Annotated in this window: 39 protein-coding genes and 5 tRNA genes; 20 read left to right on the forward strand and 24 right to left on the reverse strand. The window is 64.5% G+C overall.

Annotation, left to right across the window (positions count from 1 at the left end; all coding sequences use genetic code 11):
• Positions 1–54: 54 nt before the first annotated feature.
• On the forward strand, positions 55–996 hold the full coding sequence (locus ACUCV3_RS25235) for a glutaminase (RefSeq protein ID WP_279731460.1): 942 nt from the start codon (positions 55–57) through the stop codon (positions 994–996).
• Between the two features lie 259 nt (positions 997–1,255).
• On the opposite strand, the gene ACUCV3_RS25240 is transcribed toward ACUCV3_RS25235, so the two are convergent.
• A complete protein-coding gene (locus ACUCV3_RS25240; RefSeq protein ID WP_037521748.1) occupies positions 1,256–3,040 on the reverse strand; it encodes a cation:proton antiporter domain-containing protein in 1,785 nt (594 codons plus the stop codon).
• Positions 3,041–3,226: 186 nt separating this feature from the next.
• On the opposite strand from ACUCV3_RS25240, the gene ACUCV3_RS25245 reads away from it, so the two are divergent.
• A complete protein-coding gene (locus ACUCV3_RS25245; protein WP_099233156.1) occupies positions 3,227–3,526 on the forward strand; it encodes a hypothetical protein in 300 nt (99 codons plus the stop codon).
• A gap of 18 nt (positions 3,527–3,544) precedes the next feature.
• Here ACUCV3_RS25245 and ACUCV3_RS25250 read toward each other — a convergent pair.
• From ACUCV3_RS25250 to aroA, 5 genes are all read right to left on the reverse strand, one after another.
• Positions 3,545–3,630: transfer RNA gene (locus tag ACUCV3_RS25250), tRNA-Leu, on the reverse strand.
• Between the two features lie 47 nt (positions 3,631–3,677).
• The gene (locus ACUCV3_RS25255; protein ID WP_004207675.1) at positions 3,678–3,968 is read right to left on the reverse strand and encodes an integration host factor subunit beta; all 291 of its coding nucleotides are present in this window, start codon (positions 3,966–3,968) and stop codon (positions 3,678–3,680) included.
• Between the two features lie 181 nt (positions 3,969–4,149).
• Positions 4,150–5,862 carry a 30S ribosomal protein S1 gene (gene rpsA / locus ACUCV3_RS25260; RefSeq protein WP_004207674.1) on the reverse strand — a complete coding sequence of 571 codons (1,713 nt, stop codon included), beginning with the start codon at positions 5,860–5,862 and terminating at the stop codon, positions 4,150–4,152.
• A gap of 175 nt (positions 5,863–6,037) precedes the next feature.
• Positions 6,038–6,667, reverse strand: coding sequence for a (d)CMP kinase (gene cmk / locus ACUCV3_RS25265; RefSeq protein WP_279731467.1), 630 nt, complete (start codon positions 6,665–6,667; stop codon positions 6,038–6,040).
• Positions 6,664–7,974, reverse strand: a complete 1,311-nt coding sequence (gene aroA / locus ACUCV3_RS25270) for a 3-phosphoshikimate 1-carboxyvinyltransferase (RefSeq protein ID WP_432215169.1) — start codon at positions 7,972–7,974, stop codon at positions 6,664–6,666. The genes cmk and aroA overlap by 4 nt, the downstream gene beginning before the upstream one ends.
• A gap of 176 nt (positions 7,975–8,150) precedes the next feature.
• Between aroA and ACUCV3_RS25275 the strand changes: the two genes are divergently transcribed.
• The 4 genes from ACUCV3_RS25275 to ACUCV3_RS25290 all read left to right on the forward strand — a co-directional run bounded on the left by ACUCV3_RS25275 (position 8,151) and on the right by ACUCV3_RS25290 (position 8,948).
• The gene (locus ACUCV3_RS25275; RefSeq protein ID WP_279731470.1) at positions 8,151–8,489 is read left to right on the forward strand and encodes a TIGR02300 family protein; all 339 of its coding nucleotides are present in this window, start codon (positions 8,151–8,153) and stop codon (positions 8,487–8,489) included.
• 88 nt (positions 8,490–8,577) lie between these two features.
• Positions 8,578–8,653, forward strand: a tRNA-Ala gene (locus ACUCV3_RS25280).
• A gap of 72 nt (positions 8,654–8,725) precedes the next feature.
• Positions 8,726–8,801 (forward strand) — tRNA-Ala (locus ACUCV3_RS25285).
• 71 nt (positions 8,802–8,872) lie between these two features.
• A tRNA-Ala gene (locus tag ACUCV3_RS25290) sits at positions 8,873–8,948 on the forward strand.
• Positions 8,949–9,339: 391 nt separating this feature from the next.
• Here the strand turns inward: ACUCV3_RS25290 and ACUCV3_RS25295 are convergent.
• Entirely contained in the window at positions 9,340–11,616 is a 2,277-nt protein-coding gene (locus tag ACUCV3_RS25295) for an ATP-dependent helicase (RefSeq protein ID WP_482241328.1), read from the reverse strand.
• Positions 11,617–11,729: 113 nt separating this feature from the next.
• Between ACUCV3_RS25295 and ACUCV3_RS25300 the strand changes: the two genes are divergently transcribed.
• A complete protein-coding gene (locus ACUCV3_RS25300; protein WP_279731479.1) occupies positions 11,730–12,125 on the forward strand; it encodes a GFA family protein in 396 nt (131 codons plus the stop codon).
• A 108-nt stretch (positions 12,126–12,233) separates the two neighbouring features.
• The gene (locus tag ACUCV3_RS25305; protein WP_010336087.1) at positions 12,234–12,575 is read left to right on the forward strand and encodes a hypothetical protein; all 342 of its coding nucleotides are present in this window, start codon (positions 12,234–12,236) and stop codon (positions 12,573–12,575) included.
• Here the strand turns inward: ACUCV3_RS25305 and ACUCV3_RS25310 are convergent.
• On the reverse strand, positions 12,532–13,026 hold the full coding sequence (locus ACUCV3_RS25310; RefSeq protein WP_279731472.1) for an Rrf2 family transcriptional regulator: 495 nt from the start codon (positions 13,024–13,026) through the stop codon (positions 12,532–12,534). The genes ACUCV3_RS25305 and ACUCV3_RS25310 overlap by 44 nt on opposite strands.
• Positions 13,027–13,133: 107 nt before the next feature.
• On the opposite strand from ACUCV3_RS25310, the gene ACUCV3_RS25315 reads away from it, so the two are divergent.
• Complete coding sequence (locus ACUCV3_RS25315) at positions 13,134–13,580, forward strand: globin domain-containing protein (protein WP_279731474.1); 447 nt, start codon at positions 13,134–13,136, stop codon at positions 13,578–13,580.
• Positions 13,581–13,595: 15 nt separating this feature from the next.
• On the opposite strand, the gene rsmD is transcribed toward ACUCV3_RS25315, so the two are convergent.
• A complete protein-coding gene (gene rsmD / locus ACUCV3_RS25320; RefSeq protein WP_004207665.1) occupies positions 13,596–14,150 on the reverse strand; it encodes a 16S rRNA (guanine(966)-N(2))-methyltransferase RsmD in 555 nt (184 codons plus the stop codon).
• Positions 14,147–15,535 (reverse strand): pseudouridine synthase, encoded by a 1,389-nt coding sequence (locus tag ACUCV3_RS25325; RefSeq protein ID WP_482241329.1) that lies wholly within the window; start codon positions 15,533–15,535, stop codon positions 14,147–14,149. Before ACUCV3_RS25325 ends, rsmD begins: the two co-directional genes overlap by 4 nt.
• Positions 15,536–15,709: 174 nt before the next feature.
• Here ACUCV3_RS25325 and ACUCV3_RS25330 point away from each other — a divergent pair, with 174 nt between their 5' ends.
• The 3 genes from ACUCV3_RS25330 (at position 15,710) to ACUCV3_RS25340 (ending at position 18,421) form a co-directional block, all read left to right on the forward strand.
• Positions 15,710–16,192, forward strand: a complete 483-nt coding sequence (locus ACUCV3_RS25330) for a response regulator (protein WP_037521738.1) — start codon at positions 15,710–15,712, stop codon at positions 16,190–16,192.
• A gap of 99 nt (positions 16,193–16,291) precedes the next feature.
• Positions 16,292–17,626 carry an AmpG family muropeptide MFS transporter gene (locus tag ACUCV3_RS25335; protein WP_037513151.1) on the forward strand — a complete coding sequence of 445 codons (1,335 nt, stop codon included), beginning with the start codon at positions 16,292–16,294 and terminating at the stop codon, positions 17,624–17,626.
• A 39-nt stretch (positions 17,627–17,665) separates the two neighbouring features.
• Positions 17,666–18,421 carry a tetratricopeptide repeat protein gene (locus ACUCV3_RS25340; RefSeq protein ID WP_122129516.1) on the forward strand — a complete coding sequence of 252 codons (756 nt, stop codon included), beginning with the start codon at positions 17,666–17,668 and terminating at the stop codon, positions 18,419–18,421.
• On the opposite strand, the gene ACUCV3_RS25345 is transcribed toward ACUCV3_RS25340, so the two are convergent.
• The 7 genes from ACUCV3_RS25345 to ACUCV3_RS25375 form a co-directional block, all read right to left on the reverse strand.
• Complete coding sequence (locus tag ACUCV3_RS25345) at positions 18,418–18,858, reverse strand: DUF6628 family protein (RefSeq protein ID WP_279731500.1); 441 nt, start codon at positions 18,856–18,858, stop codon at positions 18,418–18,420. The two genes, ACUCV3_RS25340 and ACUCV3_RS25345, sit on opposite strands and share 4 nt — an antisense overlap.
• A gap of 68 nt (positions 18,859–18,926) precedes the next feature.
• Positions 18,927–20,261 (reverse strand): bifunctional folylpolyglutamate synthase/dihydrofolate synthase, encoded by a 1,335-nt coding sequence (locus tag ACUCV3_RS25350; RefSeq protein ID WP_482241330.1) that lies wholly within the window; start codon positions 20,259–20,261, stop codon positions 18,927–18,929.
• A gap of 33 nt (positions 20,262–20,294) precedes the next feature.
• The gene (gene accD, locus ACUCV3_RS25355) at positions 20,295–21,143 is read right to left on the reverse strand and encodes an acetyl-CoA carboxylase, carboxyltransferase subunit beta (RefSeq protein ID WP_004207658.1); all 849 of its coding nucleotides are present in this window, start codon (positions 21,141–21,143) and stop codon (positions 20,295–20,297) included.
• Complete coding sequence (gene trpA, locus ACUCV3_RS25360) at positions 21,140–21,958, reverse strand: tryptophan synthase subunit alpha (protein WP_482241331.1); 819 nt, start codon at positions 21,956–21,958, stop codon at positions 21,140–21,142. The genes accD and trpA overlap by 4 nt, the downstream gene beginning before the upstream one ends.
• Before the next feature lie 2 nt (positions 21,959–21,960).
• Positions 21,961–23,214: a tryptophan synthase subunit beta gene (gene trpB, locus ACUCV3_RS25365; RefSeq protein WP_125999762.1), complete on the reverse strand. Its 1,254-nt coding sequence runs from the start codon at positions 23,212–23,214 to the stop codon at positions 21,961–21,963.
• A gap of 96 nt (positions 23,215–23,310) precedes the next feature.
• Positions 23,311–23,955, reverse strand: a complete 645-nt coding sequence (locus ACUCV3_RS25370) for a phosphoribosylanthranilate isomerase (protein WP_010336098.1) — start codon at positions 23,953–23,955, stop codon at positions 23,311–23,313.
• 32 nt (positions 23,956–23,987) lie between these two features.
• Positions 23,988–24,863: a lysophospholipid acyltransferase family protein gene (locus ACUCV3_RS25375; protein ID WP_279731508.1), complete on the reverse strand. Its 876-nt coding sequence runs from the start codon at positions 24,861–24,863 to the stop codon at positions 23,988–23,990.
• Between the two features lie 65 nt (positions 24,864–24,928).
• Between ACUCV3_RS25375 and ACUCV3_RS25380 the strand changes: the two genes are divergently transcribed.
• On the forward strand, positions 24,929–26,044 hold the full coding sequence (locus tag ACUCV3_RS25380; protein WP_279731512.1) for a glycosyltransferase family protein: 1,116 nt from the start codon (positions 24,929–24,931) through the stop codon (positions 26,042–26,044).
• Between the two features lie 44 nt (positions 26,045–26,088).
• On the opposite strand, the gene ACUCV3_RS25385 is transcribed toward ACUCV3_RS25380, so the two are convergent.
• Together ACUCV3_RS25385 and gyrA are read right to left on the reverse strand one after the other, a co-directional pair.
• The gene (locus ACUCV3_RS25385) at positions 26,089–26,436 is read right to left on the reverse strand and encodes a DUF952 domain-containing protein (protein WP_278987131.1); all 348 of its coding nucleotides are present in this window, start codon (positions 26,434–26,436) and stop codon (positions 26,089–26,091) included.
• A complete protein-coding gene (gene gyrA, locus ACUCV3_RS25390) occupies positions 26,433–29,168 on the reverse strand; it encodes a DNA gyrase subunit A (RefSeq protein ID WP_159366605.1) in 2,736 nt (911 codons plus the stop codon). The genes ACUCV3_RS25385 and gyrA overlap by 4 nt, the downstream gene beginning before the upstream one ends.
• A gap of 275 nt (positions 29,169–29,443) precedes the next feature.
• On the opposite strand from gyrA, the gene ACUCV3_RS25395 reads away from it, so the two are divergent.
• Positions 29,444–30,715, forward strand: coding sequence for a YfgM family protein (locus tag ACUCV3_RS25395; protein ID WP_004207650.1), 1,272 nt, complete (start codon positions 29,444–29,446; stop codon positions 30,713–30,715).
• A gap of 106 nt (positions 30,716–30,821) precedes the next feature.
• Positions 30,822–32,099 carry a tetratricopeptide repeat protein gene (locus tag ACUCV3_RS25400; RefSeq protein ID WP_099231559.1) on the forward strand — a complete coding sequence of 426 codons (1,278 nt, stop codon included), beginning with the start codon at positions 30,822–30,824 and terminating at the stop codon, positions 32,097–32,099.
• Between the two features lie 95 nt (positions 32,100–32,194).
• Here the strand turns inward: ACUCV3_RS25400 and ACUCV3_RS25405 are convergent, their stop codons facing one another.
• Positions 32,195–32,668 carry an Lrp/AsnC family transcriptional regulator gene (locus ACUCV3_RS25405; RefSeq protein ID WP_004207648.1) on the reverse strand — a complete coding sequence of 158 codons (474 nt, stop codon included), beginning with the start codon at positions 32,666–32,668 and terminating at the stop codon, positions 32,195–32,197.
• A 200-nt stretch (positions 32,669–32,868) separates the two neighbouring features.
• Here ACUCV3_RS25405 and ACUCV3_RS25410 point away from each other — a divergent pair, with 200 nt between their 5' ends.
• The 5 genes from ACUCV3_RS25410 to ACUCV3_RS25430 all read left to right on the forward strand — a co-directional run bounded on the left by ACUCV3_RS25410 (position 32,869) and on the right by ACUCV3_RS25430 (position 38,226).
• Positions 32,869–34,602 carry a sensor histidine kinase gene (locus ACUCV3_RS25410; protein ID WP_279728457.1) on the forward strand — a complete coding sequence of 578 codons (1,734 nt, stop codon included), beginning with the start codon at positions 32,869–32,871 and terminating at the stop codon, positions 34,600–34,602.
• Positions 34,603–34,675: 73 nt separating this feature from the next.
• Positions 34,676–35,716 (forward strand): polysaccharide deacetylase family protein, encoded by a 1,041-nt coding sequence (locus ACUCV3_RS25415; protein WP_482241332.1) that lies wholly within the window; start codon positions 34,676–34,678, stop codon positions 35,714–35,716.
• Between the two features lie 26 nt (positions 35,717–35,742).
• Positions 35,743–35,818: transfer RNA gene (locus ACUCV3_RS25420), tRNA-Ile, on the forward strand.
• A 155-nt stretch (positions 35,819–35,973) separates the two neighbouring features.
• Positions 35,974–37,332 carry a tyrosine-type recombinase/integrase gene (locus ACUCV3_RS25425; protein WP_048938445.1) on the forward strand — a complete coding sequence of 453 codons (1,359 nt, stop codon included), beginning with the start codon at positions 35,974–35,976 and terminating at the stop codon, positions 37,330–37,332.
• Positions 37,333–37,929: 597 nt separating this feature from the next.
• Positions 37,930–38,226 carry a GNAT family N-acetyltransferase gene (locus ACUCV3_RS25430; RefSeq protein ID WP_482241333.1) on the forward strand — a complete coding sequence of 99 codons (297 nt, stop codon included), beginning with the start codon at positions 37,930–37,932 and terminating at the stop codon, positions 38,224–38,226.
• Between the two features lie 203 nt (positions 38,227–38,429).
• Here the strand turns inward: ACUCV3_RS25430 and ACUCV3_RS25435 are convergent, their stop codons facing one another.
• From ACUCV3_RS25435 to ACUCV3_RS25450, 4 genes are all read right to left on the reverse strand, one after another.
• Positions 38,430–39,842, reverse strand: a complete 1,413-nt coding sequence (locus tag ACUCV3_RS25435; protein ID WP_482241334.1) for a dihydrolipoyl dehydrogenase — start codon at positions 39,840–39,842, stop codon at positions 38,430–38,432.
• Entirely contained in the window at positions 39,839–41,221 is a 1,383-nt protein-coding gene (locus ACUCV3_RS25440; protein ID WP_482241335.1) for an NAD-dependent succinate-semialdehyde dehydrogenase, read from the reverse strand. Before ACUCV3_RS25440 ends, ACUCV3_RS25435 begins: the two co-directional genes overlap by 4 nt.
• Before the next feature lie 39 nt (positions 41,222–41,260).
• On the reverse strand, positions 41,261–42,019 hold the full coding sequence (locus tag ACUCV3_RS25445; RefSeq protein ID WP_482241336.1) for a hypothetical protein: 759 nt from the start codon (positions 42,017–42,019) through the stop codon (positions 41,261–41,263).
• A gap of 835 nt (positions 42,020–42,854) precedes the next feature.
• Positions 42,855–42,957, reverse strand: a 103-nt coding sequence (locus ACUCV3_RS25450; RefSeq protein ID WP_482241337.1) for a peptidoglycan L,D-endopeptidase MepK, incomplete at its 5' end; no start/stop codon positions are given.

Here is a 42,957-nt window from a genome sequence, read left to right on the forward strand (position 1 = left end):
GTACCCAAAAAATCGCCCTTTCGCGATTTTTGAAACAGGCTCTAAGAGGCTGCCATGGATCTGACAGCGTTGATCGACGATATCGTGGCCGCCATGGCCAAAGAGACGGAGCGGGGCGCGGTCGCCAGCTATATCCCCGAACTGGCGAAGGTGGATGCCGGCCAGTTCGGGATCGCCATCGCCACCGCCGACGGGCGGCTGCTGACCGGCGGCGACGCTGACACCGGCTTTTCGATCCAGTCCATTTCCAAGGTGTTCGCGCTGACGCTGGCGCTGGGCAAGGTCGGCGACCAGCTGTGGGACCGGGTCGGGCGTGAGCCGTCGGGCAATGCCTTCAACTCCATCGTCCAGCTGGAGCAGGAACATGGCATCCCGCGCAATCCCTTCATCAATGCCGGGGCGATCGTGGTCGCCGACGTCAATCTGGGCGGGCATCAGCCGCGCGTGGCGATCGGCGAGATGCTGCGCTTCGTCCGCTATCTGGCCGGCGACGACGCGATCCGCATCAATGAGGAGGTCGCCGCGTCGGAAACGGCGACCGGTTATCGCAACATGGCGCTGGCCAATTACATGCGCGCCTTCAACAATGTCCGCCATCCGGTCGATCTGGTGCTGGGCAGCTATTTCCATCAATGCGCGATCGAGATGAGCTGCCGGCAACTGGCGCTGGCGGGGCGTTACCTGATGCTCGACGGACGCCATCCCGAGGGCGGACGGGTGGTGTCGCCCAGCCGGGCGCGGCGTATCAATGCGCTGATGCTGACCTGTGGCCATTATGATGCATCGGGCGATTTCGCGTTCCGCGTCGGCATCCCCGGCAAGTCGGGCGTAGGCGGCGGCATATTGGCGATCGTGCCGGGCCGCGCGGCGATCGCAGTCTGGTCGCCGGGCCTCAACACCAGCGGCAACAGTGCGCTGGGCACCAAAGCGCTGGAGATGCTGGCGCGGCGGACCGGCTGGTCGGTGTTCAGCCCGCCCGAAGTGCATCAGGGCTGACGCGGCGACGCGACAGTCGAAGTTCACAGTGTCGTCAGCATGGATTTGGGCCATTTGCACCGGAAACGCGCCTGCCACGCGCCACCGACGCGACAGTGACGTGACAATCGGGTCACGGCCACGCGCCTTCGATGCGACAGTGAAGCGACAGCCAGGCGACAGCGATGCAACAGTTGCGGTCGATATGGGGCGATGTCGTGCGCGCGTTTCATCGCGGAGGATAGAACAGAGATCAGCGCAATAGGAAAGGCTGATGCCCTCAGGGCACTTCGTCCTGGCGCAGGCGGCGCAGGCGGGGGGCGGATTGTAGCTGGGCGGCTTCCTTGATGCCGACGCGCAGATCCTCGCGCGCCTGATGGATCGACGCGATCACCGGCCCCATGGCGACGCCAAGGTCGACCAGCGCGGTTTCGGCCAGTTGCAGCGAGCTTTCGAGCGTTTCGGGCACGGCGTCGCTGGCGCCGGCCTTGTAGAGCTGGGCGGCATGATCGGCGTCGCGGGCGCGGGCGATGATCGGCAGGTCGGGCACCCAGCCACGCACCCGCTTGGTGACGCGCACCGACAGGACCGGATCGTCCATCGTCAGGATGAGCGCGCGGGCATGGCCGAGGCGCAGGCGGTCGAGCATTTCCGCGCGCGCGACGTCACCGAAGAGGATCGGATAGCCCAGGCGGCGGGCCTCGGCGACGACGTCGGGATCGGATTCGACGACGATGAAGCGCTGGCCATGGGTCTTGAGCAGGTCGCAGACCATCTGGCCGACACGGCCGAAACCGATGACGACGGCGGCCGCCTCGGTCTGGTCCGGTTCGCTCTCGACCCGTTCCTCGCCAATGGCATTTTCCAGCCGCTGGGCGATGTCATGGCCAAAGCGCGCGAGCAGCGGCGTGATGGTGAGGCCGATGGCGGTGACGATCTGCCAGAAGGCGGCGGTGGAGGGCAGGATCAGCTTGGCCGCGGCGGCCGCCGACAGCACGATCAGCGTGGTTTCCGACGGGCTGGACATCAGCACGCCGACTTCCAGCGCGACGCCCTTGCGCACGCCCGAGAAATAGAGAAGCAGGCCGGTGACCAATGTCTTGGCGACGACGACGCCCAGCACGGCCAGCAGCAGGCTGGGCCAGTTGGCGAGGATGACGCGCAGGTCGAGGCTCATGCCCACGGTGATGAGGAAGACGCCGAGCGCCAGCCCCTTGAACGGCGCGGTCATCACCTCGACCTCGCCATGATAGTCGGTCTCCGCGATCAGCAGGCCCGCGAGCAGGGCGCCGACGATCGGCGACAGGCCGGCGATCGAGGTGGCGAGGCTGGAGAGGATGACGACCAGCAGGCTGGCGGCGAGGAAGACTTCCGGGCTCTTGGTGCGCGCCGCCTGACGGAAGATATGGGGCAGGAAGATGCGGCCGAAGACCAGCATCACCGCGATGGTGAGGCCGCCCTTGAGCAGGGTGGTCGCCAGTTCGTTCCACGCGGCGTCCGGGCTGGTCGCGACCGATGGCGCCAGCGCGCCGAGCATGAAGATGATCGGCACCAGCGCCAGATCCTCGAACAGCAGCATCGAGAAGGCGGAGCGGCCGACCGCGCTCTGGGTGCCGACCATCGGCAGCACCACGGCGGTGGAGGACAGGGCAAGGGCAAGGCCGAGGCCGATCGCGCCGGCGGTCGGCTGTCCCAATAGATAGAGGCCCATGGCAATGAGCGCGGCGCTGCCCAGCAATTCGGTCGCGCCGACGCCGAACACCTGCGCGCGCATGCTCCACAATCGCCGGAAGCTCAGTTCCAGACCTATGGAGAAGAGCAATAATATGACGCCCAGTTCGGCAAATGGCTCAATCGCTGCCCGGTTCGAGATGGTGACATGATAGAGCCAGGGATATTGGCCGACCAGCGAGCCAAGTCCTGCCGGACCGACGGCAAGTCCCACCAGGATGAAACCGATGACGGGACTGATGCGGAAGCGGGCGAAACCGGGAATGACCAATCCCGCTGCGCCCAGAATGACGAGGGAGTCGCTGAAGCTTTGCGGATTGATTGCATCGGTCATGAGGCATCATTGCGGGTGGCGCACGGAAATACCAGCCTTTTGCCAAAAGAATTCCGGGCAAAATGCCGGCACAGGCGGGCGCGGGGCGATGTGACATTTGCGTTACCGGCCTGTAATTTTCCGGACATCCCGACGCAAAATCGGCGGCGCTAGAAGGGCGGTCGGTTTTGCTATGGACGAATGGTGATGGGAATGATGGCTGCGCCGCTGCAAGATGCGCCGATCAGTGCCGGGGATATCCTGATCTGGGCAAGGGTCGAGCAGGCCCTGGCCGGCAAGAATGCGGCCCTTGCGGCGCAGATCAATGCCCGCGCATGCGGCCGCAGCATGAGCCCCACCGCCGATGTCGAGATTGCTTCCGAACTGGCACGGATGGAAGAGGGGCAACTGGTCAGGCTGTGGCTGGGCGCCGACGATCCCGAACATCCGACCCGCCGGGAAATGCTGGCGCTCGATCGCCTGGCGCTGATCAGCGCCGATTTCTGAGCGGCGAGAAAAGCCGCCTGGTGCGGACGATGGGACTTGAACCCATATTCCCAGGGGGAGGCGGATTTTAAGTCCGCTGCGTCTACCGATTTCGCCACGTCCGCGCTGCGCCTTCCCCTGAAGGCTCAGGCGCGGCAGGTCAAGGGGCTGATCAGTCGGCGGCCTTGCCGTTCAGCCGTTCGCGCATTTCCTTGCCCGGCTTGAAATAGGGCACGCGCTTGGCCGAGACCGGCACCTGTTCGCCAGTGCGGGGGTTGCGGCCGGTGCGGGCATCGCGGGCTCGGGTGGTGAAGGCGCCGAAGCCGCGCAGTTCGACCCGGCCGCCACTCGACAGGCGATCGACAATCTCGCGGAAGAAAAGATCGACGATCCTTTCCACTTCCTGCAGGCTGAGGCCCGGATTTTCTTCGCCGAGTTTCTGGATCAGTTCAGAACGGATCATAGTTCCTCCAGCACCCCTAATTTCCCCTGCCGACATTTATAAACAATTGGAAAGCTGTTGACAATCGGGGAGCAACGAAATCGTTTCGATAGGGCAAGGAAGTAGCGGGCGGGCATGAAAAAGCCCGCCGGAACATGGGTTCCGGCGGGCTTTTCTTTGCCTGTTGGCAGGAAGGAAGGGATTAGCCTTCGTTCTTGGCCTTGAGCGCTTCGCCCAGGATGTCGCCCAGCGACGCGCCGCTGTCCGACGAGCCATACTGTGCAACAGCCTGCTTTTCTTCGGCAATCTGCATCGCCTTGACCGAGAAGGTCGGCTTCTTGGCGCGGTCGAAACCGGTCACCATGGCGTCGAACTTCTGACCGATCTGGAAGCGTTCCGAACGCTGTTCGTCGCGGTCGCGGCCCAGGTCGCTGCGCTTGATGAAGCCGGTGGCGCCATCTTCGCCAGCCTGGACTTCCAGGCCGCCGTCGCGAACTTCCAGAACGGTCACGGTGACGATCGCGTTCTTGTTCAGGCCAGCAGCAGCGGCGGTGGTGCCGCCGGCGGCCGGACCGCCACGCTCAAGCTGCTTCATGCCGAGGCTGATGCGCTCCTTCTCGACGTCGATGTCGAGAACGACGGCCTGAACCGTCTCGCCCTTGCGGTGCAGCGCCAGCGCGTCTTCGCCCGAAATGCCCCAGGCGATGTCCGACATGTGGACCATGCCGTCGACGTCGCCGTCCAGGCCGATGAACAGGCCGAATTCGGTCGCGTTCTTGACTTCGCCTTCGACGGTCGAGCCGATCGGGTGACGTTCTGCGAACGAATCCCACGGGTTCGACTGGGCCTGCTTGAGGCCGAGCGAGATGCGGCGCTTCTCGGGATCGACTTCGAGAACGATGACTTCCACTTCCTGGCTCGTCGAAACGATCTTGCCGGGGTGGACGTTCTTCTTGGTCCAGGACATTTCCGAAACATGGACCAGGCCTTCGATGCCCGGCTCCAGTTCGACGAACGCACCATATTCGGTGATGTTCGTGACGCGGCCCGACAGCTTCGCACCGACCGGGTACTTGGCGGCGGCGCCTTCCCACGGATCATTTTCCAGCTGCTTCATGCCGAGGCTGATGCGCTGGGTTTCGCGGTTGATGCGGATGATCTGGACACGGACGGTGTCGCCGATGTTGATCATCTCGTTCGGGTGGTTGATGCGCTTGTACGACAGGTCGGTGACGTGCAGCAGGCCATCGATGCCGCCCAGGTCAACGAACGCACCATAGTCGGTGATGTTCTTGACGACGCCTTCGATGATCTGGCCTTCGGCCAGGGTCTGGATCAGGCCCGAGCGCTGTTCGGCGCGGGTTTCTTCCAGGATGGCGCGACGCGACACGACGATGTTGCCACGACGGCGATCCATCTTGAGGATCTGGAAGGGCTGCGGGATGTCCATGAGCGGGGTGACGTCGCGAACCGGGCGGATGTCGACCTGCGAGCCGGGCAGGAAGGCGACGGCGCCGTCGAGGTCGACGGTGAAGCCACCCTTGACGCGGCCGAAGATGACGCCTTCGACGCGGGCGCTTTCGGTGAACTCGGCTTCGAGCTTGTCCCAGGCGGCTTCGCGGCGAGCGCGGTCGCGCGACAGCATGGCTTCGCCATGGGCGTTTTCGACGCGGTCGACATAGACTTCGACTTCGTCGCCGACCTTGAGGTCAGCCTTCTGGCCGGGAGCGGCGAACTCGCGCAGCGGTACGCGGCCTTCCGACTTCAGGCCGACGTCGATCAGCGCCATGTCGTTTTCGATGCCGGTGACGGTGCCCTTTACGACGCGGCCTTCAAAGCCGCCGTCTTCGCCACCGAGAGAATCATTGAGAAGCGCGGCGAAATCGTCGCGCGAGGGGAATGCCGTAGAGGCCATGGTTGGTCCTTCACTCATCATTGCTGGCCAATCGGTTGTGTCCGATGGTCTTTGGCCAAACCACGCATGCGGCCGAATACCGCCTGCGTATCCAAGGGGTTGGGCGTTGGAACGCCAAGCCTGGAAAAGCGAAAAGGGCGCCCGGAATTTCCGCGCGCCTTATCGGGTCACACGCTTACGGGCGACCTTCAAGCTGGGCGTCCACAAGCGCGATGGCCCGCTGGACGGCGGCGTCTATAGTCAAATTGCTGGTATCTAGCAAGTCGGCGCCGTCGGCCACCTTGAGCGGGGCATGGTCGCGGCTCATGTCGCGGGTGTCGCGGGCCTGGATGTCGGCGATCAGGCTGTCCATGTCGGGCTCGCCGCCATGGGCCTCAGCATCCTTGAAGCGGCGTTCGGCGCGGACATGGACGCTGGCGGTGACGAAGATCTTGGCATCGGCGTCCGGCGCGATGACGGTGCCGATGTCGCGCCCGTCGAGGATGGCGCCGCCCGGCTGGGTGGCGAAGTCGCGCTGGCGCTGGACCAGTGCGTCGCGCACGCTCTGATGCACCGACACACGCGAGGCGAGGCTGCCAACTGCTTCGCTGCGCAGCGCCGGATCGGCCAGGATGGCGTCGTCGAAGGCGCAGGCGGCCAGCGCGTCGGCCTGATGATCCGGGTCGCCGCCCTTTTTCAGCACGGACAAGCCGACCGCGCGGTAGAGCAGGCCGGTGTCGAGCACCGGCAGGTTGTAGTGGCGGCCCAGCGCCTTGGCGATCGTGCCCTTGCCCGATGCGGCGGGGCCATCGACGGCGATGATCATGCGATGGCTCCCAGCGTCTGGAGCAGGGTGGTGAAGGTCGGGAAGCTGGTCGCGACCGGGCGCATGTCGTCGATGGTGACGCCATCGCGAGAGGCCAGGCCGGCGACCGCGAAGCTCATGGCGATGCGGTGATCGAGCCTGGTGGCGATCGGGCCGCCGCCGGGCAAAGGCTGGCCGCCGCTGCCCTCGATGATGATGCCGTCCTCCAGTTCCTCGACCGTGACGCCGATCGCACGCAGGCCGGTGGCCATGGTGGCGATGCGGTCCGATTCCTTGACGCGCAGTTCGTCGAGGCCGCGGAAGATGCTGCGGCCATGCGCAAAGGCTGCCGCGACGAAGGCGACGGGATATTCGTCGATCATGCTGGGCGCGCGGGCGGGGTCGGGCTCGACGCCGTTCAGGGCAGAGGCGGTGACGACCAGGTCGCCGACCGGCTCGCCGCCGACTTCGCGGGCGTTGATGATCTCGATCGATCCGCCCATTTCGCGCAGCAGGTCGATCAGGCCGGCGCGGGTGGCGTTGAGGCCGACATTGGCGATCGTCACCTGCGATCCCGGCACCAGCAGCGCCGCGACCATCGGGAAGGCGGCCGACGAGGGGTCGCCGGGCACGACGATATTCTGCGGCTTGAGTTCGGCCTCGCCCTTGAGCGTGATGATGCGGGTGCCGTCGGCCTGGACCTCGACCTCAAGGTCGGCGCCGAAGCCCTTGAGCATGCGTTCGCTATGGTCGCGGGTCGGGATCGGCTCGACCACGCGGGTAATGCCGGGCGTGTTGAGGCCGGCGAGCAGGATCGCCGACTTCACCTGGGCCGAGGCGACCGGCAGGGTGTAGTCGAGCGGCACGGCCGGGCAGGCGCCGGTCATGGTCAGCGGCAAGCGATCGCCGGGACTGGTGGTGAAGCTGGCGCCGACGCGGGAGAGCGGCTCGGTGACGCGCGCCATCGGGCGCTTGCTGAGGGACGCGTCGCCCACGAAGGTGGCGGTGATGCCATGGCTGGCGACCAGGCCCATCAGCAGGCGGGTCGAGGTGCCGCTATTGCCCATGTCGAGCGCTTCCTGCGGCTGGAGCAGGCCGCCGACGCCGACGCCATGAATATGCCAGATGCCGTCATCGTCGCGCTGGATGTCGGCGCCCATCGCGCGCATCGCGGCCGCGGTGGCCAGCACATCCTCGCCCTCCAGCAGGCCTTCGACCCGGCTTTCGCCCACGGCCAGGGCGGACAGCATCAGCGAACGGTGGGAAATGCTCTTGTCGCCCGGAACCGCGACGCTGCCGGACAGGGCAGGGGCGGCGGTGAAGGTCATCGGGCTGGGTTGGTCATTATGGCTGGTCACGGGGTATCCATCATCTTGGAACCGAAAAAATGCGCCCGGCTTTTGACAGCGCGGTTTCGCTATGGCAAGGCGCCCGACGTTTCGTGGCCGACTTCCGTCGCGCCGCGTGATTTCTGTTTGAGCATCGAAGAAGGAACAGGCCGGACATGGTGAAGGCTGAATGGGGCACGAAGCGGACCTGCCCGAAATGCGCGACTCGCTTCTATGACCTGGGCAAGGACGACCCGGTGACCTGCATCAACTGCGGCGCCGCCTGGGAGCCCGAACCGGTGCTGAAGTCGAAGCAGCCGCTGCCCTATGAAGAGGCCGCGCCCAAGAAGGTCGTGGAAACGGCCGATGGCGAGCTGGAGACGGCGGACGATGATCTGGACATCGATCTGGACGTCGATGATGACGGCGATTCGCCGGATAATGACGTCGATCTGGGCGGTGATGACGACCTGGGCGTCGATGCCGGCAACGATGACGACGACGACAACAATTAAGTGAAAATTCTGCTTGCCAACGGGATCGCCTGATCCTAGAGGCAGCGACCTCCGAGGCGCCGGACCCAACGGCGCCTCAAGATGGTACGGGGCCTTAGCTCAGCTGGGAGAGCGCCTGCATGGCATGCAGGAGGTCAGCGGTTCGATCCCGCTAGGCTCCACCAATTTTTTCGGCCGACGGCTTGTGCCGGACATGGTTTGATCCATTCGGGACGCGGTTCGCGCCGTATCAGGATGGGGCCTTAGCTCAGCTGGGAGAGCGCCTGCATGGCATGCAGGAGGTCAGCGGTTCGATCCCGCTAGGCTCCACCAATTTTTTCGGCCGACGGCTTGTGCCGGACATGGTCTGATCCATCGGGACGCGGCTTGCGCCGTATCAGGATGGGGCCTTAGCTCAGCTGGGAGAGCGCCTGCATGGCATGCAGGAGGTCAGCGGTTCGATCCCGCTAGGCTCCACCATTTTTCTTCACATAGCATCATGCACACGCGCCCCATGGGATTGCGTTGATGGCCTTCGGATTCGGTCGGGCTGGCTGCGGTGTCGTATCGAGAGGGGGCCCCCCTCCGTCTGGCCTACGGCCAGTTCAAGGGAGACACGGGTCTCCCTTGAACTCCCCTTGCAGGGGAGGATGGTCTGGAAGCGACCAGAAGCAGACGTTTCCTACTCCCCTCCCTTCCAGGGAGGGGCCGGGGGTGGGTGCGCCGCGTAGCGGCGGTCTACGGTCGATAGGGCAGAAGCTCGCTACGCTCGCAACCCACCCCAACCCCTCCCTGGAAGGGAGGGGCTATGTCTTGTTTCCACCCTTTTGGGCCATTCCCGCCTTTGCGAATGAGGACAGGGCAACGCCGTTCAGGCCAGCGTGACGAAGCTGTCCATCACCCGCTTGCGGCCGGCGGTTTCGAAGTCGATTTCCAGCTTGTTGCCCTCGATCGCGGCAATCGTGCCATAGCCGAATTTCTGGTGGAAGACACGCTGGCCGACGGACACATCGTCGCGGCCCTTGTTGCCGAGCGATACGGCGGAGGTGCGGGCTTCGACGATTCGCACGGGCTCGCGGCTGAACTGGCCGCTGCTCTGGGCGCGCTGCCAGCCGGGGCCGCGCGATGAACCGCGCGCGACATTGGCGAAGGGATCGTCCCGTTCCGACCAGTTGGCGCGCCAGAGCGAGGCGCCGCCGGACATGCTGCTTTCCTCATCCACATGTTCGGGCGGCAATTCGCCGACGAAGCGGGAAGGGATGGAGCTGGTCCACTGGCCATAGATGCGGCGGTTGGCGGCGTGGAGGATGGTGCAGCGCTTGCGCGCGCGGGTGATCGCCACATAGGCGAGGCGCCGTTCCTCCTCCAGGCTGTTGAGCCCGCCTTCGTCGAGCGCGCGCTGCGAAGGGAAGATGCCTTCTTCCCAGCCGGCAAGGAAGACATTGTCGAATTCCAGACCCTTGGCGGCGTGGATGGTCATGATGGTGAGCTTCTGCTCATCCTGTTGCGCCTCATTGTCCATGACCAGGCTGACATGTTCGAGGAAGGCGCCCAGCGTCTCATATTCCTCCATCGCGCGGGTAAGTTCGCTCAGATTTTCGAGGCGCCCGGCGCTCTCGGTCGAGCGTTCGGCCTGGAGCGTGGCGGTATAGCCGCTTTCGTCCAGGATCTGGCGCGCCAGTTCGGCATGGGGCAGTTGTGCGGCGCGATCGCGCCAGCGGGCGAGATCGCCGATGAAGGCGCCGAGCGAACGGCGCGCCTGGGGTGTCAGTTCGTCGGTGTCGAGGATGCGCGCGGCGGCGAGGGCGAGCGGAATGCCCTCCGCGCGCGCCAGCCGGTGCAGCTTCTCGACCGCCTTGTCGCCCAGGCCGCGCTTCGGCACGTTGACGATGCGTTCGAAGGCCAGGTCGTCTGCCGGCTGGTTGACGAGGCGCAGATAGGCGAGCGCGTCGCGGATTTCGGCGCGCTCATAGAAGCGGAAGCCGCCGACGATGCGATAGGGCAGGCCGATCTGGATGAAACGGTCTTCGAATTCGCGGGTCTGGTGCTGGGCGCGGACGAGGATCGCGACCTCATCCAGCGAGCCGCCGGCGCGAGCGATCGCCTCGATCTCGTCGCCGACGCGGCGGGCTTCCTCCGGCCCATCCCACACGCCGAGCACGCGCACCTTTTCGCCGACGTCGATGTCGGTCCACAATGTCTTGCCGAGGCGATTGCCATTTTCCGCGATTACCCCGGATGCGGCGCCCAGGATATGCGGGGTGGAGCGGTAATTCTGTTCCAGACGGACGATCGCGGCGCCCGGAAAATCCTTTTCGAACCGTAGGATATTGGCGACTTCTGCGCCACGCCATGAATAGATGGACTGGTCATCGTCGCCGACGCAGCAGATATTCTTGCGAGTCTGGGCGAGCAGTCGCAGCCAGAGATATTGGCTGGAGTTGGTGTCCTGATATTCGTCCACCATGATATATTTGAAGCGCTGCTGATATTGTTCCAGCACGTCGCGGTGGCGCTTCAAGATGGTGAGAGAGTGGAGCAGCAAGTCACCGAAATCGCAGGCATTCACCTCGCGCAAACGAGCCTGGTAGGCGGCATAGAGTTTCTGCCCCTTGCCATGGGCATAGCCCTCCGCCTCACCGGCACCGACTTCCTCCGGCGTGAGGCCCTTGTTCTTCCACTGGTCGATGAGGCCGGCGAGCTGGCGGGCGGGCCAGCGCTTCTCGTCAATCCCCTCGGCCTGGATCAGCTGCTTCATCAGGCGCAACTGGTCGTCGGTGTCGAGGATGGTGAAATTGGACTGAAGGCCCACCAGTTCGGCATGGCGGCGCAGCATCTTGGCGGCGATCGCGTGGAAGGTGCCAAGCCAGGGCATGCCCTCGACCGCCGGGCCGATCATCCGGCCGACGCGCTCGCGCATTTCCCGTGCCGCCTTGTTGGTGAAGGTCACGGCCAGGATTTCCGAGGGCCAGGCGCGCTGGGTCGCGACCAGATGGGCGAGGCGGGCGGTGAGCGCTGCGGTCTTGCCCGTGCCCGCGCCGGCCAGCACCAGCACCGGCCCCTCCGTAGTCAGCACAGCTTCGCGCTGCGGTTCGTTGAGGCCCTTCAGATAGGGCGGGTCATTGGGAGAGGGGGCAGGCACGGTCATGGGCGATCAACTAGGGATGGGCGGTTGCGGGGGCAAGGGCGGATGGCCTTGCAGCGGGACGCAATCTATGAGAACAAAAAGGGAATCACGCAAGATGCGAATGGAGCAAGATGATGGTGACGGGGCGGTGCCAGTGCGGGGCGATCCATTATGCGGCGGAGGGCGAGCCGGTTTACAGCGCGCTGTGCCATTGCAGCGATTGCCGGATGAGCGCGGGTGCGCCGATGGTCGGCTGGGCGCTGTTCCCGCATGACAAGGTGACGATAGAGGGTGATCCGGTCACCTACCAATCGTCGGATAATGCGACCCGCCATTTCTGCGGCACCTGCGGCACCGGGCTGTTCTACACCAACCCGACGGTGTTTCCCGGCATGATCGACATTCAGAGCGCGACGCTGGACGACCAGAGCGCCTTTCCGCCGGCGGTGCATGTCCAATATGCCGAGGCGGCGCCGTGGATGGCGGCGGCGCATGATCTGCCCCGGTTCGATCGATACCCGTCGGACTGAGCGTGCGGCCGGCGTCAGCGGCGACACGGTTCGTCGCTGACGCGGAACAGGGAGGTGGGGCGGCCGGTTTCTCCCTTGCTCGGGGCAAGGAGTAGAAGGACCAACCCGATGAAGATCATCATGATCGCCGGCTTTGCCGCTTTGTCGATGGCAGCGCTGCCCGGTCAGGCCGGGGCGCAGGCGATGTCGCCGCCGGCCCAGAACCAGGATCCCAATGCGGCGCAGCCGACCGGCGCGGTGCCGGCCGAGACGGGCATGGTGCCGGCGCCTGCGGACGTGCCGCGCGATCCCGCCGCGCCGGTGGGCACGGCGGCCAACCCGGTGACGGTAGGCGGCAACATGACGCCGCCGCCGACCGAGGCGAAGGCCTATCCGGTCTGCGGCAAGGGCGTGCAGGACGGTTGCGTCAATCCGGGCGAGGCGAAGAAGAGGATGCGCAGGCCGGGCTGAGATCCGGTTTGGGGTCGGTCGATGCCGGGCCGGGCAGGGCGGCGATGAGCGCTGCGAGGCCGGTCCGGTCGCGCGCCGCGTCGGCCAGGCTATAGCCGTCCAGCACCGTCAGGAAAGCACCGACCGCTTGGGCCAATATGCCTGAAAGGCCGCAGGCCGGGCGGATCGCGCAGGACGCGCAATCGGCCATCGCCATGTCCGGCTCGCTATGGCGTACGACCGCGCCGATGCGGATATCGGCAGGATCGGCTGCAAGGGTAAAGCCGCCGCCGCGGCCGCGCTGGGTGCGGATGAAGCCACCCTGGCCCAGGCCATGCACCACCTTCATCAGATGATTGCGCGACAGGCCATAGGCATCGGCAATTTCCGGGATCGTCGCCCGTCCACCCGGCACGGCGGCGAGATGGATCAGCACGCGCAGCGCATAATCGGTGTGGCGGGTCAATTGCATCGCGCCCTCCTATCCTGCGGGCAGAGTGTCATAAACATATATTCAATTTACATCTTAAAAGATGCATATTAAATGAACCTTATCGAATCCCCGATAAGGAGCCTGTCATGCGCGAAACCCTGTCCCCCGAAACCATCGCCATCGTGAAGGCGACCGGCCCGGCGCTGCGCCGCCATGGCGTCGAGATCACCACCCGCATGTATGCGCGGCTGTTTGAGGATGCGTCGATCAAGGACATGTTTGACCAGGCGGCGCAGGCCAGCGGCGAGCAGCCGCGCCGGCTGGCGGCGGCGATCCTGGGCTTTGCCGAGAATGTCGACAAGTTGCAGGCGCTGGACGGCGCGATCGCGCGCATGGTGCAGCGCCATGTCGATACCGGCGTGCAGCCGGACCATTACCCCAAGGTAGCGGCCGCGTTGCTGCCCGCGATCCGCGAAGTGCTGGGCGAAGAGGTGGCGACGGATGAGGTGCTGGCCGCCTGGGCGGAAGCCTATGGCTTTCTGGCCGATATCCTGATCGGCAAGGAACAGGCGGCCTACGCAGAGGCCGCCTGATATCTCGCCTGATCGTTACGCGGCAGGCGCGCTATCTTCTGCGCGGAGCAGGGTGAGGCGCGCCTTGCCGACGTCGCGCACGGCGTCGACGATGAAGCCCTTGACCGCGACGTCTTCGCGCCGGTCGGTTTCGATGCTGATCCAGGTCGCCGGGCTGGTCCAGCCCAGGCGCGCCAGCTTGTCGAGTGCGACCTGGCCCGCGCCGGTGTCATAGGGCGGGTCCATGAAGATGAGGTCGAGCGGCGTCTTCGTCGGGCCGAGCGACAGCACGCTGGTCTGGCGGATGTCCGGGCGCAGGCCGAGCTTGTCGCCATTGGCGCGGATCGCGTCGATCGCCGCCTTGTCCTGCTCGACGAACAGGCAGGAGCCGGCACCGCGCGACAGGGCTTCAAAGCCGAGCGCGCCCGAGCCGGCGAAGAAGTCGCCCACGGCGAGGCCCTCGAACGATCCCAGCCGGCTCGCCAGCATCGAGAAGAGCGTCTCGCGGGTGCGGTCGCCGGTGGGACGGGTGGCGTCGCCCTTGGGCGCGACCAGCGGACGGCCGCGCCATTGGCCCGAGATGATCCTCATTTCTGTGCTTTCTTCAGGCTGCTGCGGAAGGCGACCAGGTCATGCTGGCGCACTTCCTCGACCGCGCCGCCGGCGAGTTCACCCAGTTCGAACGGGCCGTAGCTGGTGCGGATCAGGCGATTGACCTTGAGCTCGAAATGTTCGAGCACGCGGCGCACTTCGCGGTTCTTGCCCTCGGTCAGGGTCATTTCGATCCACTGGTTGCGGCCGGTGCGTCGTTCCAGATTGGCCTCGATCGGACCATATTGGATGCCGTCAATCTCGATGCCGTCGAACAGATCCTCCAGCTGCTGCTGGCTGACCTCGCCAAAGGCGCGGGCGCGATAGGTGCGCGGCACGCCGGTCGAGGGCAATTCCATCTCGCGCTTGAACTCGCCGTCGGTGGTGAGCAGCAACAGCCCCTCGGTATTCATGTCGAGCCGGCCGATCGGCATCAGCCGCGGCAGGTCGTCGGGCAGGATGTCGTAGATGGTCGGGCGACCGGCGGGATCGCGCTCGGTGGTGAGGAAGCCGGTCGGCTTGTGGAACAGGAACAGGCGTGCGGGGGCGGGCGCGGCGACCGGATCGCCGTCGACGGTCACGCCATGGAGCGAGGTCAGCAGCGTCGCGGGGGTGTCGATCGTGACGCCGTCCCTGGCGATACGGCCTTCCTCGATCATGCGCTCGATCTCGCGGCGCGAGGCGATGCCGGCGCGGGCGAGCAGCTTGGCGATGCGCTGGGGTTCGCCCTTGCCGCTGGTTTCCGCGGCGGCACGGGCCGGGTGCGGGTTGGCGACATGGGGCGCAGCCGGCTTCTTGCTGCCGGGACGGCGCGGCGGATAGGATGTGCCGCCCATACGACCTTCAGTGCGGCCTTCGGGGCGCGGGCGAGCCGGGCGGTCACCAAAAGCGGGGCGGGCGGCGCGCTCGCCAAAGGGCGCGCGCGCGGGACGATCTCCAGCGGCCGCGCGCTCGGGGCGCTTGCCTTCGGTCGGGCGACCGCTGCGGGCGGGGCGTTCGGCGCGATCCGGCTGGGCGGCGCGGTCGGGGCGGCCACGGGCCGGGCGGTCGCCACGGCCTTCTTCGCGGTTTCCGGCAAAGCGACCGCCACGGCCTTCGCCCGAAGCGCTGCGATCGGAGCGAGCGCCGCGACCTTCGCTACGTTCACCACGACCGTCGCCGAAGCGATTGCCACGGGCCTCGCCGGGACCATTGCGGTCAGGGCGCGGGCCGCGCGCGGGGCGGTCCGAACGACCTTCGTTGCGACCGTCCGATCGGGCGTCCGACCGGGCCGGGCCACGGCCAGTGCCGCGATCGGCGCCGCCACGCGATCCGGGACCGGAGGGACGCTTGGGACCGCCCGGACCTGACCGGCGCGGCGGACCAGATTTTTTTGGCGGTTCCACTTGATGCATTCCTTTTCGTGACGGGTGGCCATCCCCATATCAGGGCGGCATGTGCAATATGATGAACGGTGCCATAGCGCCGTTCATGTGAACGGCAAAGCCCCGGCCGGGCGCAACCCGGCGCCGGGGCGCGGCGTTGGTCGGTTGCATGGCGGAAACGGGGCAGGACAGCAAATGTTTTTCGGGCGAATCAGAGGGGACGACACCGCCAGGGACGGGGCGAGAGACGGAGCAGGTGCGCCGCGGAACGCCATCCGCAGCGTGCTGGTGGTGGAGGATGAACCGCTCGTCGCCTTCGATCATGAGCATATCCTTTCCCAGGCGGGCTATCGCATCGCCGCCACCGTCGATAGCCACACCCATGCTGCCCGCGTGATCGATATGGGAACGGTCGATCTGGTCGTTACCGACATCAATCTGCGCGGTGGGCGCTGCGGCATAGAGGTCGCGCGTCATGCCCATGCGCGCCAATTGCCGGTGCTGTTCGTCACCGGTGCCTGTCCCGCCGATGCGCGATCGCTGGCGGTCGGCTGTCTCGCCAAGCCCTTCGCCCCGCGCGACCTGTTGGCGGCGATCGCGGTGGTCGATGCGGTGCTGGCCGGTCGCGCGCCACCACGCAAGCCGCGCGGCATGAAGCTGTTCGCCGAGATCGCCTGACGCCGGGCTGATCCGGGGCAGGCAGGCGGCCGTGCCGCTTGCCTCTGCTGCATTTGCTCATATGGTGGCGCCCGTAATGAACGGGCGCGGGGAATATGTGTGACAGATATCGCCGAGGGTAAACGGAACTGGCGGGATGTCATGCGTCCCTATTTCGGGAAAATGCCGTTCGTGGCCTTGTTGATCGGCATATCGAGCGGGTTTCCGCTTATGCTGCTGCTTGGCACGATGGGCTATTGGCTATCCAAAGTGGGTATCCAGAAGTCTACGATCGGTTTCGCTATCGGCCTGACGACACCCTATACGCTCAAATGGCTCTGGGCGCCGTTGGTCGATAAGCTCCCGCTTCCGATCCTCACGCGGCTTTTCGGTCAGCGGCGCGCTTGGCTGTTTTTCATTCAGTTGCTGCTGTTCGGCGCAATCTGGATGCTGGGGAGCAGCGATCCTGCCAATCATCTTGGCTATTTCGCCTTTTGCGCGATCCTCGTCTCCTTCCTAGGCGCGACGCAGGATATCGTGATCGATGCCTATCGCATCGAGATATTGAGCGATGAAGAGATGCCTTATGGCACGGCGACGAACCAGTTCGGCTATCGGCTTGGCGCCTTCTTCTCCGGGGTCGGGACGATCTTCCTCTATTCACCGCAGACAGGACTCGGCCTTGGCTGGCCGCTTGCATATGGCCTGACCGCCTTGCTGGTGCTGCCCGGTGCGCTGGGGGCCCTCTGGGCTGGGCCGGGCACTTATGTTGATCGCCATGGGGAAATGGCCGGGAAGCGGTTCGGCGCATGGCTAAAGGAAACGGTGCTCAATCCCTTCATCGAGTTTCTGGGGCGCAAGGGATCGGTTCTGATCCTGCTGTTCGTGCTGCTCTACAAAATAGGCGATGCGATGGGGCAGGGCATGCTCAACCCGATGATCGTCGATCTTGGGTTCACCGATGCTGAGTTTATCGCCATCAACAAGGTCGTCGGCTTCTGGGGCCTGATCGTCGGCACGGCCTTGGCTGCGCCTTTCATCGCATGGCTCGGCATGGGGCGCGCCCTGTTTATATCGGGGCTGATGATGATGCTCAGCAATTTGACGTTCGTCATCGTTGCGATGCATGGCCATTCGAATTTGTGGCTGACCATAGCGGTGGCGACGGAGCAGGTGACGAGTGGTATCGGTTTGACGGTGTTCGTCACCTATTTGTCCGGCCTTTCCAGCCTTGCCTACACCGCAACCCAATTCGCATTATTGTCATCGTTCGCTGCTGTAGGTCGCACTTGGCTGGCTGCGCCGGCAGGGATCATCGCTGAGAATGTAGGATGGGTCGGATTCTGGCTGACGACGGTCGTCGCGGCATTGCCCGGCATGCTGTTGCTCTGGCTGATCTGGCATAAGGGCTTTGTCGTGGACAGCGTTCGTCAGCCCAGCACGACGGACGACTGAGGTGACGAATAGGTCGAACAATCAGGACTTTTGCATCGCATGATCTTCCTCGTCGCGTCCATCTGTATCCAGATCATCTGTGCGGTCGATGTCGTGCGCAACGGCCGCAACCAGATCTGGATGCTGTTCATCTTCCTTTTCTCGCTGGCGGGCTGCTTTGCCTATCTGATGCTGGAGGTGCTGCCGGCCTATTGGGGCAATCGCCATCTGCGCACCGCGCGCAGCCAGGTGGTCGGCAAGGTTGATCCCGAACGCGGTCTGCGCAAGGCGCGGGCTGATCTGGACCTTGCGGAGACCGCCGCCAACCGGATTGCGCTGGGCGATGCGCTGCTGGACCTGGGCCGCTTTGCCGAGGCGGAGGCGGCCTATCGCAAGGGGCTGGCGCTGGGACCGGGGCAGGATGCGACGACGCAGGTCAAGCTGGCGCAGACCCTGTTCGAACTGGGGCGCAGCCGCGAGGGGCTGGCGGAGTTGGACGATGTGCCCGAGGTCGGCCGGGGCAGCGAATGGGATCGGCGCGCGCTGCTGCGGGCGCGGATGCTGGCCGATATCGGCGAGGATGCGCAGGCGCGTCTGCTGTTCGAGGATGTGATGAGCCGATATGCCGGTGAGGAGGCTCGCTGCCATTATGCCGCCTTCCTGCTGGAGCAGGGTGACCGGCTGCGCGCGCGGCAGATATTGGAGGAGGTCGAGCAGCGGGCCAGGCGGCTCGACCGCACCCAGCGCGCCGCCCAGGCCGACATGTATCGCTGGGCCGGCGAGCGGCTGGCGGAGTTGCGGAAGGCGGCGGCTTAAGAGGCGGCGTAGAGGTCCAGCGGCCGGCCAAGGTCGCTATGCGCCTGCGCCACCGCCTGCAGGCAGGTGAGCGCGCCCAGCGCATCGTCATTGCCCAGCAGCCCCGAGACATTGTCGAAGGCGGTATGCGGATCGCGCAGCGCATCGCCCACCGCCTGCATGATCGCCGCCTCGTCCGCGGTCATCCGCGCGCAGCAACAGGGCGCGACCAATATCTTGCGGCTGGCGGCGCGCGCCAGTTCCAGCATCATCGCGCGCATCAGTACCAGGGGCCGGCGATAGCTTTTGCCGAAGGCGCCCAGCATCGCATTGGCGGCATGGGCATCATTGACCCCCGCCGTCGCCATGCGGCGTATGACGAACAGGAACAGCCGATTGCCATAGCCGCCCGGAATGGGCCGGGGCAGTTCGACGGGGTAGCTTTCTCCATATGCCATGCGGGTGCGCCTTTGTGTGACTCGGGGACACACAAGCTACGCTATTGCGAGGCATTCGCAAGTCTAAATCAGTCGGGCAATTGTCCGTTCAACCGCAAAATCTCTCCGGCCATATAGAGCGAGCCGGCGATCAGGATGATCGGTGCCGCATCCTGGGCCTGGGCGGCATCCTGCGCGATGGCGGCGATCGCCGCTTGCGGCCCGTCATGGGCGGTGCAGCCTATGCCCCAGCGGGCGGCGACGGCGGCGAAACGTTCGGGCGGATGATGATCATGTCCCGGCACCGGCAGCGCATGGATATGGGCGATGCGGCCGCCGAACGGGGCGAGATAGGCGTCCATATCCTTGTTGGCGAGCATGCCGATGACGAGCTGGATCTGGCGGCTGTGCAACCGGTCGGCGGTGAAGAAGGCGCTGATCGCCTGGCCGGCGGCTTCATTATGGCCGCCGTCGAGCCAGGCTTCCGCCGCATCGGGCAGGGCCGCGAGCAGCGGACCGCGCTCCAGCCGTTGCAGCCGGGCGGGCCAGTGCGCCCAGAGCGGTGCGGCCTTCAGCGCCGCCTCGCTGACCGGCACGGCCTGCTGATGGCGGAGCATGGCGATGGCGAGGGCGACATTCTGGACCTGATGCGCGCCGGGCAGGCGTGGCATTGGCACGTCGACATGGCCCTGTTCGTCGCGATAATGGACCCGGTCGCGATACACGGCCGCGTCCCAGGCGGTGCCCATGGCGAGCCATAGGGTGCCGGCGCGATCGGCGGCGTCCTGCATCACCGGGGCGAGGGCGGCGTCATAACGCTGCGTCACCAGCGCCGCGCCGGGCTTGGCGATGCCGGCTTTTTCCGCGGCGATGACGGGCAGCGTGTCGCCCAGGACGGCCTGATGATCGATGCCGAGCTGGGCGATGCCGCAGACGACCGGATCGACGATGACGTTGGTGGCGTCGAGCCGCCCGCCAAGGCCGACCTCTATGATGCAGGCGTCGGCATCATGTTCGGCAAAGGCGAGGAAGGCGGCGGCGGTCGTCACCTCGAAGAAGCTGGCGCCGATCCCTTCTGCCACATCCAGCACACGGGCGAGATAGGCGGCGAGCATGGCATCGTCGATCAGCTTGCCGGCGATGCGGATGCGCTCATTGAAGCGGACCAGATGGGGCGAGGTGAAGACATGGACGGTCTTGCCGTCCGCCTCCAGCGCGGCGCGCAGGAAGGCGCAGGTCGACCCCTTGCCGTTGGTGCCGGCGACATGGAAGACCGGCGGCAGGCGATGGTGCGGATCGTCCAGCCGCTCCAGCAGCCGGCTGATCCGCTCCAGTCCCAATATGTCGGCGCCGGGGGACAGCGACCAGAGCCGGTCAAGCTGGGCCTGGACCTGAGGGTCGTCCGAAACGGCATGGTCGGCCATGGCGCGCTGATCCCCCTATCGCGCTTTTGAGGTTCAGGCGGCGGCGCGCGGCGTCAGATAGCCGATCACGCGGGCCAGCGTGTCGCGCAGTTCGCTGCGATGGACCACCATGTCGAGCATGCCATGGTCGAGCAGATATTCGGCGCGCTGGAAGCCTTCGGGCAGCTTTTCGCGGATCGTGCTTTCGATGACGCGCTGGCCGGCGAAGCCGATCAGGGCATTGGGCTCCGAAATCTGGATATCGCCCAGCATCGCGTAGCTGGCGGTGACGCCGCCGGTGGTCGGATCGGTCAGCACGACGATATAGGGCAGGCCGGCCGCATGCAGCTTCTGGATCGCCACGGTGGAGCGCGGCATCTGCATCAGCGACAGGATGCCTTCCTGCATGCGTGCGCCGCCGGCGGCGGTGAAGATGACATAGGGGCATTTATGCGCGATCGCGTCATTGATGCCCTGGATGAAGGCCGCGCCCACGCCCATGCCCATGGAGCCGCCCATGAAGGCGAAATTCTGCACGCCCATGACCAGCGGCACATCGTCGATCGCGCCGCGCGCGTTGATGAGCGCGTCCTGGTCTCCGGTCGAGGCGCGGGCGGCCTTGATCCGGTCCGGATAGCGCTTGCTATCCCGGAACTTGAGCGGATCTTCCGGCACGCCGGGCGTCGGCAGCAGGATGAAGCCGGCGTCGAGGATCTGCTCGAACCGCTCCGACGGGCCGATGCGGCCATGATGGTCGCAGCGCGGGCAGACCGAGAGATTTTCCTCCCATTCCTTGATGAAGACCATTTCCTTGCACGACGGGCACTGATGCCAGAGCGTTTCGGCGGTGGTTTCCTTCTTGGTGAAGGGCAGGGCGTTACGAACGCGGTTGATCCAGCTCATGCTGCGGTCTCCCGGATAGAAGTGGTGAGGGCGCCGCTGAGCGACGCGACGAATTCCTGGACGAAGGAGCCGGCGGCATCGCCGTGCGAGCCGACGATGTCGACGATCGCCGAGCCGACCACCACGCCATCGGCGACGCGGCCGATGGCGGCCGCCTGTTCGGGCGTGCGCACGCCGAAGCCGACCGCGATCGGCAGGTCAGTGGCGGCCTTCAGCCGATCGACCGCCATTTCGATATTGGCCTGTGCCGCCTGCTGCTTGCCGGTGATGCCGGCGACGGCGACATGGTAGAGGAAGCCGCTGGCGCCGTTCAGCACGGTGGGCAGGCGGGCGGCGTCCGTGGTCGGGGTCGCAAGGCGGACGAGATGGACGCCGACGGCGCGCAGGGCGGGGCCGAGTTCGGCATCTTCCTCCGGCGGGATATCGACGCAGATCACGCCGTCGACACCGGCGGCCTGGCACTGGTCGGCGAACCAGTCGGACCCGCGCGCCAGCATCGGATTGGCATAGCCCATCAGGATCAGCGGCGTTTCCGGGTGGCGCGTGCGGAAAGCAGCGGCCAGGGTAAAGACGTCCTTGGTCTTGGTGCCCGAGCCGAGGCTGCGCAGGTTTGCCAGTTCGATCGCCGGGCCGTCGGCCATCGGATCGGTGAAGGGCATGCCCAGTTCGATGATGTCGGCGCCGCCCGCGACCAGCGCATCGAGGATGGCAGGGGTCGAGGCGACGTCCGGGTCACCGGCGGTCACAAAGGTGATGAGCGCGGCGCGGCCCTGTGCCTTGCAGGCGGCGAAGCGGGTGGCGAGACGGTCGGTCATGCTCACATCTCCACTCCCAGCGCGTCGGCGACGGTGAAGATATCCTTGTCCCCCCGGCCCGACAGATTGACGACGATGATCTTGTCCGCGTCCAGCGTCGGCGCGACCTGTTCGGCGGCGGCCACGGCATGGGCGGATTCGAGCGCGGGGATGATGCCTTCGAGGCGCGAGAGGGTCTGGAAGCTTTCCAGCGCCTCGTCATCCTTGATCGGCAGATATTTCACCCGGCCGATCTCGTGCAGCCAGCTATGTTCCGGGCCGATGCCGGGATAGTCGAGGCCAGCCGAAATGCTGTGGGCTTCGGTGATCTGGCCGTCCTCGTCCTGGAGCAGATAGGTGCGGTTGCCGTGCAGGATGCCCGATGCGCCGCCCGCCAGCGAGGCGGCATGCTTCTTGTCGAGGCCTTCGCCGGCCGCTTCCACGCCGATCATCGCGACTTCGGGATCGTCGAGGAAGGGATGGAACATGCCGATGGCGTTGGAACCGCCACCCACCGGGGCGATCAGCATGTCGGGCAGGCGACCTTCAGCCTCCATGATCTGCGAGCGGATTTCCTTGCCGATGATCGACTGAAAATCGCGCACCAACTCCGGATAGGGGTGCGGACCGGCGGCGGTGCCGATGATGTAGAAGGTGTCATGAACGTTCGACACCCAGTAGCGCAGGGCGTCGTTCATCGAGTCCTTGAGCGTCGAGGAACCGGAATGGACCGGGATCACCTCGGCGCCGAGCAGCTTCATGCGGAAGACGTTGGGCTTCTGCCGCTCGACATCCTTGGCGCCCATGAAGATCTTGCATTCCATGCCGAACAGGGCGGCGACGGTCGCGGTGGCGACGCCGTGCTGGCCCGCGCCGGTCTCGGCGATGACCTTCTTCTTGCCCATGCGGCGGGCGAGCAGCGCCTGCCCGATGCAATTGTTGATCTTGTGCGCGCCGGTGTGGTTGAGTTCCTCGCGCTTGAGGTAGATTTTGGCGCCCTTGCCCGGTTCCGCTTTTGCGCGCAGGGCTTCGGTCAGCCGCTCGGCATAATAAAGCGGGTTGGGGCGGCCGACATAGGAGCGCAGCAGCTCGGCATATTCGGCGTGAAATTCGGGATCGGCCTTGGCCGCCTTGTAGACCTTTTCCAGCTCCAGGATCAGTGGCATCAGCGTTTCGGCGACATAGCGGCCGCCAAAGGCGCCGAAATGGCCATTATCGTCCGGCTGAGTCCTCAGGCTATTGGGGAGGCTGTTGGGCAGGGTGATGGTGTCGGTCATGAATATCTTTCCGGGGACAAATGATGGGCGTTCGCTTGTGGTCAGGAAGCGATCAGCGCCATCGTCCTTCGATGCGCATGGCAGGGGCGTTCAGCGTCAACATGCCGACACCGCTTTGCAGAAGGCCATGATCTTGTCCACACTCTTGATGCCCGGTGCATCCTCGACGCCCGAAGAAACGTCGATCAGCGGCGTGTCGGTCAGGCGGATCGCTTCGCACACATTGTCGATGCCAAGGCCCCCCGAAAGCCCCCAGGGCGCGGGCATGGCGACGCCGCGCAGCAAGGTCCAGTCGAAGCGCAGGCCCATGCCGCCGGGCAGCGCCGCGCCATCGGGCGTCTTCGCGTCGAACAGCAGCCGGTCGACCGTGCCGGCATAGGCCTGGGCCGCGTCGATATCGGCGCGGGTCTTGACCGAAATCGCCTTCCACACCGGCAGGCCGAAACGCTGGCGAATGGCGGCGACCCGCTCCGGGCTTTCCTTGCCATGGAGTTGCAGGGCGCTGAGCGCGCCGGTGCCGGTCAGCCGCGACAGTTGATCGTCATCGGCATCGACGACCACGGCGACGCGATCGACATGGGCCGGGACGGCCGCAGCGAGCGCGCGCAGCTGGTCGGGTTCGACGTGGCGCGGGCTCTTGGGGAAATGGACGAAGCCGACATGGCTCGCCCCGGCGCGCACGGCGGCGCCCACCGTCTCCGGCGTGGACAGGCCGCAGATCTTGATCGCGATTCGGGACATGGGCGGGCCTTTAGACCGTAAGGGAAGGGAAGTCACATCCTGGTGGGAGTAGGCATATGGCCATCGCGGGTCAGGTCCATGTCATGCAGCGCCAGCCATTCGTCGGCATGGGTGATGCAGGCCTGGCCAAGAAAGGCGTCCGCGGCCGCGATGATCGCCTCGTCATCCAGAATTGCCGGGTCGAGCGGGGCATGCCAGTGAAGGTCGAAGTGGGCGCCCGCTGTTCGTGCTAGATAGAAGGGAGTGAGACGGGCGCCGGTCTTGCGCGCCAGGCGCAGGGCAATCGACAAATTGCCCGACGGCGGCAGCGGTCGGCCGAAGCGCGGAAACCAGACCTGCTGCTCGCGCCGTTCGTCGACCAGAATATAGAGCATCGCCCGGTTCTTGGCCAAATGGCGCATGATCTCACGCGCGGCGCCGCCGCTACCCGTGATCGCTTCCCCCATATAGCTTTGTCGCGCACGCTTGAGCTGAGCGGCGACGCGCGGATCCTCCGGCGGGTCGTAGACCCCCAGCGGCGGCCGGTCGGTCGCGTCCTTGAGGTGGGCAGCCATCAGATCCCAATTGCCCATATGGGTGGTGAGGAAGATCATGGGACCGGGCATGTCGAGCACCGTCCGATAGCCCGCGGCATCGATCACCCGGACATGGCGGGGACTTACCAGTCGGTCGATATTGGCGAGTTCGGCCAACGTGCGGCCAATGTTGAACCAGCGCCTCGTCAGGATCGCCTCCCGATCGGCTTCCGGCAGATCGGGCCGCAACAGCGCCAGATTGGCGCGTGCACGGGCATCGCGGAGTTTCATGCGGGGGCGGGCAAGCCGAACGGACAACCAGCCACCAAGCCAGGATGCCAGGCTGGCAGGGAGGTGGTGGAGCAGGGTGAAGAGAAAGGGGTTGGAGAGCATGGTCCTGACCGTCATACAGGACCGGTTGAGGCGGTAAAGAGCCGCAAAGGGGGCTGGTGGTGACGATGATGCTGGCGCTGTGGCTGCTGCTCCAGGCGCTGAGCCTGATGGGCGTGGTCAATTATTGGCGTCATCTGCCGGCGGACCGGCAGGAGGAGGCGCCCGACGGCGCGGTCATGATCCTGTCGGTGCGTGACGACTGGGATGGTGACAGCGAACTTGTCACCCGGCTGAAGGCGCAGAACGCGCCGTTCCGTTTGCTGCTCGCGACCTCCGGCGCCTGTGCGGTGGCGGAGGCGCTGGCTGCGGCCGAGCCGGATTGGGTGCAGATCGTGCGCGCCGGCGTGGCGCGCGACGAGGGGCAGAAGGTCCACAAGCTGCGGGCGGCTCTCAAGGCGCTGCGCGACGCGGATCGTTACCTGATCTTCATCGATGCGGATATCGAGCCGCCGGCGCGGCTGGCCGGGCGGCTGCTCTTCCCACTGGTGCGGGGCAAGGCGGATATCGTGACAGGCTATCGGCTGCTGCTGCCGGCCGGGCTGGGCATGCCGGCGCTGGTAGGCGCGGTCGAACTGCAACTGGCGACGCTGCCGCGTGCAGCCAGTTCCACCATGCCCTGGGGCGGGGCAATGGCGATGACGCGCGCCGCCGCCGAGCGGATCGATATCGATGCGGCGCTGGCCGGGCGCCTGTCCGACGACATGGCGATCGGACTGGCTGGATGGCGCGCGAAGCTGCGGATGCGGCCGGTGCGCGACCTGCTGGTGGCGAGCCCGCTGGACGGAAGTTTGGGCGCGCTCTGGAATTTTGGCGTGCGTCAATATCGGCATATCCTCACCAACAGCCCGCGCATGTGGGCGGTGGCGACCGGCGCGGTCGCGCTGCAATCGGTGTTCTGGCTGTGGGCGCTGGGCTGGGGCGGCTGGCCAGCGATCGCGATCGGCTATGGCGCGGCCTGGGGCCGGGCGGCGACGCGGCGGCGGACATTGGCGGTCGTGCTGGAGCCAGAGCAGGCGGCGCGTGCGCGACGATCGCTCTGGTGGGATATGGTGACGCCCTTTGCCGTCTGCTGGGCGCATCTGGCCGTGCAGCTACAGGCTGCCACATCCAATCGCATCAATTGGGGCGGCTGGACCTATCGCGTCGTGCGTGGCCGGGTGGTGGAGATGGGGCGGGGGTAGTCCCCTTCTTCCCCGAGGCTGGCTCGGGGAAAAAGGGGAATGGATCAGAACCCGGCCGGGAACAAATGATTGCCGGCGTCGTCGAGGCGCAGGATCACCTTGCCGGCGACGGCGCTGGTCGGCAGGTCGCCATAGAGATGGGGGAAGAGCGCGCCGCCGCGCGACACTTCCCATTTGATCGCCTCGCCAAAGGGGGCGAGGTCGATCATCAGCATCACCAGCCGATCCTGTCCCGCGAAATGCTTGGCCGCCGTTTCGGCCGCCTGATCGCGCGTGGACATGTGGATATAGCCGTCCTGCAGGTCGATCGGCGCGCCCTTGAACACGCCGTCTGCCTTGAACTGGTCATATTGCTCGGCAGTCAGGATCTTGTAGGCGAAGAGCTCGCTCACGCTTCGCCACCCTCGCTGCCAGTTTCCGGGGCCGCTTCGGGCGCGCCCTCGACGGAGCCTTCTACCGCTGCCTCGGCATTGTCATCTTCGCCGTCCTCGATCCGGGCGGTGGACACGACATGCTCGTCCTTGGCGACGTTGAACAGGCGCACGCCGGCCGAGTTGCGGCCGATGACGCGCATCGACGACAGGCCCATGCGGATCAGCTTGGCCTGATCGGTGACGAGCATCAGATGATCCTCATGCGCGACCGGGAAGCTGCCGACGACCAGGCCGTTGCGGGCGATATTGTCGATATTGGTGATGCCCTGGCCGCCGCGACCGGTGCGGCGATAATCATAGGCCGAACTGATCTTGCCATAGCCGTTGGCGCAGACAGTCAGGATGAACTGTTCCGCCTGGGCAAAGGCGGCCATGCGTTCGGCGCTGTTGATCGCCGGGGTCGCCTCATTTTCCTTCCAGGGGGCAGCGCGCAGATAGTCGTCGCGTTCCTCGGTGGTCGCGTCGAAGCCCTTGAGGATCGAGAGCGAGATGACCTCATCGCCATCCTTCAGCGTCATGCCGCGCACGCCGGTCGAGGTGCGGCTCTGGAATTCGCGCACGTCGGTGGCGGCGAAGCGGATCGCGCGGCCCTGGCGGGTGGCGAGCAGCACGTCATCCTCTTCGGTCAGCAGGGCGACGCCGATCAGGCGATCGTCGCTGCCTTCGTCAAAGCGCATGGCGAGCTTGCCGTTGCTGGGCACATTGGCGAAGGCATCCATGCTGTTGCGGCGCACGGTGCCGTTCGCGGTGGCGAACATGACGTGCAGTTCCTTCCAGCTTTCCTCGTCCTCTGGGAGCGGCAGCACGGTCTGGATGGTTTCGCCCGGTGCCAGCGGCAGCAGGTTGATCATCGGCCGGCCACGGGTGGCGGGGCCGCCCTCGGGCAGGCGCCAGACCTTGAGGCGATAGACCTTGCCGGCGGTCGAGAAGAACAGCACCGGCGTGTGCGTCGAGGTGACGAACAATTCGGTGACGGCGTCCTCATCCTTGGTCGCCATGCCCGAACGGCCCTTGCCGCCACGGCCCTGGGCGCGGAAGCTTTCGAGCGGGGTGCGCTTGATATAGCCCTGCACGGTGACGGTGACGACCATCTCCTCGCGCTCGATCAGATCCTCGTCATCAATGCCGTCGGCGGCAGGGGCGATGACCGACACGCGCGGCGTGGCGAATTCGCTCTCGATCGCCTCGAACTCTTCGCGCATCACGGCGTAGAGCTTCACCCGGTCACCCAGGATGGCGAGATATTCGGCGATCGCTTCGGCCAGTTCGGCCAGTTCCTTGCCGATTTCGTCACGGCCGAGCGCGGTCAGGCGGTGGAGGCGCAGGTCGAGGATGGCGCGGACCTGCACGTCGCTGAGCTTGTAGCTCTCACCGCTGACTTCGGTCTCGATCGCCTCGACCAGGGCGAGATAGGGCGCGATCTCGCCGATCGGCCATTCGCGCGCCAGCAGCGATTCGCGGGCGGCGGCCGGGCTGGCCGAGCCGCGGATGATCTTCACCACCTCGTCGAGGTTGGTGACCGCGACGACCAGGCCGAGCAAGATATGGGCGCGGTCGCGCGCCTTGTTCAGCTCGAACTTGGTGCGGCGGGTGATGACCTCTTCGCGGAACTTGACGAAGGCTTCGATGATGTCGCGCAGGCCGAGCAGTTCCGGGCGGCCGCCACGGATCGCCAGCATGTTGGCGGGGAAGCTCGACTGGGCCGGGGTGTTGCGCCACAGCTGGTTGAGGACGACGTCCGGGGTGGCGTCGCGCTTCAGGTCCATGACGATGCGCACGCCTTCGCGGCTCGATTCGTCACGAATGTCGCTGATGCCCTCGATCCGCTTGTCCTTGGCGGCTTCGGCGATCTTTTCGACCAGGCCGCTCTTGCCGACCTGATAGGGGATGGAGGTGAGGACGATCGAGCGACGGTCGCCGCGGCCTTCCTCCACCTCGTGCCGGGCGCGCATCAGGATCGAGCCGCGGCCGGTATGATAGGCGTTGCGGGCGCCCGACTGGCCCAGGATCAGCGGCGCGGTCGGGAAATCGGGACCGGGGACGATCTGGATCAGTTCGTCGGTCGAGATTGCCGGGTTTTCGATATAGGCAAGGCAGGCGCGCAGCACTTCGCCGAGGTTATGCGGCGGGATGTTGGTCGCCATGCCGACGGCGATGCCGCCGGCGCCGTTGACCAGCAGGTTGGGGAAGCGGGCGGGCAGCACCTGCGGCTCGCTTTCCGACGCGTCATAGTTGGGGGTGAAGTCGACGGTGTCCTTGTCGAGATCTTCCAGCAGCGCGGTCGCGACCTTGGCCAGGCGCGCTTCGGTGTACCGCATGGCTGCTGGCGGATCGGGGTCCATCGAACCGAAGTTCCCCTGACCATCGATCAGCGGCACGCGCATCGACCAGTCCTGGGTCATGCGGGCCAAGGCGTCGTAGATCGAGCTGTCGCCATGGGGGTGATATTTACCCATGACTTCACCGACCAGACGGGCCGACTTGCGATAGGGGCGGTTGTAGACGAAGCCCGATTCCTGGGCCGAGAAGAGAATGCGGCGATGCACCGGCTTCAGGCCGTCGCGCACGTCCGGCAGGGCGCGGGAGACGATCACAGACATGGCATAGTCGAGATAGCTCGACTTCATCTCATCAACGATGCTGATGGGGCTGATGTCCGAAGGGTCGGCGAGGACGGTCTCGTCGGTCAAGGCGATTCTCTTTTTGGATGGGTGTGATGCGTTGCCACTGCACTAGCCGAGCGAAACAAATCTGTCACCCCTCGCGCGCGCCCGCGCGCCCGCATGTGCAGCCAAGGCGGTGATTGGCGGGCGCGAAGAAAAGCGGAACGAAGCGGCAGCATGACAGTTGCAAAATGCGCGGATATAGGCTTGTTCAAAGCCCGTTCACGCGCCGACCCCTAATCGGCGTTCAACCCGGATGTCGCCTGTGGTCCCCTGTCAGGCGCGAAAAGGAGATGAGGATCATGCGTTTTGTTACCCCGCTGTCGCTCGCGCTGGCTCTGGCGCTGACCGGCGGCGCCGTTTCGGCTCCCGCCTCCGCCGCGAAGAAGGAAGAAAAGCCGGCCGGCCGCAAGCTGAACGTGTCGCCCGAAGTGCTCAAGTCGCTCCAGGCGGCCCAGAAGGCGTCCGATGCCCAGGATTTCGCCGGTGCCAAGACGGCGCTGACCGAGGCTGACGGCAAGGCGGCGTCGAACGACGACAAGTACCAGATCGGCGCGATCAAGCTGAACACCGGCATCCAGAGCAAGGATGACGCGCTGAAGATGGAAGGCCTCAACCAGATGCTCGACAGCGGCCTGACGCCGCCCGAGCAGACCGGCCAGTTCAACATGGTGGCGGCCGATGCGGCTCTCGCCCAGAAGAATTACGACGTCGCGATTTCGCGTGGCCAGGCGGCGCTGGCTGCCGGCTACAAGGCGGAACAGGTCAACCCGACCATCGCCCAGGCCTATTTCGGCAAGGCCGGCACCGGCAATGCCTCGGCCGAGCCGGCGCGTGGCTTCAACCAGCAGGGCCTCGCTGCGCTGAAGGCTGCGGCTGACGCGACCAAGGCGTCGGGCCAGCCCGTGCCGGCGCAATGGTATCAGATCGGCGTCAGCCGTGCGGCTGCCGCGCGCCTGCCGGAAGTCACCGATTGGGCCAAGTGGGCCTATGCCGCCAATCCGAGCGGTGAAAATCTGCGCACGCTGATCCGCCTGTTCCAGCAGGCGAACCCGAACATCACCAACCGCGAGAATCTGGACGTGCTGCGCCTGATGTCGGCGGCCAAGGGTCTGGTGGTCGCTGCCGACTTCACCGAACTGGCCGAAATGGCGTCGAAGACGGGCATCTATGGTGAGGTCAAGTCGACGATCGACGCCGGCCGCGCCAAGGGCGTGCTGAACGCCAGCCAGGCGGGCGACATCTATCAGGCCGCCGTGGGCCGCATTCCCGGCGACAAGTCGTCGCTGGGTGCCGCCGAAGCGGATGCCGGCAAGGCTGCCAATGGCAAGGTCGCGGCTGCGACCGGCGACGCCTATCTGGGCTATGGCGACTATGCCAAGGCGGCGGCGATGTTCGAACTGGCCAAGCAGAAGGGCGGCGTCGACGCCGACGAGATCAACACCCGCCTGGGCATTGCCAAGACCATGGGTGGCGACAATGCCGGCGCCAAGTCGGCGTTCGAGGCAGTCCAGGGCGGTGCGCGCAAGCAGATCGCCGATCTGTGGCTGACCTATCTGGGCACCAAGGCCTGAATCTAGTATAAGGCGCGCAGATCGTCGCTGGTTCGGCGGTCTGTGCGCCTTCATTTTTTTGAATGACCGGCCGGGGGCCGGGATATTGCAGTGGGGGAGGCCTGTCATGGCCAAGCGGAATCCTGTTTTTCTGACTATCGGACTGCCGGTCGTGCTGGCCGGCGCCATGCTGGCGACGCCGGCTGCGGCCAAGAAGAAGATCGTGGTGGCAGGGCCGCCGATCGAGATGTCGGACGCCTTCCGCGCCGATGTGCAGGCCGCAGAAACCGCGATCAAGGCGCGTGACGCATCGACCGCCAATCTGCGCATCGCCGCGCTCAATCCGACCACCGACATGGAGGCCTATGCCGCGGCCGGCCTGCGCTTCGAGGTGGCGGTGCTGCGCCGGGATATCCAGGCTCAGCGGATCGCGCTGACCGACATGTTCAAGACCAGTTCGGTGCCCAAGGCGGACGCGCCGCGCCTGCGCTTCATCGCCGGCTATCTGTCCTACATGGTCGCGAACTATACCGATGCGGTGGCGCAGCTCGATTATGCCAAGACGCTGGGCTATTCGGGCATCGACGCCACTATGCTGCGCGCCGACATCGCGATGCGCAAGAACAAGTCCAAGGAAGCCCGCACCTATGTGCAGGAGGCGCTGGCGCAGCAGAAGGCATCGGGTCAGCCGATCCCGGCCGCCTGGTATGACCGCGCCATCTCCATGGCCTATCAGGCCAATGACTGGGATGAGGTGAGCAGCCTCTATCGCGAGCGGCTGGAAGTCTATCCGTCGACCCCCGAATGGCGTTCGGCGCTGACCAACTATCTGGCCGGCCAGGAAAGCGACCCGCAGGTCCAGCTCGACCTTTATCGCCTGCAGGCCGCTAATGGCGCGATGGCGAGCGAGCGCGATTACCAGACCTATGCCCAGCTGGCCGAGAAGACCGGCAATTTTGCCGAAGCCAAGGCGATCATCGAGGCGGGCCGTTCGGCCGGCAAGCTGACCACCAGCCAGGCGACCACGGCGCAGCTGCTGAAGGCGGTGACGCCCAAGGCGACCAAGGATATCGCCGCCATGCCCGCGCTGGCGAAGAAGGCGGCGGCGGCGAGCGATGGCAAGGCGGCGCTGAATGCGGCCGACGGCTATTTCTCGCTCGGTCAATATCCGCAGGCGGTGGAGCAGTATCGGCTGGCGCTGAGCAAGGGCGGGGTCGATCAGGGCCATGCCAATGCGCGCCTGGGCATCGCGCTGGCCCGTTCGGGCGATCTGGCCGGTGGCAAGACCACGCTGGCCCAGGTGACCAGCGGCAACTGGAGCAATGTCGCCGGCTTCTGGTCGGTCTGGGTCGATCTGCAGCATCGCAAGTCGGCGCAGCAGGGCACGGCGCAGACCGCCAGCTGATCGCGGCGCGACATGACAGGAAAAAGGGCCGGTCCCCCCGTGGGGCCGGCCCTTTTTCGTTGCGCCTGCGTGCCGGCTGTCGCGAACTGGCCGGATCAGACCGGCAGCGGGACGCCGGGCAGATTCTTCGACGTGCGGATCGTCAGCGACGTCTTGACGCTTACCACATTGGGTGCCGGTGTCAGCTTCGACGTCAGGAATTGCTGGAAGCTCTGCAGGTCGCGCGCGACCACCTTCAGGATGAAGTCGATCTCGCCGTTCAGCATATGGCATTCGCGCACTTCGGGCAGGGCGTCGACATGGTCCTGGAACGCCTTCAGATCGGCCTCGGCCTGGCTCTTGAGGCTGACCATCGCGAACACGGTGATGGTGTAGCCCAGCATCGCCGGATCGACCACGGCATGATAGGCGGTGATGGCGCCGGCTTCTTCCAGCGCGCGGACGCGGCGCAGGCACGGCGGTGCCGTCAGCCCGACCTTCCGCGCCAGATCCACATTGGTCATCCTGCCATTGTCCTGCAATTCGCCCAGGATCTGCAGGTCGATGTCGTCGATATTGGGCCCCGCCATCAGATTGATTATTTCCTTACCTGTTACTGCGGGCGCATCATAATAATATTTCAGCGCAATGCAATTGTCCCACTATGCGACGCTCATATTGTGCGTCGAAATCACGCTTTCGCTTTGGGTAAGGACTGCTTATCGGTTAGGATGTAACGAACAGCGATGCGGGCATGCCGCCTGTTACCGCTTGAATATGGGGACTTTGGTTGCGCTTCAACGACATCATGCAAACCGTGCTGGCTGCCGACGATCGCAGCGGCGTGGGCGCGGTGACGCTGTGGCGGCAATGCGTCGACCTGCTGGCGCAGCATGATCGTTATGATCGTCCCCCCATGGACGCACCCGATCGCGAGGCTCTGCTCGGCCGATTGGCGCAGTTGCGGCCGCAACTGTCTGAAATGCAGCGAATCGCGACCGTCGTCGAACTGGGCGGCCGGCTGCGTTCGGCCAGCCTGATCCGCTTCTTTGCCGGTGACCGTCCGGCGATCGCCGGCGCGGCGATGGCACGCGCACGCCTGTCCGATCCGCTCTGGGCCGCGCTGCTGCCGCACCTCAGCCCCACGGCGCGCGGTGTGCTGCGCGGCCGTCGCGACATCGGCCCCGAAACGCGGCAGGGGCTCGAAGCGTTTGGCCCGACCGACCTGGTGCTGACCAGCGGCACGAGCGTCCGTGAGACCGACATGCTGCTGACCGCGGACATGGCGCTCGCGCCTGAGCCCGTCGTCGAGCCGGAAGTTGCGCCGCAGCCGGTGGCCGAACCCGGCCCCGACCAGATCCGCAACTTGGTCGATCGCATCGCGCGCTTCACCAGCACCCGGCGTCCGCCCGAAGAGGCGCCGCCGCAGGACATCATCGTTGCGCCGGTGACGCAGCCCGCGCTGCGCGCCGAACAGCCGCATTTCTTCGCGTTCGAGACGGATTCGACCGGCGTGCTAGTCTGGGTGGACCAGGGACCGCGTGCCGCGCTGGTCGGCCTGTCGCTTGGCGAAATCGCGCTCGAAGGGGCGAGCGGTCCCGATGGCCATGTCGCCGGCGCGTTCCAGCGCCGCAGCGGCTTCCAGAATGGCCGTTTCACCATCATCGGTGGGATGATGGCAGGCGAATGGCGCCTGTCGGCAACCCCCTTCTTCGATCCGCGGTCCGGTCGATTCCAGGGCTATCGCGGTCAGGCGCGGCGCCCCTATCTGCACGAAGTGGCGACGACGCCGTCGGGACCGGTGACGATTGCCGGCCTGTCGGCGGATTCCCTGCGCCAGCTGGTGCATGAACTGCGCACGCCGCTGAACGCGATCCTGGGCTTTGCCGAGATTATCGAACAGGAATTGTTCGGCCCGGCCGGCGTCGAATATCGCGAGATGGCCGGCAATATCGCGGTCGATGCGCGCCATCTGCTGGCGGCGTTCGACGATCTGGATCTGGCGGCGAAGGTGTCGCGGGGCGATGGCATCGGTGCGCCGCAGACGATCGATCCGGCATTGCTGGTGATGCAGGTCGCTGCCCGTTTCCGCGATCAGGATGGTCGGGCGGTGACGCCGATCGACATCGCCGTTTCGCAGGATCTGCCACAGATCAGCATCGATCCGGTGCAGGGCGAGCGCATGGTGCAGCATCTGCTGCGTACGCTGATTTCCGTCGCGCCCGAGGGCGAGGCGGTAACGGGCGCCTGCTGGTTCCAGCCCGATGGCGCGTCGGGCAAGGTGGTGCTGGCGATCGATCGCCCGTCGACGCTGAGCGGCATGGACGAGGCGCATCTGCTCGATCCGGGCTATACGCCCGAGGGCGACTGGGCGGATGGGCCGTTGCTGGGGCTGGGCTTCTCGCTGCGTCTGATCCGCAGTCTGGCGGCCGGTTGCGGCGGCAGCCTGGATGTCGGGCCGGACCGTTTCCTGCTGCGCATCCCGGTTGACGGGATGGAAGAGGATGTCGTTGGCAATGGCTGATTTTCGGGCTGGTCGGGCGCGGGCTTGACCGGAACGAAACCCTATCGCAACCATTGCGGGATAGGGAAGGGCGATGCAATCAGCTCATCATCATGACGGCAATCTGCTTCGGGCGCCGCTGCCCGAGGACATGATTGCGCTTCCTGCCGCGTTCGGCACCCGTTTCATGCTGTTCGTCGATACCGAAGAGGAATTCGACTGGAATGCGCCCTTCCGCCGGGAAGGCCATGGCGTGACGGCGCTGGCCGGCATGGCGCGCGGTCAGGCCTATTTTGCGGCGGCCGGGGTGAAGCCCGTCTATGTGACCGACTATCCGGTGGTGGACAGCGATGCGGCCGCCGGGATGATGGGGGCGTGGGTGGCAGCGGGCGAGGCCGATGTCGGCGCGCATCTCCACCCCTGGGTCAATCCGCCCCATGTCGAGGATGTGAACGCCGCCAATTCCTATGTCGGTTCGCTGCCCGAGGCGGTGGAAGCAGCCAAGCTGGAGGCGCTGTGCCGGCGGATCGAGGATCGCTTCGGTCAGCGGCCGATCGCCTATCGGGCGGGGCGCTATGGCGTCGGCCCCAACAGTGCGCGGCTGCTGGAGGCGGCGGGCTTTCGCCTCGATACCTCGGTGCGCAGTCGGTTCGATTACAGCCATCAACATGGCCCCGATTTCCATGGCCTGCCGCAAAATCCCTATTGGGCGGGGCCGACCCGCAGCCTGGTCGAATTGCCCTTGTCGACGGCGATCACTGGTCTTTTGCGTGGCGGGGGCGAAGGGCTTTATCGCGCGACCCAGGCGATGGGGCCGCTGGCCGGCGCACTGGCGCGGGCGCGGATGCTTTCGCGCGTGCCGCTGACGCCAGAAGGCATCACCTCGGCCGAAGCGACGGCGGCGATCGATGCGCTGATTGAGGAAGGCGTGCGCGTCCTCAATTTCAGTTTCCATTCGCCCACGCTGGAGCCGGGCCACACGCCCTATGTTCGTGACGAGGCCGATCGCACCGCCTTCTACGGCTGGTGGGATAGGGTGCTGAGCCATCTGGCGCGGCGCGGCGTGGCGGCGGTCAGCCTGGATCAGTTGCTGGATGCCATTCCGGCGCGCGGGAAGGCTTGCCAAGTCGCCTGATGCTCCTTATCGCCGCGTTCAAGGTGGGGCCTGTAGCTCAATGGTTAGAGCTGGCCGCTCATAACGGCTAGGTTGCGGGTTCGAGTCCTGCCGGGCCCACCAACTCTCGATTTCATGATGATCATATGATATCGTAAATCTCCTTTAATCAGAGGTTTACGATCCGATCTTCATCCAGAATGTAGCAAGACGTTTCAGGGCATCTCGCGAATCTGGGGGTATCGGTGGGGGTATCGAAACCACATTTGGGGGTATCGATGACTCTGACTTTTGCCATGGCCCGCAATGCGGCCGCGACCGGGAAAAACTACAAGCTAGCCGATGAAAAGGGCCTATTCCTTTACGTTACGAAGGCTGGTGCGAAATCCTGGCGATTCAAATACCGATTCGGTGAAAAGGAAAAGCTGCTCACCTTCGGCCTGTTTCCCGAAGTCGGCCTCGCCGAGGCGCGTGACCGACAATCGCAGGCGCGTGCGATGCTACGTGATGGTCTGGATCCGGCAGTCGAACTTGAGCGCCGCCGGCTGATGGCGCTTGCTGCTGCCGATGCCACATTTCAGGCTAAGACGGAGGAATGGCTCGATGACAAGCGGCCCCTATGGTCGGCGGCCAATGCCTTCAGGGTCCGGTCGAGGCTCGAGAAGGACATTTTTCCTGTTTTTGGACATTTGCCGGTCAGCCAGTTGAGCAGTGAGCTTGTGCTGCTTGCCCTCAGGCGGATCGAACAGCGCGGCGCGATTGAAACCGCCAAGCGCGTTCGCGGTTATGTGCTTGGCGTGCTCAAGCGCGCCCGGGCGGAAGGTCTCGTCTCTACCGAGCTTGTCGTGAGCGTCGAAATCATCCGCGATGCGCTGCGGCCTTCTCCGCCCGGTATAAAGCAGCCGGCCCTTACGCGAGTGCCTCAACTGATAGAGTTCCAGCGGCGTGTCGACCTGTCTACCGGCAGCGCGCAGACCCGGCTTGCGTCGCGTCTACTGGCGCTCAGCGCCGTTCGAGTCGGGGTCTTGCGAACCGCTCGTTGGGAAGAGATTGAGGGTATCGACTGGAGCGACCCGGATCGCCCTTGTCCCGCGGCACTGTGGCGTATTCCTGCAGCCCGGATGAAACTGGCTGTGGAGGATAAGGCTAATCCGATTTTTGGCCATGACGTCCCGCTCTCCCGGCAGGCAGTCGCAACGCTTCACGCTATTCGTGCGCTAACCGGTCAGTTCGCCCTTCTCTTCCCAAGCAGCAGGACATGGCGGGAGCCGATGAGTGATGCTGCGATCAGCACCCTGTATAAGCGACTATGGGGTGGCGTTTATAAGGGACGCATGGTCCCGCATGGTTGGCGTTCTGCATTCTCGACTGTGATGAACGAGAGAGCCGCAGAACTGGAGCGTGACGGGGATCGAATGATCATTGATCTTGTCCTTGCCCATGTCCCTAAAGGCACATCGGCATCGGAGTGGGCGTATAATAGGGCCCGCTATTTCAAACCCCGCCGGGAAATGCTGCAAAGCTGGGCGGACCTGATCATGGACGGCCTCCAGCACCCCAACGCTATTATCGGGCTCGACACCAGCGTAGCTGGCCCGGAACGATCTGCTTCGAACGTGTTGCAATTCCGGCGTTAACCGATCTGATCAGACGCTTTTGACAGAAGGTTTGTCGCGATTTGCTGGCTCTGCGCCATCGCGCCCGAATTTTCACGCTCTAGCCTAGCGCCGGAGACGAAACTCGACAATTTCGAAAGCCCAGATCGTCGTCAATGACGAGTGCGGAAAGGTCACCATCGATGATGAGGACGGAGCCTGGCGCTTCATAACGCCGACCCAGTGAGGAGGGCTGTGACTGCAGGATGAGCCTGCGTGCCCCAATCGTAACCACCACATGGTCCTTGCCGAGTGCAGCCTGGAAGCTGCGGCCACGATCGCACCGGAAGGATATCCGCTCATTCTGGGAGGCATGAGCGGTCAATGGCGCTGCAGCGATGAAGATGGCCATTGCGGCCACGCAGGATTTGAAGAGTGACGCTGTCAAAGATCGATCCATGCACATGTCAACATTCGCATTTTCGCAGCGTTCCGAAAAATTACAGCGGCGCTGCAAAAGAGCCGAAGAGCATGGCTGGGAGACGGTGCGGGAACCGCGCTAGGCCCCAGCTGTTCGATAAGCTGGCCGGTGAGCAAGACCCGCGCGCAGGTCCGATTTTTCAGCGAGAGGGCGTGTTCATGGGTGAAATTGACAAGGTTGAACATAATGGAGGCGAAAGCCGTTATGAATTGAATGTCGATAGTCAGGTCGCGATTGCAGACTACAAGCGACGTGATGGGGCTTTGCTATTCACTCACACGCAGGTGCCGGCCGCGCTAGAAGGGCAGGGTATTGGCTCCAAGCTTATTGGCGGTGCTCTACAGGATGCCCGGTCGAAAGGACTCAAGGTCGTACCCTTGTGCGCATTCGTCGCTGCTTATTTAGAGCGTCATCCTGAAGAGCAGGATTTGCTGGCGGTTGACGCCCCGGGCTGAGGGAGCGAACGCACGCCCGATCGCAACCGAGCCACCGGCTCGCACGAGCCAGATTCCCGCGCTAGCCCCTCAGTCGGTCGGGATGCCGCTGCAAAGCGCTGTTGAAGGAAACTTGGTACGCCGATGGTCACGGCCACTGGTCACCAATGTCGAGACGATTTGCGTCTCTCTGTTCTAGCGGCAGGCGATTTCCTGCTGCGCCGTCAGGCTCCTGCCGGCATTCCCGCATCCTGATCGGGCGGAAGAGCTATAGGCGTTGCGGCGCAGATTGTGCGCAGCGCCTGTTTTAAACCCTCTTCCACAGTAGGATGATAGAAAGGCATGTTCAGCAACTGCGTGGCGGTGAGGCCACCCTGAACAGCCCAGGCCAGCATATGCGCGAGATGCTCTCCTGCCGGCGCGACAAGGTCGGCGCCTATAAGCCTGCCATCTGGTGCCGCGGCGTACAGCGTAAGAACGCCACGATTTTGTCCATCAACGCGGGCACGCCCCTGGTCACAGAAATCCGCAGTTCCCGTGACCGCGCCGTCTTCCTCAGCCTTGCCTATCCTCGCAAGCACCGGCTCGGTGAATGTGATAGCGAAGGGGGGATTGCGATCTACCGGGATTGGCGCGGGAAACGCCGCGGCGTTGCGCCCGGCGATGGCGCCGTCGTGCGAGGCTTCGTGAAGTAGCGGCAAGTCCCCCGCTGCGTCGCCTGCAAGGAAAACTGCGCTTTCCCCGCAGCGCATCGTTGCTCGATCATGCCTGGGAACCCCATTGTCATCCAGTTCGAGCTGCACGCTTTCGAGTTGGAGGCCATCAAGCTGAGGCTTTCGTCCCACAGCTACCAGCACCTTGTCGAAGAAGGCCTCACCTTCACTCGAGCCAGTCCAGCTCAGCTTTGCCCCATCCTCATCCCGGTGTGGGGTCACATCGACGCCAAGGCGCACCGTCATCTTGTCGTCAAGAATTGCACGCAATTGCGCATGGACCTTTGCGCAACGTATTTTTGCCATGCGCTCGCCCTTGTCGAACAGCGTGACCTCAACACCAAGCTGTGCAAATGCCTGGGCCAGCTCAAGTCCGATGGCGCCTGAACCGATCACTGCGAGGCGTTCTGGCAGATCATCTAGTTCGAATATGGTGTCGCTCGTAAGCGCGGCATCACCTAACACCGAGAATTGCGTCGGCAATATGGGTGCAGAGCCAGTCGCAATGACGATTGTGCGTGCTTCAACCACGCGTCCGTCATCGAGCTGGAGGCGGCCAGCTCCAATAAAACTGGCGCGAGCGCGGACGGCAACTCGCTCAGGTAGGTCTTGGATAGACTCGCGCGTCAGGCGAGCAAACCTGTCTCGTTCCGTACGTACGCGCCGCAGTACAGCAGGCCCATCAATCTTGATGCCTTCTACCACAAGGCCAAAAAGCTTCGCACGCCTGATGCGCTCGGCTTCCCGGCTTGCGGCGATAAGCAATTTGGAGGGCATGCAACCAACCTGTGCGCAGGTCGTCCCGCCAAATTCAGGGTCGATGAGCAGCGTCGAGGCTCCATTCTTGCGGGCGGCACGCTCCGCTGCAAGACCCGCTGTGCCACCGCCGATCACTGCCACGTCGCAGCAAAGCGTGGTCGTCATGCGCCGCGTCCAGCAATCTTGATCGACTTGACGTTGACAAACTCCTTGAGCCCCTCGGGCCCATGCTCGCGACCATAGCCCGACATCTTGACGCCGCCGAACGGCAGATCCGGCGAGGCAACGTCGAAACTGTTGATGAATATCATTCCGGTATCGAAATGCTTTGCGGCCAGTTCGCGCGCGCGATCTACGTCGCGGCTGAAGATACCGCCACCAAGCCCGTAGCGGCTGTCATTTGCAATTCGCATCGCATCCTCGTCATCCTTGGCGCGGATAATCGAGGCCACTGGCCCGAATAGTTCATCATCATAGGCGGGCTGCCCCGGCGCAACGTCGACGAGAACTGTAGCAGGATAGAACCAGCCAATACGCTCAGGCACTTCTCCGCCGACCAGAAGGCGGGCGCCCTTTTCCACGCTGTCTGCCACCTGTTGATGCAGCTTGTCGCGCTGTGCTTTGCTAACCAGTGGCCCGAGCTTTGTCGCCTCTTCCCTGGGATCCCCCATTTGGATGGCTCGGAACTTTTCGACATATGCGTCGACAAAAGCATCGTGATTTTGTTCAGTGACGATGAACCGCTTGGCGTTAACGCAGGTCTGACCATTATTGTAGATGCGGCCCGCCACGCAGGTTTCCACAGCGAGATCAATGTCGGCATCGTCGAGGACAAGGTAAGCGTCGTTGGATCCAAGTTCCAGCACGGTCTTTTTGACGAGCGCGCCAGCTTTGGCTGCAACTGACTTGCCGGCGCGATCGCTTCCGGTCAGGGTGACGGCGCGAACCAGATCATTCTCGATCACCTTGTCGGACTGGTCGTGGGAAATGATCAGGACCGTAAAAAGGCCTTTGGGAAGCCCAGCGCGCTCATACAGATCACGCAGGAACAATCCGCTGCCGGTCTCCGCATGTTTGAGGAGCACGCCATTGCCCGCCATCAGGCTAGCAATCGAGTAACGCACCGCCTGGTAGGCCGGGAAATTCCAAGGCTGAATACCGTAGACGACGCCGATCGGCGCATGGGTGACATAGGCAGTGGCTCCGTCTGCCGAACGCTCCTCGTCGGCCAGAACGTTCGGACCATTTGCCGCCGTATAGTCGCAAATGGCTGCGACCAGATCGACCTCGCTTCGGCTGTCGCCGATCAGCTTACCCACTTCCTGCGTCATCAGAGCCGAAAACTCTTCCTTTGCGTCGCGCAGGGCCTGTCCGATCGCAGCAATAATCGCGGCGCGATCTTCCAGGCTGCGCAAACGCCATTCAAGGAATGAATTGTGACAAGCGGAGATGGCACGAGCCATTTCATCATCGGACATATAGTTGTAAGTGGCGATCAACTCTTCTGTCAGTGGATTTATGGTACGGGCGGTGTTGGCGCTCATGGGGCATGTCCTTGCAATGAAGTGAGGGTCGCGCGGCGTTCAGCCGTAGCGCGTGCGATGTTGTTGGAGCGTCGACCAGATGCCTGCGAGAGCTGCAGTGACCTCAGTTCGCCAACCATCGGTCGGCAGATGGCGCACGGCCGAATGGGCAGCGCATACATAGGGAGCTCCGTACCACCTCTCTGCCAACTCTTGTGCCCACGCGATGAACGCGTCGGCAGCGCCAGGGCGGTGTTGCAATGCCTTTCCCAGCATTGGATGAAAATGCAGCCGTGACTGGGGGAATATGCGGCCGAGCGCACCCGGTGCTGCCAGGACCATCAGCGTGTCATCCACATGAACGATGCCGCTTTGGCGATGTCGTACGAGGACAGAGACAGCATGGACGCGTTCGTCGTTTGTCACCAGATCGAGGCCGGCTGGGATGGAGAATTCGAGATCATTGAACTGAGCCTGCGTTTCAGCATCTTCAATCACAGCCTGTTCCCAAGGTAGTTCAGGCGCCTTCTCATGATGCCGGCGCGTGCCGAACAGCCGGGCATGCGGCGCGAGATCATGGGCTGCAGCGCAATGAAGCGTGTGAAATGGGTGGACGTTGATGATCGTGTCAATCGCCGCGCCGTTATCGGTCAGGCCCAGAACTTTCTCTCGATCGGATCCTGCAACGCCGTAGCTGTCGATCAGAATGAAGCTTCCGTCGCGCTTGCGCACGAGCGATGTTTGCGTGCCGATGTCGAATATCTTGGCGATCTTGAAAGAGCCACGGATGTTCCAGAAATTCTCGTGAAGCTGCTGCATCTATAATGGGATCCACGGGAGAAAAGGCGAGCGTCTGTCTCGCAATGCCGTCATAAAACGCGGCAATTATGTTGGTTCCAGTGGACGTCGATTGGAGCAGACCAAGCGACTTTAGAACGGGTTAGGCGTCTAACGGGCAACCTTGTTCAGTTGGTCGAAAGTTAAGTGCCCAGCTCACCTGTCGACGGCGCCGGGGAGAGGAAAGTGATAGTCCGTGCATCCTGCCCATGCATCCTAAAGGTTGGGAGGCAGACGCAGGCAATCGAATATGGACATGTGATCATCGCCGATGGGACATGCATGCATGCGGCTCCGCGCGCTCCAACCCACTGCTTCGCCCACAAGACTTAAGGGGGCCAAAAGAAGCTGCCCGCCTATCAGACTGGGTAGGTCACACCGTAATGTCGAAGAGATGACACAACAATCCTAGCTTCACTTCTAGTCCGAATTTATCGCATCAACCCAACGATCGCCGCAAACAGAACACCGCAAAGAATGCCAAGCGCCAATGCAGCATCAAACTCTAAGACAGATTGGGCGCGCGTAGGCGGCTCGGTGTCAGGGCGGTTCAACGTTCAAGTCTCCAATCTTTGGGTGGCGGAGGAAACGAACCCTGTTCCAGATTGGTTGCGCAAAATATTCCGAGCGGGATGGGGCTACCGTCGAGTGTACGCGAATGTCGTGGCGTCTCCTGGGCAAATGCGTCGGCAAATGACGGACGCCGCTGTACTCGCCGGGGTAGCTGGGATGGTCGAACGGGTGTTTGAGCCTCTGTTTTCGAGAGTAACTCCATAATGATGATGAATGGGGCAAAATTGTCGTTGGGAGGCTCTTTCTACCAATGACGGACCCGGCCGGTATCGACGTGAATGAAATTGCTTTCGGGATAATAGCCTACACCACCTGCGCGCAGCGAGAGAGCTGCTTTGTGGAGATTG

Source organism: Sphingobium sp. VMM, from assembly GCF_056790315.1.

Bases quoted from the DNA above. Each gene is read 5' to 3' on its own strand.
- ACUCV3_RS25445 (WP_482241336.1), bottom strand. From the start codon at position 42,019: ATGCAGCAGCTTCACGAGAATTTCTGGAACATCCGTGGCTCTTTCAAG.
- ACUCV3_RS25375 (WP_279731508.1), bottom strand. From the start codon at position 24,863: ATGCTCTCCAACCCCTTTCTCTTCACCCTGCTCCACCACCTCCCTGCC.
- ACUCV3_RS25380 (WP_279731512.1), top strand. From the start codon at position 24,929: ATGATGCTGGCGCTGTGGCTGCTGCTCCAGGCGCTGAGCCTGATGGGC.
- ACUCV3_RS25315 (WP_279731474.1), top strand. From the start codon at position 13,134: ATGCGCGAAACCCTGTCCCCCGAAACCATCGCCATCGTGAAGGCGACC.
- trpA (WP_482241331.1), bottom strand. From the start codon at position 21,958: ATGACCGACCGTCTCGCCACCCGCTTCGCCGCCTGCAAGGCACAGGGC.
- ACUCV3_RS25300 (WP_279731479.1), top strand. From the start codon at position 11,730: ATGGTGACGGGGCGGTGCCAGTGCGGGGCGATCCATTATGCGGCGGAG.
- ACUCV3_RS25275 (WP_279731470.1), top strand. From the start codon at position 8,151: ATGGTGAAGGCTGAATGGGGCACGAAGCGGACCTGCCCGAAATGCGCG.
- ACUCV3_RS25255 (WP_004207675.1), bottom strand. From the start codon at position 3,968: ATGATCCGTTCTGAACTGATCCAGAAACTCGGCGAAGAAAATCCGGGC.
- ACUCV3_RS25340 (WP_122129516.1), top strand. From the start codon at position 17,666: ATGATCTTCCTCGTCGCGTCCATCTGTATCCAGATCATCTGTGCGGTC.
- rsmD (WP_004207665.1), bottom strand. From the start codon at position 14,150: ATGAGGATCATCTCGGGCCAATGGCGCGGCCGTCCGCTGGTCGCGCCC.
- ACUCV3_RS25435 (WP_482241334.1), bottom strand. From the start codon at position 39,842: ATGACGACCACGCTTTGCTGCGACGTGGCAGTGATCGGCGGTGGCACA.
- ACUCV3_RS25405 (WP_004207648.1), bottom strand. From the start codon at position 32,668: ATGGCGGGGCCCAATATCGACGACATCGACCTGCAGATCCTGGGCGAA.
- ACUCV3_RS25240 (WP_037521748.1), bottom strand. From the start codon at position 3,040: ATGACCGATGCAATCAATCCGCAAAGCTTCAGCGACTCCCTCGTCATT.
- aroA (WP_432215169.1), bottom strand. From the start codon at position 7,974: ATGACCTTCACCGCCGCCCCTGCCCTGTCCGGCAGCGTCGCGGTTCCG.
- ACUCV3_RS25440 (WP_482241335.1), bottom strand. From the start codon at position 41,221: ATGAGCGCCAACACCGCCCGTACCATAAATCCACTGACAGAAGAGTTG.
- ACUCV3_RS25345 (WP_279731500.1), bottom strand. From the start codon at position 18,858: ATGGCATATGGAGAAAGCTACCCCGTCGAACTGCCCCGGCCCATTCCG.
- ACUCV3_RS25425 (WP_048938445.1), top strand. From the start codon at position 35,974: ATGACTCTGACTTTTGCCATGGCCCGCAATGCGGCCGCGACCGGGAAA.
- trpB (WP_125999762.1), bottom strand. From the start codon at position 23,214: ATGACCGACACCATCACCCTGCCCAACAGCCTCCCCAATAGCCTGAGG.
- ACUCV3_RS25430 (WP_482241333.1), top strand. From the start codon at position 37,930: ATGGGTGAAATTGACAAGGTTGAACATAATGGAGGCGAAAGCCGTTAT.
- ACUCV3_RS25370 (WP_010336098.1), bottom strand. From the start codon at position 23,955: ATGTCCCGAATCGCGATCAAGATCTGCGGCCTGTCCACGCCGGAGACG.
- ACUCV3_RS25305 (WP_010336087.1), top strand. From the start codon at position 12,234: ATGAAGATCATCATGATCGCCGGCTTTGCCGCTTTGTCGATGGCAGCG.
- ACUCV3_RS25245 (WP_099233156.1), top strand. From the start codon at position 3,227: ATGGGAATGATGGCTGCGCCGCTGCAAGATGCGCCGATCAGTGCCGGG.
- ACUCV3_RS25235 (WP_279731460.1), top strand. From the start codon at position 55: ATGGATCTGACAGCGTTGATCGACGATATCGTGGCCGCCATGGCCAAA.
- ACUCV3_RS25295 (WP_482241328.1), bottom strand. From the start codon at position 11,616: ATGACCGTGCCTGCCCCCTCTCCCAATGACCCGCCCTATCTGAAGGGC.
- accD (WP_004207658.1), bottom strand. From the start codon at position 21,143: ATGAGCTGGATCAACCGCGTTCGTAACGCCCTGCCCTTCACCAAGAAG.
- ACUCV3_RS25395 (WP_004207650.1), top strand. From the start codon at position 29,444: ATGCGTTTTGTTACCCCGCTGTCGCTCGCGCTGGCTCTGGCGCTGACC.
- ACUCV3_RS25350 (WP_482241330.1), bottom strand. From the start codon at position 20,261: ATGGCCGACCATGCCGTTTCGGACGACCCTCAGGTCCAGGCCCAGCTT.
- ACUCV3_RS25330 (WP_037521738.1), top strand. From the start codon at position 15,710: ATGTTTTTCGGGCGAATCAGAGGGGACGACACCGCCAGGGACGGGGCG.
- ACUCV3_RS25400 (WP_099231559.1), top strand. From the start codon at position 30,822: ATGGCCAAGCGGAATCCTGTTTTTCTGACTATCGGACTGCCGGTCGTG.
- cmk (WP_279731467.1), bottom strand. From the start codon at position 6,667: ATGATCATCGCCGTCGATGGCCCCGCCGCATCGGGCAAGGGCACGATC.
- ACUCV3_RS25415 (WP_482241332.1), top strand. From the start codon at position 34,676: ATGCAATCAGCTCATCATCATGACGGCAATCTGCTTCGGGCGCCGCTG.
- rpsA (WP_004207674.1), bottom strand. From the start codon at position 5,862: ATGGCCTCTACGGCATTCCCCTCGCGCGACGATTTCGCCGCGCTTCTC.
- ACUCV3_RS25310 (WP_279731472.1), bottom strand. From the start codon at position 13,026: ATGCAATTGACCCGCCACACCGATTATGCGCTGCGCGTGCTGATCCAT.